The sequence below is a fragment of the Aureimonas sp. AU12 genome (assembly GCF_001463705.1).
GTDB lineage: Bacteria > Pseudomonadota > Alphaproteobacteria > Rhizobiales > Rhizobiaceae > Aureimonas.
This window is the reverse complement of sequence record NZ_BBWH01000028.1, coordinates 1-56,283: the sequence shown is the minus strand read 5'-3', so window position 1 is coordinate 56,283 and position 56,283 is coordinate 1. Positions and strand designations below refer to the sequence as shown.

The 56,283-nt window shown below is 68.9% G+C and carries 52 protein-coding genes, 1 tRNA gene and 1 riboswitch (1 of these 54 only partly in view); of the genes, 16 read left to right on the top strand and 37 right to left on the bottom strand.

Translation table 11 applies throughout. From position 1 onward, the window contains the following. On the top strand, nt 1-443 hold the 3' portion of the coding sequence (locus AUL33_RS11585) for a DUF992 domain-containing protein (protein WP_062207782.1). It extends 55 nt beyond the left edge of the window; only the last 443 of its 498 coding nucleotides appear in the window; the start codon falls outside the window, past its left edge; the stop codon is at nt 441-443. Between the two features lie 73 nt (nt 444-516). Here AUL33_RS11585 and AUL33_RS11580 read toward each other — a convergent pair whose 3' ends face one another. The 7 genes from AUL33_RS11580 to AUL33_RS11550 all read right to left on the bottom strand — a co-directional run bounded on the left by AUL33_RS11580 (nt 517) and on the right by AUL33_RS11550 (nt 6,086). Continuing rightward, nucleotides 517-1,917 carry an NAD(P)(+) transhydrogenase (Re/Si-specific) subunit beta gene (locus AUL33_RS11580; protein WP_062207779.1) on the bottom strand — a complete coding sequence of 467 codons (1,401 nt, stop codon included), beginning with the start codon at nt 1,915-1,917 and terminating at the stop codon, nt 517-519. 5 nt (nt 1,918-1,922) lie between these two features. Next, nucleotides 1,923-2,339 carry a proton-translocating transhydrogenase family protein gene (locus AUL33_RS11575; protein ID WP_062207776.1) on the bottom strand — a complete coding sequence of 139 codons (417 nt, stop codon included), beginning with the start codon at nt 2,337-2,339 and terminating at the stop codon, nt 1,923-1,925. Continuing rightward, nucleotides 2,339-3,526 (bottom strand): Re/Si-specific NAD(P)(+) transhydrogenase subunit alpha, encoded by a 1,188-nt coding sequence (locus AUL33_RS11570; RefSeq protein ID WP_062207772.1) that lies wholly within the window; start codon nt 3,524-3,526, stop codon nt 2,339-2,341. Before AUL33_RS11570 ends, AUL33_RS11575 begins: the two co-directional genes overlap by 1 nt. 100 nt (nt 3,527-3,626) lie before the next feature. Next, nucleotides 3,627-3,851, bottom strand: coding sequence for an aa3-type cytochrome c oxidase subunit IV (locus AUL33_RS11565; protein ID WP_062207769.1), 225 nt, complete (start codon nt 3,849-3,851; stop codon nt 3,627-3,629). A gap of 137 nt (nt 3,852-3,988) precedes the next feature. Next, nucleotides 3,989-4,552, bottom strand: a complete 564-nt coding sequence (locus AUL33_RS11560) for a type 1 glutamine amidotransferase domain-containing protein (RefSeq protein ID WP_062207766.1) — start codon at nt 4,550-4,552, stop codon at nt 3,989-3,991. 154 nt (nt 4,553-4,706) lie between these two features. Next, a complete protein-coding gene (locus AUL33_RS11555) occupies nt 4,707-5,258 on the bottom strand; it encodes a regulatory protein RecX (RefSeq protein WP_062207763.1) in 552 nt (183 codons plus the stop codon). A gap of 93 nt (nt 5,259-5,351) precedes the next feature. Continuing rightward, nucleotides 5,352-6,086, bottom strand: a complete 735-nt coding sequence (locus tag AUL33_RS11550; RefSeq protein ID WP_062207760.1) for a hypothetical protein — start codon at nt 6,084-6,086, stop codon at nt 5,352-5,354. Between the two features lie 335 nt (nt 6,087-6,421). On the opposite strand from AUL33_RS11550, the gene AUL33_RS11545 reads away from it, so the two are divergent. Next, complete coding sequence (locus tag AUL33_RS11545) at nt 6,422-7,180, top strand: gamma-glutamyl-gamma-aminobutyrate hydrolase family protein (protein ID WP_062207757.1); 759 nt, start codon at nt 6,422-6,424, stop codon at nt 7,178-7,180. A 16-nt stretch (nt 7,181-7,196) separates the two neighbouring features. Here AUL33_RS11545 and AUL33_RS11540 read toward each other — a convergent pair whose 3' ends face one another. The 4 genes from AUL33_RS11540 to AUL33_RS11525 form a co-directional block, all read right to left on the bottom strand. After that, entirely contained in the window at nt 7,197-8,282 is a 1,086-nt protein-coding gene (locus AUL33_RS11540) for a nickel/cobalt transporter (protein WP_062207754.1), read from the bottom strand. Further along, nucleotides 8,270-8,941, bottom strand: coding sequence for a DUF1007 family protein (locus AUL33_RS11535; protein ID WP_062208254.1), 672 nt, complete (start codon nt 8,939-8,941; stop codon nt 8,270-8,272). Before AUL33_RS11535 ends, AUL33_RS11540 begins: the two co-directional genes overlap by 13 nt. Before the next feature lie 110 nt (nt 8,942-9,051). After that, entirely contained in the window at nt 9,052-9,576 is a 525-nt protein-coding gene (locus AUL33_RS11530) for a L,D-transpeptidase (protein ID WP_062207751.1), read from the bottom strand. Nucleotides 9,577-9,614: 38 nt separating this feature from the next. Further along, nucleotides 9,615-10,535 (bottom strand): LysR family transcriptional regulator, encoded by a 921-nt coding sequence (locus tag AUL33_RS11525; protein WP_062207749.1) that lies wholly within the window; start codon nt 10,533-10,535, stop codon nt 9,615-9,617. 525 nt (nt 10,536-11,060) lie between these two features. Between AUL33_RS11525 and odc2 the strand changes: the two genes are divergently transcribed. From odc2 to AUL33_RS11510, 3 genes are all read left to right on the top strand, one after another. Next, entirely contained in the window at nt 11,061-12,194 is a 1,134-nt protein-coding gene (gene odc2, locus AUL33_RS11520) for an ornithine/lysine decarboxylase (RefSeq protein WP_062207745.1), read from the top strand. A gap of 168 nt (nt 12,195-12,362) precedes the next feature. Further along, the gene (locus AUL33_RS11515) at nt 12,363-12,953 is read left to right on the top strand and encodes a GNAT family N-acetyltransferase (RefSeq protein ID WP_062207742.1); all 591 of its coding nucleotides are present in this window, start codon (nt 12,363-12,365) and stop codon (nt 12,951-12,953) included. A gap of 125 nt (nt 12,954-13,078) precedes the next feature. Beyond that, nucleotides 13,079-15,547, top strand: coding sequence for a PAS domain-containing protein (locus tag AUL33_RS11510; RefSeq protein ID WP_062207740.1), 2,469 nt, complete (start codon nt 13,079-13,081; stop codon nt 15,545-15,547). A 19-nt stretch (nt 15,548-15,566) separates the two neighbouring features. Here the strand turns inward: AUL33_RS11510 and AUL33_RS11505 are convergent, their stop codons facing one another. Genes AUL33_RS11505 through AUL33_RS11495 form a run of 3 tightly spaced genes read right to left on the bottom strand, consistent with a single transcriptional unit; the run spans nt 15,567 to nt 18,567 of the window. Next, nucleotides 15,567-16,547: a WD40 repeat domain-containing protein gene (locus AUL33_RS11505; protein ID WP_062207737.1), complete on the bottom strand. Its 981-nt coding sequence runs from the start codon at nt 16,545-16,547 to the stop codon at nt 15,567-15,569. Then, nucleotides 16,547-17,713: a GTP-binding protein gene (locus AUL33_RS11500; RefSeq protein WP_062207734.1), complete on the bottom strand. Its 1,167-nt coding sequence runs from the start codon at nt 17,711-17,713 to the stop codon at nt 16,547-16,549. The genes AUL33_RS11505 and AUL33_RS11500 overlap by 1 nt, the downstream gene beginning before the upstream one ends. A 44-nt stretch (nt 17,714-17,757) precedes the next feature. Then, nucleotides 17,758-18,567: a creatininase family protein gene (locus tag AUL33_RS11495; RefSeq protein WP_062208250.1), complete on the bottom strand. Its 810-nt coding sequence runs from the start codon at nt 18,565-18,567 to the stop codon at nt 17,758-17,760. A gap of 224 nt (nt 18,568-18,791) precedes the next feature. On the opposite strand from AUL33_RS11495, the gene AUL33_RS11490 reads away from it, so the two are divergent. From AUL33_RS11490 to AUL33_RS11470, 5 genes are all read left to right on the top strand, one after another. Next, complete coding sequence (locus AUL33_RS11490) at nt 18,792-19,235, top strand: MarR family winged helix-turn-helix transcriptional regulator (RefSeq protein WP_244492144.1); 444 nt, start codon at nt 18,792-18,794, stop codon at nt 19,233-19,235. 142 nt (nt 19,236-19,377) lie between these two features. Further along, complete coding sequence (locus AUL33_RS11485) at nt 19,378-20,400, top strand: LacI family DNA-binding transcriptional regulator (RefSeq protein WP_062207728.1); 1,023 nt, start codon at nt 19,378-19,380, stop codon at nt 20,398-20,400. A 78-nt stretch (nt 20,401-20,478) separates the two neighbouring features. Next, nucleotides 20,479-21,468, top strand: a complete 990-nt coding sequence (locus AUL33_RS11480; protein WP_062207725.1) for a 2-hydroxyacid dehydrogenase — start codon at nt 20,479-20,481, stop codon at nt 21,466-21,468. A gap of 136 nt (nt 21,469-21,604) precedes the next feature. Continuing rightward, nucleotides 21,605-22,738, top strand: coding sequence for a hypothetical protein (locus AUL33_RS11475; protein ID WP_156419381.1), 1,134 nt, complete (start codon nt 21,605-21,607; stop codon nt 22,736-22,738). A gap of 108 nt (nt 22,739-22,846) precedes the next feature. Further along, entirely contained in the window at nt 22,847-23,290 is a 444-nt protein-coding gene (locus AUL33_RS11470; RefSeq protein WP_062207719.1) for a hypothetical protein, read from the top strand. A gap of 19 nt (nt 23,291-23,309) precedes the next feature. On the opposite strand, the gene AUL33_RS11465 is transcribed toward AUL33_RS11470, so the two are convergent. From AUL33_RS11465 to AUL33_RS11385, 17 genes are all read right to left on the bottom strand, one after another. Then, nucleotides 23,310-23,990: a GNAT family N-acetyltransferase gene (locus AUL33_RS11465; RefSeq protein WP_306302793.1), complete on the bottom strand. Its 681-nt coding sequence runs from the start codon at nt 23,988-23,990 to the stop codon at nt 23,310-23,312. Continuing rightward, nucleotides 23,987-24,859, bottom strand: a complete 873-nt coding sequence (locus AUL33_RS11460) for an alpha/beta hydrolase (protein WP_062207713.1) — start codon at nt 24,857-24,859, stop codon at nt 23,987-23,989. Before AUL33_RS11460 ends, AUL33_RS11465 begins: the two co-directional genes overlap by 4 nt. Nucleotides 24,860-24,961: 102 nt before the next feature. Further along, nucleotides 24,962-25,603 carry a 2-dehydro-3-deoxy-phosphogluconate aldolase gene (locus AUL33_RS11455; RefSeq protein ID WP_062208247.1) on the bottom strand — a complete coding sequence of 214 codons (642 nt, stop codon included), beginning with the start codon at nt 25,601-25,603 and terminating at the stop codon, nt 24,962-24,964. Nucleotides 25,604-25,757: 154 nt separating this feature from the next. Then, nucleotides 25,758-26,231, bottom strand: a complete 474-nt coding sequence (locus tag AUL33_RS11450) for a VOC family protein (protein ID WP_062207708.1) — start codon at nt 26,229-26,231, stop codon at nt 25,758-25,760. A gap of 79 nt (nt 26,232-26,310) precedes the next feature. Next, nucleotides 26,311-27,762: a trehalose-6-phosphate synthase gene (locus AUL33_RS11445; RefSeq protein ID WP_062207705.1), complete on the bottom strand. Its 1,452-nt coding sequence runs from the start codon at nt 27,760-27,762 to the stop codon at nt 26,311-26,313. A 44-nt stretch (nt 27,763-27,806) separates the two neighbouring features. Then, entirely contained in the window at nt 27,807-28,541 is a 735-nt protein-coding gene (gene otsB / locus AUL33_RS11440) for a trehalose-phosphatase (RefSeq protein WP_244492142.1), read from the bottom strand. 47 nt (nt 28,542-28,588) lie between these two features. After that, a complete protein-coding gene (locus tag AUL33_RS11435) occupies nt 28,589-29,197 on the bottom strand; it encodes an N-acetylmuramidase domain-containing protein (protein WP_062207700.1) in 609 nt (202 codons plus the stop codon). Between the two features lie 117 nt (nt 29,198-29,314). Further along, nucleotides 29,315-30,628 (bottom strand): D-amino acid dehydrogenase, encoded by a 1,314-nt coding sequence (locus tag AUL33_RS11430; protein WP_082652549.1) that lies wholly within the window; start codon nt 30,626-30,628, stop codon nt 29,315-29,317. A gap of 145 nt (nt 30,629-30,773) precedes the next feature. Next, a riboswitch (glycine riboswitch) is annotated at nt 30,774-30,863 on the bottom strand. 88 nt (nt 30,864-30,951) lie between these two features. Beyond that, a complete protein-coding gene (locus AUL33_RS11425; RefSeq protein ID WP_062207695.1) occupies nt 30,952-32,055 on the bottom strand; it encodes a sn-glycerol-3-phosphate import ATP-binding protein UgpC in 1,104 nt (367 codons plus the stop codon). Further along, nucleotides 32,055-32,903 carry a sn-glycerol-3-phosphate ABC transporter permease UgpE gene (gene ugpE / locus AUL33_RS11420; RefSeq protein WP_062207691.1) on the bottom strand — a complete coding sequence of 283 codons (849 nt, stop codon included), beginning with the start codon at nt 32,901-32,903 and terminating at the stop codon, nt 32,055-32,057. Before ugpE ends, AUL33_RS11425 begins: the two co-directional genes overlap by 1 nt. A gap of 7 nt (nt 32,904-32,910) precedes the next feature. Then, a complete protein-coding gene (gene ugpA / locus AUL33_RS11415; protein ID WP_062208244.1) occupies nt 32,911-33,795 on the bottom strand; it encodes a sn-glycerol-3-phosphate ABC transporter permease UgpA in 885 nt (294 codons plus the stop codon). A 549-nt stretch (nt 33,796-34,344) separates the two neighbouring features. Beyond that, on the bottom strand, nt 34,345-35,652 hold the full coding sequence (gene ugpB / locus AUL33_RS11410) for a sn-glycerol-3-phosphate ABC transporter substrate-binding protein UgpB (RefSeq protein ID WP_062207688.1): 1,308 nt from the start codon (nt 35,650-35,652) through the stop codon (nt 34,345-34,347). A gap of 163 nt (nt 35,653-35,815) precedes the next feature. After that, nucleotides 35,816-37,336: a choline-sulfatase gene (gene betC, locus AUL33_RS11405; protein ID WP_062207686.1), complete on the bottom strand. Its 1,521-nt coding sequence runs from the start codon at nt 37,334-37,336 to the stop codon at nt 35,816-35,818. A 141-nt stretch (nt 37,337-37,477) separates the two neighbouring features. Next, entirely contained in the window at nt 37,478-38,632 is a 1,155-nt protein-coding gene (locus tag AUL33_RS11400) for a glycosyltransferase 61 family protein (RefSeq protein ID WP_062207684.1), read from the bottom strand. A 313-nt stretch (nt 38,633-38,945) separates the two neighbouring features. Further along, complete coding sequence (choX, locus tag AUL33_RS11395; protein ID WP_062207683.1) at nt 38,946-39,887, bottom strand: choline ABC transporter substrate-binding protein; 942 nt, start codon at nt 39,885-39,887, stop codon at nt 38,946-38,948. Between the two features lie 224 nt (nt 39,888-40,111). Further along, complete coding sequence (locus AUL33_RS11390) at nt 40,112-43,255, bottom strand: efflux RND transporter permease subunit (RefSeq protein WP_062207682.1); 3,144 nt, start codon at nt 43,253-43,255, stop codon at nt 40,112-40,114. 1 nt (nt 43,256) lies between these two features. Further along, nucleotides 43,257-44,399 carry an efflux RND transporter periplasmic adaptor subunit gene (locus AUL33_RS11385; protein ID WP_082652530.1) on the bottom strand — a complete coding sequence of 381 codons (1,143 nt, stop codon included), beginning with the start codon at nt 44,397-44,399 and terminating at the stop codon, nt 43,257-43,259. Nucleotides 44,400-44,632: 233 nt separating this feature from the next. On the opposite strand from AUL33_RS11385, the gene AUL33_RS11380 reads away from it, so the two are divergent. The 5 genes from AUL33_RS11380 to AUL33_RS11360 all read left to right on the top strand — a co-directional run bounded on the left by AUL33_RS11380 (nt 44,633) and on the right by AUL33_RS11360 (nt 48,205). Next, nucleotides 44,633-45,796 carry an ABC transporter permease gene (locus AUL33_RS11380; RefSeq protein ID WP_062207679.1) on the top strand — a complete coding sequence of 388 codons (1,164 nt, stop codon included), beginning with the start codon at nt 44,633-44,635 and terminating at the stop codon, nt 45,794-45,796. After that, the gene (locus AUL33_RS11375) at nt 45,793-46,734 is read left to right on the top strand and encodes an ABC transporter ATP-binding protein (RefSeq protein WP_062207677.1); all 942 of its coding nucleotides are present in this window, start codon (nt 45,793-45,795) and stop codon (nt 46,732-46,734) included. The genes AUL33_RS11380 and AUL33_RS11375 overlap by 4 nt, the downstream gene beginning before the upstream one ends. Continuing rightward, nucleotides 46,731-47,507, top strand: a complete 777-nt coding sequence (locus tag AUL33_RS11370) for an ABC transporter permease (protein WP_374754424.1) — start codon at nt 46,731-46,733, stop codon at nt 47,505-47,507. The genes AUL33_RS11375 and AUL33_RS11370 overlap by 4 nt, the downstream gene beginning before the upstream one ends. A 125-nt stretch (nt 47,508-47,632) precedes the next feature. Next, nucleotides 47,633-47,709: transfer RNA gene (locus AUL33_RS11365), tRNA-Arg, on the top strand. Between the two features lie 202 nt (nt 47,710-47,911). Continuing rightward, nucleotides 47,912-48,205, top strand: coding sequence for a hypothetical protein (locus tag AUL33_RS11360; protein ID WP_062207675.1), 294 nt, complete (start codon nt 47,912-47,914; stop codon nt 48,203-48,205). Here AUL33_RS11360 and AUL33_RS11355 read toward each other — a convergent pair whose 3' ends face one another. After that, complete coding sequence (locus AUL33_RS11355) at nt 48,206-48,394, bottom strand: hypothetical protein (RefSeq protein ID WP_156419380.1); 189 nt, start codon at nt 48,392-48,394, stop codon at nt 48,206-48,208. It lies immediately after the preceding gene. Between the two features lie 850 nt (nt 48,395-49,244). Between AUL33_RS11355 and AUL33_RS11350 the strand changes: the two genes are divergently transcribed. After that, nucleotides 49,245-50,867, top strand: a complete 1,623-nt coding sequence (locus AUL33_RS11350; protein ID WP_062207671.1) for an ABC-F family ATP-binding cassette domain-containing protein — start codon at nt 49,245-49,247, stop codon at nt 50,865-50,867. A 436-nt stretch (nt 50,868-51,303) separates the two neighbouring features. Here AUL33_RS11350 and AUL33_RS11345 read toward each other — a convergent pair whose 3' ends face one another. The 5 genes from AUL33_RS11345 to AUL33_RS11325 all read right to left on the bottom strand — a co-directional run. Further along, entirely contained in the window at nt 51,304-52,395 is a 1,092-nt protein-coding gene (locus tag AUL33_RS11345) for a spore photoproduct lyase family protein (RefSeq protein ID WP_156419379.1), read from the bottom strand. 140 nt (nt 52,396-52,535) lie between these two features. Next, complete coding sequence (locus AUL33_RS11340; protein ID WP_062207669.1) at nt 52,536-53,516, bottom strand: aldo/keto reductase; 981 nt, start codon at nt 53,514-53,516, stop codon at nt 52,536-52,538. A 314-nt stretch (nt 53,517-53,830) separates the two neighbouring features. After that, the gene (locus AUL33_RS11335) at nt 53,831-54,610 is read right to left on the bottom strand and encodes an ABC transporter ATP-binding protein (protein WP_202815300.1); all 780 of its coding nucleotides are present in this window, start codon (nt 54,608-54,610) and stop codon (nt 53,831-53,833) included. Further along, nucleotides 54,607-55,584 (bottom strand): iron chelate uptake ABC transporter family permease subunit, encoded by a 978-nt coding sequence (locus tag AUL33_RS11330; protein ID WP_062207668.1) that lies wholly within the window; start codon nt 55,582-55,584, stop codon nt 54,607-54,609. The genes AUL33_RS11335 and AUL33_RS11330 overlap by 4 nt, the downstream gene beginning before the upstream one ends. Further along, on the bottom strand, nt 55,581-56,283 hold a 703-nt coding region (locus AUL33_RS11325), incomplete at its 5' end, for an iron ABC transporter permease (protein WP_156419378.1). The genes AUL33_RS11330 and AUL33_RS11325, both read right to left, overlap by 4 nt.

Here is a 56,283-nt window from a genome sequence, read left to right as displayed (position 1 = left end):
CCGCTCATGCCGGCGCCAAGGTCGGCACGCTGTCCTGCAAGAGCCAGGGCACGATCAACCAGATCGTCTCGTCCAGCGAGACGGTGCTTTGCCGCTACATCCCCTTCGGCAAGTTCCACGGCACCGAAACCTATGTCGGCACGCTCGACACCTACGGCGTCGATCTCGGCATCACCGGCCGCACGCTGATGACGTGGTCTGTGCTGGCCGCCAGCTTCGAGGCGGGCGAGCCGATGTCGCTGGCCGGCACCTACTACGGTACGAGCATCGACGCGTCCTTCGCCATCGGCGGCGGCGGAAAGACCCTGCTCGGCGGTCCCGACCGCGGCTTCACCCTGCAGCCGACCAGCCTGCAGATCCAGGAAGGCGTCAACGCCACCGTCGGCGTCGCGCGTCTGACGCTGCAGGACGCCGACGCGACGCCGGTCGTCTACAAGCCGTAACGCAGACCATTGGAGAACGAGAAAGGCCCGCGATCGCTCGCGGGCCTTTTACCGTGTCGGTGGTCCGCCGGCTCTAGTGCGCCAGCGCCTTGACGATGTCCTCGACCATCTTCTTGGCGTCGGCAAACAGCATCATCGTGTTGTCTTTGTAGAACAAGGTGTTGTCGATGCCGGCATAGCCGGAGCCGAGTGACCGCTTGATGAAGAGGCAGGTCTGGGCCTGATCGACGTTGAGGATCGGCATGCCGTAGATCGGCGAGGTCTTGTCGTCGCGCGCCGCCGGATTGGTAACGTCGTTGGCGCCGATGACGAACGCGACGTCGGTCTGCGCGAACTCCGAGTTGATGTCCTCCAGTTCGAACACCTCGTCATAGGGCACGTTGGCCTCCGCCAGCAGCACGTTCATATGGCCGGGCATGCGGCCCGCCACCGGGTGGATCGCGTATTTCACCTCGACGCCCTCGCGCTTCAGCGTGTCCGCCATCTCGCGCAGCGCATGTTGCGCCTGCGCCACCGCCATGCCGTAGCCGGGCACGATGATGACGCGCGAGGCGTTCTTCATCAGGTAGGCGGCGTCTTCGGCCGAGCCCTGCTTCACCGTGCGGTCGCCGAGATCCTGCGCCGCCGCTCCCCCCGTATCGCCGCCGAAGCCGCCGAGGATGACGGAGACGAAGCTGCGGTTCATGCCCTTGCACATGATGTAGGAGAGGATCGCGCCGGACGAGCCGACCAGCGCGCCGGTGATGATGAGCGCCAGATTCTGCAGCGTGAAGCCGATGCCCGCCGCCGCCCAACCCGAATAGGAGTTGAGCATCGACACCACCACCGGCATGTCGGCGCCGCCGATCGGCACGATGAGGAGGACGCCGAGCACCAGCGCCACGAGCACCACCAGCCAGAACAGGACATGGCTCTCGCTGGAGGCGAAGGCGACGACGAGCACCACGAGGAGGATCGCCAGCGCGATGTTGATCAGGTGGCGCGAGGGCAGCATGATCGGCTTGCCGCTCATCCGCCCGTCGAGCTTGAGGAAGGCGATGACCGAGCCGGTGAAGGTGATGGCGCCGATGGCGACGCCGATCGACATCTCGACGAGCGCCTGGGTGTGGATCGCCCCGACCGTGCCAATGCCGATCGATTCCGGGGCGTAGAGCGCGGCGGCCGCCACCATGACGGCGGCCAGGCCCACGAGCGAGTGGAAGGCGGCGACGAGCTGGGGCATCGCCGTCATCGGAATGCGCCGCGCGATCACCGCACCCGCCCCGCCGCCGATCCCAAGGCCTAAGACGATGAGAACGAGCCCGCCGAAGGACGGCCCGGCGAGGAACAGGGTGGTCAGGATCGACAGGCCCATGCCGACCATGCCGTAGATGTTGCCCTGCCGGCTGGTGGTCGGATGCGACAGGCCGCGCAGCGCCAGGATGAACAGGACGCCGGAGACGAGATAGAGGAAGGACGCGAATTCGACGGACATGGCGTCTAGCGATCCTTCTTCTTGTACATGGCGAGCATGCGGTGGGTGACGAGGAAGCCGCCGAAGATGTTGACGGAGGCGAGCACCAGACCGACGAAGCCGAAGACGGTCGCCGCCCCGGACGCCGCGAGCCCGACGGCGAGAAGCGCGCCGACGATGATGACCGATGAGATCGCGTTGGTGACCGCCATCAGCGGCGTGTGCAGCGCGGGCGTCACCGACCAGACGACGTAGTAGCCGACGAAGATCGCCAGCACGAAGATCGCGAGGTGGAAGACGAAGGGATTGGTGCCCGCGTGCTCGACCGCGGTCGCCACCACCGGGTGCGCCGCCATGCCGTCGACGCCGGCGCGTGCCGCCTGGATCGCGGCCTCGGCATTGTCGAGCATCTGGCGCGTGTAGGTCTGCATCTCGTCGGCCATCAGGCGGTCCCTCCCTCGGATGCGCCGTTCTCGCCGGCGGGCTGGGCGGCGTCGGTGGCCGGCGCCGGCGCGAAGGCGGGATGGACGACCCGCCCGTCATGGGTCAACGCGGTGGCCTTCTGCAGCTCGTCGGCGAGATCGATCCGCAGGCTCTTCGTCTCCTTGTCGATCATCGTCTCGAGGAAGGCCGACAGGTTCTTGGCGTAGAGCAGCGAGGCAGTGGCGGCGATACGGCCGGGCACGTTGAGATAGCCGACGACCCGCGCGCCGCCGATGTCAGTGACCTCGCCGGGCACCGCGCCCTCGACATTGCCGCCGCGCTCCACCGCAAGGTCGATCACCACCGAGCCGGGCTTCATCGTCTCCACCACGTCGCGCGAGACGAGGCGCGGCGCCGGGCGACCGGGGATCAGCGCGGTGGTGATGACGATGTCCTGCTTGGCGATATGGGCGGCGGTGAGTTCGGCCTGCTTGGCCTGATAGGCCGCCGACATCGGCTTGGCGTAGCCGGCCGCGGTCTCGGCGGCCTTGAACTCGTCGTCCTCGACCGCGACGAACTTGGCGCCGAGCGATTCCACCTGTTCCTTGGCGGCGGGCCGGACGTCGGTGGCGGTCACCACGGCGCCGAGCCGGCGCGCGGTGGCGATCGCCTGCAGGCCCGCGACGCCCGCTCCCATGACGAAGACGCGGGCGGCGGGCACGGTGCCGGCGGCGGTCATCATCATCGGGAAGGCGCGGTCGTAGATCGAGGCGGCGTCGATCACCGCCTGATAGCCGGCAAGATTGGCCTGCGAGGACAGGACGTCCATGACCTGCGCGCGCGTGATGCGAGGCATCAGCTCCATCGCGAAGGCAGTGATGCCGGCCTCGGCCATGGCGCGCAACGCCTCGTCCTGGCCGTAGGGGTCCATGATGGCGATGACGACGGCGCCGCGCCGGTAGAGCCCGAGTTCTTCCGCGTTGGGGCGCCGGACCTTGAGGATCACGTCGGCCTCACGCGCATTCTCGGCCGAGCCGATCGCCGCGCCGGCGGCCTCGAAGGCGACGTCGGGAATGCGCGAGCCCTCGCCGGCACCTGCCTCCACGGTGACCGCCGCACCGAGGCCGGTCAGCTTCTTCACCGTGTCGGGCGAGGCGGCGACGCGCGGTTCACCCGCCTCGCGCTCCCTGGGCACGAAGATCCTCATACGTCGATACTCCTCCCGGTTCCCGCGGGAAACGCCCCCGGTCGTCGTCCGATCATCCAGCGCGTCGGGGTCTCCCACCCCGGTACGCCCTCCCGCTGGCCTAGCGCAGGAAGAACACCGCGAGCACGGCGAAGACCGCCATCGTCAGCACGCTGAGGATGACGCCGCCGCCGACGATCAGACCGACGAGCATGCCGAGCAGGATCGCGATGACGCCGATGCTGCCGTACTTCACGAGGCCGAGGAAGCCGGCATAGGTCCGCTTGTGCTCGGCATAGTCCATCGCCGCGCCCTTGTTCAGTTCAAAGCCCATCTCTTCGGCCATGCCGTCCGTCCCCGCTCGCGCAATGCTTCTGCCCTCGCTGATATACGATAGTGCCGCCCGCAAGCAATCGGCCTCGCGAAACGCGAAACGGGGCGCCACCGGCGCCCCGTTTCGTCAACCTGCGATCACGTGCGGGATCAGGCGGCCTGACGCTGCTCGTGCCGACCTTCTTCGACCTCCTCGATGATCTTGGCGATGAAGGCCGGCAGGTCGTCGGGATTGCGCGAGGTGATGAGCGCCTGGTCGGTGACGACCTCCTGGTCGTGCCAGCGCCCGCCGGCATTCGTTACGTCGGTCTTGATGGACTTGAACGAGGTGACGTCGCGATCCCGGATCACGCCGGCCTCGATGAGGAGCCAGGGCGCGTGGCAGATCGCCGCGAGCGTCTTCTTCGAATTGTAGAAATCGCGGATGAAGGCGACGGCCTTGTCATCCGTGCGCAGCGTGTCCGGATTGATCTGGCCGCCCGGCAGGACGAGCGCGTCGTAGTCCGAGACGGAAACCTCGGACAGCGTCTTGTCCACAGCGACGTTGTCGCCCCAATGGTCCTTGTCCCAACCCTTGATCTGGCCGGCTTCGAGCGAGACGACGTGGACGGTGGCGCCCGCCGCCTTCAGCTTCTCCAGCGGCTGCGTCAGTTCAAGCTGTTCGTAGCCGTCGGTGGCGAGAATGGCGATCTTGGCCTGAGTGATCTTCGGCATGGTGATGTCGTCCGATGCTGTTGGCGCGGGCGTGGCGGTACGATCGTCGATCGCTCGCCGTCCTGTCCCGCTCGTGTTGGGGTTCGCATCCTCAACGGGCGCGGGAAAGGCATGGTTCCCTGCCGATCCCTAGCTGGCCAACGGCTTGGACGCCTCAGTCCTGCGCGTCCTCGGCCTCGCCGGTGCCGTCGATCGCGGCGGCGGCATCGCGGAACGAGAAGCCCGCTCGCATCAGGGCGGCGACGTCGCGGTCCCGCCGCTCGGCTCGGTCGCGCAGCCGGTGCGGCCCGAGGCGGCGGCGCTTGGCGAGCGCCCGCGCCGCGGCGGGCTCGTCGGTGGTATCGGCCTCCATCACGGCGGCGATCGTGTCGCGGTCGACGCCCTTTTCACTGAGCTTCATCGCGGTCTGCCGCTTCGATGCGCCGCGTCGGCGAAGGGTCGCCAACCGTCCTTCAGCGAACTGGCGGTCATCGAGGAGCCTCAGTTCGACGAAGCTGTCCACGGTCTGGGTGATGAGATCGGCGTGGACGGACGGGTCTTCGCCGCGCTCGCGGCAGCGGCGCATGACCTTGCGCTCCAAGACGCGGCGAAGGTTCGCCGTGGTCGAGGCGTAGCGTTCGAGATAGTAGGCCGCCGCGCGAAACATCCACTCGCGCGAGACGGGGCGCGGCGGTTTCCGGGCGGGCGGCTTGGCGGTTTCGGTCATGGAAGGCGGTATAGGGCGCGCGCGCCGCGCCACCAAGCGAGGCGCGGCACGGCGAGGGTTCGATCGGGCGCGGTGCCGCGCCGGGGACGGCGATCAGGCGGCGTCGGCCAGATCGGCTTCGTAGATCGGGGCGTCGCGAACCGGCGCGGGTAGCACGGGCGCGGCGGCGTGCGTCTCCTGGCCGAGAATGCCGATCTCGTAGGCCAGCGTCGCGGCCTCGGCGCGGGCGCGGTCGAGGCCGGGCGCGATCTCCTCGGCCAGCGTGAACAGCGTGCCGCCATGCAGGAACGGCGCCTCGTAGGCGGCGCGCAGCACCAGCCCGATCTGCAGGCGCGGGGTTGCCGAGCGCTCGATCATCGTCTCGATGGTGCGGGCGATGCGGCTCGGAATGGTGGTGACGGCGCTCGCGGTGAACGCCCAGTCGCGGTCGCGCCGGCCCCGGCCAACTTCCGCCTGCAGCAGGCGGTCTGTGGCGAGCGCGGCATAGGCCGAAAGCGGCGAGAAGCGCACCGGGATCAGCGCGCGGTCGGCAAGGCGTGCCCCGGCGCGGATGAGGTCGGCATTGTCGCCGGCGTCGATCACCGCCAGTTCGCCGCGGCGGCGGGCGGCGCGAACGAGGCGCTCCAGCGTCATCTCGTCGTCGGCGATCTCGACGGTGCAGCCGGCCGGGCGGCCGGGCTTGGCGGCCCAGTCCACGAGATCCTTGTCACGCGCCGCATCGATCAGGACCACGGGAATGTCGGCGGCGGCCGCAACCCCGGCCAGCGTCAGCGCGAGCGTGGTCGAGCCGGAGGTCTTGAGCGAACCGATGGAGAGGACAGGCATCATGAGAAAAGAGCCTTTCACGAGGCGAGCGGAAGGGATCGCCGGCGACCGTGGGGCCGTCTCGGCGCTGGAAGAAGCGGTCGGTCGTCGTCGGGCGAGGCGGCGGGGCGTGTCGGCCGCGCGTTCGCTCCGGCGCCCGACCGAAGGTTTAAGCAATTCTTTACGAGATCGATTCATCGGCCCGCAGGGTTAACGACTGGTTAACGCGCCGCCCCCGGCAGGCTCGATGGGGCCTCCCGGCTGATCCGAGGCTTGCCAGCGCGAAGCGCGGCGTTGCAAAGGAGGGGAACCGAACGCGTCTCCGTCGAACCGGCGACCCCAGCAGAGAGGAACGGCCCGTGGCGAGCGATGGACTCCTGATCGCGGTTCCCGGCGATGTCCGCGAATTCGAGAACTACGTCTGGCACGCCAGCCCCGGCACGTATCTGGACGCCATCCGCGAGGTGGCCGGCGCCATTCCCGTGATCGTGCCCGCCATCGTCACGCCCGACGAACTCGCCACCGTGCTGGCGCGGGTCGACGGCGTCCTCCTCACCGGCTCCGTGACGAACGTCCACCCGTCGCGCTACGGCGTCGAGCCCTCCCCCGCACACGAGCCCTACGATCCCGCGCGCGACCGGCTGACCGACGCCTTGGCGCGTCAGGCCATCGCCTCCGGGGTGCCGCTTCTGGCGATCTGCCGCGGGCATCAGGAACTGAACGTCGCGCTCGGCGGCTCGCTCGCCACCGAGATCCAGGAGGGCGAGGGCCGGATGGATCACCGCGCCGTTCCCCATCCCGATCAGGCCGAGCGCTTCGGCCTGCGCCACCCGGTCGCGCTGGAGCCGGGCGGGCGGCTGGAGGCGATCGTCGGCTGCGCCGCGATCGAGGTGAACTCGCTGCACCGGCAGGCGATCGACCGGCTGGCCGAGGGGCTGGAGGTCGAGGCGCGCGCGGCCGATGGCACGATCGAGGCGGTGTCGGTGCGCGAGGCGCCCGGCTTCACGCTCGGCGTCCAGTGGCATCCCGAATACTGGGCGCGCACCGATGCGCCGTCGCGGGCGATCTTCGAGGCCTTCGCCGCCGCCTGCCGCAAGCGGCGCGACGCGCGATCCTGAAACGAAGGTCGGGGCCTCAGAGCCCCGGCATCGACGCCACGAAGAGACCCGTGCCGAGAACGACGAGGGCCAGCGCCCCGACGATCTCCAGCGCGGCCCGCATGCCCGCCCCTCGCCCCGCGCCGACGATGCGCAGCGCGGCATCCTTGGCGACCACCGTCAGGGTCGCCAGCGCCGAGACGGTGATGGCGGTGCCGAGCGCCATGGCCAGCACCGACAGGCCGCCGCCAAGCCAGAGCCCGTTGAGCACCGCGAAGGTGAGGACGACGATCGCCCCCGAGCAGGGCCGGAGGCCGATGGCGAGTACCGCCGAGGCGCCCGAGCGCAAGCCAAAGCGCTGACCGCGAATGAGCCGTGGGTCGAGGATATGGGCGCGCCCGCAGTCGCAGAGATCGCCGGCCGGGTCGTCGCAGACGTCTGCGCCATAAGCGCTTGAGGCCCGCGGCAGGCCGGCGCGCGGCGCGGCGCGATCGGTGAAGGTGCCCTGTCCCGCAAAGGCCAGCCCCGGCACGGATCCGTTCGAGCGCGCCGGCCAGAGCGCCAGCAGCGGTCGCCGCCAGCGCCGCGCGGCCGCATGGCCCTTGCGCAGCAGCAGGACGACGCCGACGAGCGCGATCATCGCGTAGGAGCCGAGTTCGAGCCCCCAGGCGGCATCCGTCATCGTCACCGCCGAGCCGCGCAGCAGAACCCATCCGACCCCGACGATGAGGACGGCCGAGAGGCCCTGCGCCAGCGCCGAGGCGAAGGAGAGGACGACGCCGCGACGCAGTTCGACCTCGTTCGCCAGCATGTAGGACGAGATCACCGCCTTGCCGTGTCCCGGCCCGGCGGCGTGGAAGACGCCGTAGACGAAGGAGAGCCCGACGAGCCAGGCGAAACCGCCCTGCCCGTCGCGGATGCCGACGAGCGCATGGCGCAGATCCGTGAAGAAGCCGCGCTGGATCGCCATGATCTCGGCGAACACGCCGCCGAACGGGCCGCCCGGCGTCGCCGTCACCTCGGCATTGCCGATGCCCAGGGACGATTGCGCATGCGCCGCGCCGGCCAGGAGACACACGAACCCGAGCGCGGCCAGCGCCCCGCGAGCCGTCAGTGGGCGCATTGCACGTCGACCCGCGTGGCGAGAAGCTGGGAATAGTTGACGCCGTCGGAGGGCAGCGCCTGGTTCGGCTTCAGCATCGACACCGAGTTCATCCAGTCGCTGGCGTCGGCGTCGGGATCGGGCTGGGTGAAGGTCTTGCGGCAGGTCTTGGGCAGGTCGAGAAGCTGGTAGGCGGTCTCGTCGGTAAAATCGAAGGCGACGAAATAGCTCTCGTCATAGGCCGAGAAGGTCACGGGCTGCTTCTTGAGGTCCACCGGCTCGGCGGGCGCCATCTCGAAGAGGAGCGTCAGCTGCCCGTGGTCGAACAGGCCGCGGATCTGCTTCGGCGGTTCGAGCTTGATGTCGCGCCCGGCCACGGTGACGAAGGTGTAGAAATCCCATTCGGCGATCGACTGCAGCACGGTGGCGCTCACCGCCTCGATCTCGTCGGGGTCGAGCGTGCCGTTGCCGTTCTTGTCGAAGTCCACCACGACGCTGGAGGAGAAGAGCTCGTCGAAGCGCCAGATGTTGCGCACCGAGACGAGCTGCGCCTCGGCATTGCCGACGATCTCCATGCGCGACTCCGCGAAGACGTGCGGATGCGCCTCGGCCGTACGCGCTAACGCGGCGAGCGCGCCGAGGACAACGAGCGCGGCGACGCCCCCGGTTCTAACCGACATGCTCTTCATCCCCGCTCATGGTTCCCGGCCCGCCCCGGCCGTCCGCCGATCGGCGGGCCTTGAGGGTCATCGGGCGAAACAAGGGCGGAAATGCGGAGGAAGGCGAGAGGCTACTGGAGGACCACGACCTCGGCGCCGACATGGACTCGCTCGAAGAGATCCACCACATCCTCGTTGCGCATGCGGAAGCAGCCCGCGGACGCGGCCGAGCCGATCGAGTTCGGCGAGTTCGTGCCGTGGATGCGATAGGTCCCCCAGCCCAGATTCATCGCCCGCTTGCCGAGCGGGTTCTTCGGGCCGGGGCCGACGGACGCGGGAAGCGTCGGCTTGGCCTCGCGCATCGAGGCGGTGGGCACCCAGACCGGATCGAGGCGCTTCTTCGAGACCCAGCTCGTGCCGAACCACTGCTCGCTCGGCTTGCCCACCGCGATGTCGTATTGCAGCGCGGTCTCGTGGCCGGTGACGAGGAAGAGCTGGCGCGCGCCGGTCAGCACCACGATCGTGCCGGGCTCGTAGTCGCCGATGAAGGCGGTCTCCTCGCGCTCGCTCGGCGCCTGGCGCTTCGTGGCGGCCTCGGCGGCACCGCAGAGGCCGATGGAGAGGGTGAGGAGCGCAGCGGCCAGCGGGCGGATCATGGTCGACCTCGTCGATGAAAGGGCGAACGTTCGCGCCGTCAGGCGGCGGCGGAGTCGCGTCCCGGACTATTCTTGCGGAACCAGGTTGCCAAGAAGTCAACGAAGACGCGTGTGCGCGCCGGAAGATGGCGCCGATGCGGAAACACCGCATAGATGCCGGCATCGCGCGGTACGAACTCCTCCAGCACCGAGACGAGGCGCCCGGCGGCGATGTCGTCGCGCACCACGAAGTCCGGCGTCATCGCCACGCCGAGACCGGCCAGCGTCGCGGCGCGCACCGTATAGGGAGAGTTCGCGGAGAAGCGGCCGGAGACGTTGACCGGGATCGGGTCGCCGGTCGCGGGATCCTTGAAGGTCCAGTTGTAGAGGACCTTGGCGTTGGAATCGATCACCGCCGGCATGCGCGAGATGTCGGACGGGTGCTTCGGCGTGCCGTGCTCGGCAAGAAAGGCGGGGGTGGCGCAGATGGTGAAGTCGAGCGAGCCGAGCCGGCGGGCGATCATCGCCGAATCGGTCAGCCGCGTCATGCGGATCGCGACGTCGAACCCCTCGTCCACGAGATTGACGAAGGCGTCGTTGAGATGAAGGTCGAGCGAGATGTCGGGATGGGCGGCGGAGAACTCGACAAGGCTCAGGCCGAGCGCGGCATCGCCGAAGGTGCGCGCGGCGGTGACGCGCAGCGTTCCCTTGGCCTCGCCGGTCGCCTCGCGCGCCTCCTCGTTCAGCGCCTCGAGATCGCCGAGAATGGTGGAGGCGCGCGAGACGTAGATCTCGCCGGCCGCCGTCAGAGCCACCTGACGGGTGGTGCGGTTGATGAGGAGGACGCCGAGTTCGTCCTCCAGTTCGCGCACGTATTTGGACAAAAGCGCCTTCGAGCGGCCGGTCTTGCGGGCCGCGGCCGAGAAGCCCTCGTTCTCCACGACGGACAGGAAGGCACGCATGCGCGTCAGGGTGTCCATCGGCAGAAAATCCTTGCGTAGGGCTGACCAGTGTTGCCGTCTGACGACATCGCACGGCCTTGTCCAGAGCCGGGCCGGGAAATGCCGCAAGGCCGCATTTTTCTGTTGTGTATGACAATCGGCTTTCTTATATCCGCCTTGCCCAATGTCGCACGTGCCTGTGGGCGTCCCCCGGTCCTTCGAATGCGAGGATAACCGGGACGGTAACTGGAGTGATCCTCCAGATCGGTTTCGCTGCTGGCGAGATCGTGGACGCCTTGAAGCAACGACGGTGCGGGCCTTTCTGGTCTCTCCCGGTCTCCATAGCCGGGAATACTGAAGAGGCACACCTTCCTTGCCTGAAGTGCGGCGGGTTCACACCCTCCAAGCCATGGCAGACTTTCTCGGCTCCGTGCGGCTCTTGTCCGCTCAGGGCCGACGCATGTCGCGTTTCGCGTCCTTCGTACGAGCGGGGTCTCCACCGGCTGCTCGTAGGCTGGGCGCGTGCGCTCCTCGTCAACCCGTCTCGGTTCACCGGAGCTTCCCATGGCCACGCAGCGCATCCTCGACTTCATCGCCACCCGCCGTCCGAACGGCCCCTGCCTCGTGGTCGATCTCGACGTCGTCGAAACCAATTTCCAGGCCTTCCGCAAGGCGCTGCCGGATTCGTCGATCTACTACGCGGTGAAGGCCAACCCGTCGCCGGAGATCCTGCGTCTTCTGGCCTCGCTCGGCTCGTCCTTCGACTGCGCCTCGGTCGCCGAGATCGAGATGGCGATGGATGCTGGTGCCACGGCCGACCGCGTCTCTTTCGGCAACACCATCAAGAAGGAGCGCGACGTCGCCGCCGCCCATGCGCTCGGCGTGTCGCTCTTCGCGGTGGATTGCGTCGAGGAGGTCGAGAAGATCGCCCGTGCCGCTCCCGGCGCTCGCGTGTTCTGCCGCGTGCTGACCGATGGTGCCGGCGCCGAATGGCCGCTGTCGCGCAAGTTCGGCTGCGTGCCCGCGATGGCGACGGACGTTCTCGTCCATGCCCAGCGCCTCGGTCTCGTGGCGACCGGCGTCTCGTTCCATGTCGGTTCGCAGCAGTGCGACACCGAGGCCTGGGATGCGGCGCTGGCCGACGCGGCAAAGGTCTTCGCCGACCTATCCGAGCAGGGCATCACCCTGACGCTCGTCAACATGGGCGGCGGTTTCCCGACCCGCTACCTGAAGGACGTGCCGACGGCGCAGGCCTATGGCCGCTCGATCTTCGCAGCACTCCGCCGTCATTTCGGCAACCGCCTGCCGGAGACGATCATCGAGCCGGGCCGCGGCATGGTGGGCGATGCCGGCGTGATCAAGGCTGAGGTGGTGCTGGTCTCCCGCAAGTCCGCGAGCGACGAGAACCGCTGGGTCTATCTCGACATCGGCAAGTTCGGCGGTCTCGCCGAGACGATGGACGAGGCGATCCGCTACCCGATCACCACGACGCGCGACGGCGACCGGATGGAGCCCTGCGTGCTCGCCGGCCCGACCTGCGATTCGGCCGACGTGCTCTACGAGAAGAAGCCCTATCCGCTGCCGATCACGCTGACGATCGGCGACGAGGTTCTGATCGAGGGCACCGGCGCCTACACCACCACCTATTCGGCGGTGGCGTTCAACGGGTTCGAGCCGCTGCGCTCCTACGTGATCTGACGGCCAGGGCGCTCGACAACCCGAGCGCCCTGGCCCGCCTCTCCTTCCCTCCCGATCCGCCTCCGGGCGCGCGACGGCGCGTGCGCCGGAGGGCTGACCCCGTGCGCGCCCCTCGACCGGCGGCGGCGGATGAATTTTTGCTCGTGTGCTTCGCGAGGATTGATGTCCATGGCTGCGCTCTCCCCCCTCTTTTCCGACCTGACCTCCCTCGCTCCCGTCGTGTCGCTGCGCCTTGAGCGCGCCGGCGACGTCGCCGCCCGCGAGGCGCTTCTCGATGCCGCGATGGGCGCCGGGCGCACCCGCAAGTCGTCCGAGGCGATCCGGCGCGGCCGCCTGCCCGCCGAAGGCCTCGCGCTCGTCGCCGAGACCGACGACGGCACGCTGGTCGGCACCGTGCGCCTGTGGAACGTCGAGGCCGGCGATGCGAACGGCGCGCCCGTTTCGGCGCTGCTGCTCGGCCCGCTCGCGGTCGCCCCGCATCTGGCGAGATCGGGCATTGGCTCGATGCTGATGCGTCGCGCCGTCGCCGAAAGCCTGTGGCGCGGCCACCGCGCCATCGTGCTCGTCGGCGACGCGCCCTATTACGGGCGCTTCGGCTTCACGGCCGGGGTCGCCGCCGGTCTCGTCATGCCCGGGCCGTTCGAGCGCCACCGGCTGCTCGGACTCGAGTTCGAGCGCGGTGCGCTCCAAGGCGCCGCCGGCCTCATCCGCGCGTCGGGTCGCCGGCTGCCGGCGACGGAGTTCGCAGCGGCCGTTTGATTCGTTAACTGCCGCCGGTCGCCTACGGAGTTTCGCCTATGCGACCGGCGGCGAACATGCTTCTGGTACAGTGCAGTGAAACTCGACCGTTGCGTTTGCACGGTCGGAACGGCACGGGTTGGCGCATGCGGGAAGAGTTGGAACGCGATCTCGCGATGGCCCGAGCCGAGATCGCTCGCCTGCGCGCCGAGATCGCGGACCTGCGCGACCGCCCCGACCAGGGCGCCGCCATCGCAACCGGTCCTGACGGTTCGCCGGCACACGAAGACGCCGCGCGCGAACCCTTCACTCCCAACCCGGTGTCCGACCGGGCCTACCGGATGATCGTCGAGAGCATCCGCGACTATGCGATCATCGCGATGGACCTTCGCGGCCACGTCACCGTCTGGAGCGACACGGCGGCCGATATCTTCGGACGTACGGTGGAGGACGTGGTCGGTCGCCCGATCGATCTTATCTTCACGCCCGAGGACCGGCTCGCCGGACGACCGGGCGAGGAGCTGCGCGAGGCCAGCCAGACGGGCCGCGCACCCGACGAACGCTGGCACCTGCGCGCCGACGGCAGCCGCTTCTTCGCCCGCGGCACGATGATGCCGCTGGAAGACGAAGGCGGCCGGCAGATCGGCTTCCTCAAGATCCTGCGCGACCGCACGCGCGACGAGGAGGCGCGCCGCGATTTGCTGTCCAGCCGCGAACGCCTGCAGTTCGCGCTCGACGCCGCCGCGCTCGTCGGCACCTGGGACTGGGACATCCGCGGCGACAAGGTCTTCGCCGATGCGCGCTTCGCGCACTTCTACGGCATCGACCCCGACCGCGCCGCGCTCGGCCTGCCGCTCGAAGCCTATGTCGCCGGCGTTCTGCCGGAAGACGCGGCCGGGCTGCAGAACGCCATCCAGACGGCGATCGCCACGGGCGCCCTCTTCGCCCACGAATACCGCACGGTGGATGCGAGCGGCGAGGTCCACTGGCTCTATGCGCGCGGGCGCTGCTTCACCGATCCGCAGGGACGCGCGGTGCGCTTCCCCGGCGCCGTGGTGGACGTGACGCGAGAGCGCCAGCGCGAGAAGCGCCAGGCCGCGCTCATCCGGCTCGGCGACGAGGGTCGCGAGTTCGGCGAGCCCGCCGACTACACGCTGCGGGCGCTCGAAATTCTCGGCGAGACCTTCGACATCGAGCGCGTCGGCTATGCCACGGTCGATGCCGCGCAGCGTTACGCCACGATCGTCGGCGAGTGGTCGCGGCCGGGAACGCGGCCGCTCTCGGGCCAGCTCGAAATCGGAAAGTTCGGGCGCTCGCTCCTCGAGGGCCTGCGCACCGGCCTGCTCGTGGTCGACGACATCACCACCCATCCCGCCACGCAGGACGGTGCCGAGGCCTGGGCGCGGATCGGCTCGCGTGCCATGCTCAACATGTCGGTGGTCGAGGACGGCCGGGTGCAGGTCATCCTCTACCTTCACTGCGCCCGGCCGCGGCACTGGAGCGCGGAAGACCTCGCCTTCACGCGCGAGATCCTCAACCGCGCCTGGGCCTTCTCGCGCCGCCGCCGCACCGAGCAGTCGCTGGTGGAGACCGAGACGCGCCTTCGGCTGGCGCACGAGGCCGCCGAGATCGGCTCGTTCGATCAGGATTTCGAAGCCGGGACGCTCGTCTGGGACCGCCGCTGCCGCGACGCATTCGGCATCGGCGACGACGAGCCGGTCAGCTTTGCCGCGAGTTTCGAGCCCCAGCTCCATCCCGCCGACCGCGACCGGGTCCTCACCGAGATCGACCGCGCCATGGACGTGCGCGGCACCGGCGTCTTCGATCTCGTCTACCGCACGATCGGGCGCGACGACGGCAAGCAGCGCTTCGTCCAAGCGAGCGCCCAGACCGTGGTCGCCGACGGCAAGGTGGTCCGGTTCGTGGGCGCCGTGCGCGACGTGACGGAGGAGAAAGAGGCCGAGGAGCGCCAGATCCTCCTGACCCGCGAATTGCAGCACCGCGTGAAGAACACGCTCGCCATGGTTAACGCGCTCGCCAACCAGACCCTGCGCCGCGCCGCCAACGTCAAGGACGGCCTCGCCGCCTTCTCGGCCCGGCTCATCGCGCTGAGCCACGCCCACGACATCCTGACGCAGACGAGCTGGACGAGCGCGCCGATCGCCGCCGTGGTGTCGCAGTCGATGGCGCTGCAGGGCGGCGAGAGCGCGCGCGTCTCCTGGTCGGGGCCCGATATCCGACTGACGGCCAAGCAGAGCCTGGCGCTGGCGCTGGCGCTCCACGAACTGGCGACGAACGCCGCGAAATACGGCGCCCTGTCGAACGAGGAGGGACGCGTCCTCATCGGCTGGCACGTCGCCCAGCGCGACGGGGCGCAGCGTCTGTGCTTCGAATGGCGCGAGGTCGGCGGGCCACGCGTCGAGAAGCCGATGACCCGCGGCTTCGGCTCGCGCCTCATCGAACAGTCGCTGGCGCTCGAATTCGGCGGCAGCGTGATCGTCGCCTACGAGCCCACCGGCCTCGTCTGCTCGATCGACGCCGACCTGCAGCTCGACATCGACGAGGAGGCCGTCCTGTCGGTGAAGCTCGACGACATGCCGCAGCCGAGCTTCTGACGTCATTGCGAGGCGGTGATCAGGCCGCCGTGATGTCCACGACGCCGGCCTCGCCCCCTTCGCTGCCGAAGGCGAGGAAGCGGCCCTTGGCATCCCAGCCCATGGTCGAGACCGGCGAGCCGCCGCCGCGCCGCAGCAGCGCCTCGCGCTGGTCGGAGAAGCGCACCGCGAGGATCATGCCGTCGGCATAGCCGATACCCACGAGGTCGTCCGTGGGATGACAGGCGACGGCCGTCACCATCGTGTCGCCGCGCGTGCCGAGTTCGAGCGGCCCCTTGCCCATCGGCCCGTCCCGGCCCGAGAAGGGCCAGAGGATCGCGGCGGGCGCGCCGGAGGTCGCGAGATACTTGGCCTTGGCCGACCAGGACCAGCTCTTCACCTTGGCGGGATAGCCGGTCATGCGCATATGCTTGCCGTCTTCGAGCCGCCAGCCGTGCAGCGCGTTCTCCTGCATGATCGTCACGAGGAAGCGCCCGTCCGGCGAGAAGAAGACGCCGGTATGGGCGCCCTTCCATTCCAGCTCCAGCGGGGCGGCATCCGTGCCGGCGAAGAACAGCGAGGCGCCGTCGTAGCGCGCGGTGGCGAGCCGCAGCCCCTTGGGCGCCAGCGCCACGTCCTCGACGGTGCGCGCGTGCGGGAACTCGCGGCAGGCGCCCTTGGCGTCGCGCACGAAGGCGACGCGCCCCGCGGCGAACGCCACCGCGCCGTTCGGCCCGCCGGCGACCGAGGTGACCCAGCGACGCCCCGCCGAACCGATCTCGCTCATCACACCGTCGGCGCGGGTGGCGACGACGCGCCCGTCCTCGCCGCCCGTCAGGAGCTGCCCGGCGAAGGCGTCGCGGTGCGCCGTGAGGATGCCACCGCCGTGGGCCTCCAGCGTGCGCTCGCCACCGGCGGGAAAGCGGATGGTCCCGTCCGCCAGCGCGAAGACCGGCTCCTCCCCAAGGAAGAGCGCGGCCTCCACGTGGCCCTCGAAGCTGTAGGGAGCGATCTGCGGCATCAGGCGTCGGTGGTCTCGCGGGTCTTGGCGGCGCAGGCGGCGAACTCGGTCTCGAGGCGCTTGGCGTCGAGTTCGCGGCCGATGAAGACGAGCCGGCTCTCGTGCGCCTCGTTCTCGCGCCACGGGCGCTGGTGATCGCCCTCGATGATCATGTGGACGCCCTGGATCACGTAGCGGTCGGGGTCGCCCTTGAAGGCGATGATGCCCTTGAGCCGCAGGATGTTCGGCCCCTCGGTCTGCGTCAGGTTCTGGATCCAGGGGAAGAAGCGGTTCTGGTCCAGTTCGCCGCCGCGCAGCGACACCGAGGTCACCGTCACGTCGTGGATCGGCGCCACCGCGCCGTGGGCGTGGCCGTGGTCGTGCGCATGATCGTGATGCGCGTGATCGTGGCCGTGATGATCGTGCCCCTCGTGTCCATGGGCCTCGTGGCCATGACCATGATGGTCGTGATCATGATCGCAATCGGGGCCGCAGACGTGCTCGTCATGGGCGTGCGCGGCGGCTTCGAGGAATTCGGGATCCTGGTCGAGGACGCGCGTCAGGTCGAAGGCGCCCTGTTCGAGAACCTGTTTCAGGTCGACGCCGGCACGTGTCGTGCGGTGGATCACGGCATGCGGGTTGATCGCGCGCACGGTCGCCTCGACGGCGGCGAGCTCGGCCGGGGTCACGAGGTCGGTCTTGTTGACGAGGATGACGTCGGCGAACGCGATCTGGTCTTCGGCCTCGCGCGAATCCTTCAGGCGAAGGCCGAGATGCTTGGCGTCGACGAGCGCAACCACCGCGTCGAGCTTGGTCTTGGCCCGCACGTCCTCGTCCATGAAGAAGGTCTGCGCCACCGGCACGGGATCGGCGAGGCCGGTGGTCTCGACGATGATCGCGTCGAACCGGCCGGGGCGCTTGGTCAGCGTCTCGACGACGCGCACGAGATCGCCGCGCACGGTGCAGCAGACGCAGCCGTTGTTCATCTCGTAGATCTCTTCGTCGGTCTCGACGATGAGGTCGTTGTCGATGCCGATCTCGCCGAACTCGTTGACGATGACGGCATAGCGCTTGCCGTGATTGTCGGAGAGGATGCGGTTGAGAAGCGTCGTCTTGCCGGATCCCAGATAGCCGGTGAGGACAGTGACCGGAATCGGGGTCGGCGCGGTGCGGGCGGTATCGGACATCCAAGGTCCCTCCGTAACTCGGGAGCGCTCGATATAGGCCTCCCTCACGGCAATTGCACGATGATGTCGGCGAGATCGAAGGCGGCGACGTCGGCGACGAATTCGGCGAATGCCCTCGCTTGATGGTCGGCGATCGCCTCGCCCATCTCCGCGCTCGCCAGACGGGCGTCGCCCACCGTGCCGACGGGGTTGAGGTCTTCCGCCAGCCAGCCGAAGCCGAGCCGGCCGTGGGCGCGCAGGTGCCTCGCCGTTTCTCCAAGCCGCGTCTGCAGCGAAGGCTGGTCGCCGATACGATCGAGACGCACGAGATCGGGCCGGAAGGCCAGCATCAGCGCCGTCTCGATCGCGCCGCCATGGATGCCGACGGCGGCCTCCGCCGCCGGCACCAGCCCCTCCGGCAGGCCGAAGCGCGCCCAGGAGCAGGTGGCGCAGAGGAGCGCGTGGCGGCGGCGCAGTTCGAGCGCGGCCAGTTCCACGACCTGCGTGTTGCCGCCATGCGAGGACACCACCACCAGCCGGCGGAGGCCGGCGCGCGCCAGCCCTTCGCCGATGCGCAGGATCGTCTCGACGCCGGTACGCCAGTCCAGCGACAGCGTGCCGGAGAAGCTCAGGTGCTCGTCGGAGGCGCCGAGCCGCTGCACCGGCAGGGCGGTGGCGACGAGGTCCGGCGGCAGCCGCGTCAAGGCCCGCTCGATCATCGCGTCGGCGATCATCGCGTCGGTGCCGAGCGGCAGGTGCTCGCCGTGCTGCTCGATCGCCGCCACCGGCAGGATCGCCACCGCGCTCGGCAGATCGGGGCGGAGATCGCGCAGCTCGGCGCTCGTCATGTCCTCGAAGCGGCGGCGAATCGGCATGGCGGGCGGCATCCGGTGGGAGGCGGGACGCCTTCGTCGTATCGCTCCGGCGCCCGTGTGGAAACCCGGAGGCGTTTCCGGTGGGCCCAAGGGGGGGGCAAAGGGCTTCATCGCCCGCCGCGCCGCCCTTCGCGGTGGACAGGACGCGGCGCCTTCGCCATCGTGGCCGGGAAACCGGACGGGCGAGGACGATGGCGGACCGAAAAAGCGAGAAACGCGCCGTCATGACCCAGCTGGCGGTCTCCTCGCGCGTCGTGCGCACCGCTCTTTCGGCACGGCTGGCGGCGCAGGGGCTCTATCCCGGCCAGGACGCGCTCCTCCTGATGCTCGGCGAGGAGGACGGTCTGGCGCTGCGCGATCTCGCCCTGCGCCTCGCCGTGCGCCCGCCCACCATCACCAAGACCATCGCGCGGCTGGCGGCGCAGGGCTTCGTCGAGAAGCGCGCCTCCGCATCCGATGCCCGCCAGAGCTTCGTCCACCTGACGGCAGAGGGCCGCGCCCTCGTCGAGGAGGTGCGGCTCGCCCAGCACGAGACTGAACGTCAGGCGATGCGCGGCCTCAAGGGCAAGGACCGCAAGGCGCTGCGCAAGCTGCTCGCCAAGGTCGAGCGCAACTTCGCACCCGACACCGCCTCCGCGCACGACGACGGCGCCTCCGATGAGGCGTGACGGCACCCTTTGTCCGACCGCTCGCGGCCCCTCGCCCGGAGACGTCGGACGGCGCCCGGACGCCCCGCCGGTTGCGTTGGCGCACTCGATGCCGTTAAACCCCTTGAACCCGAGGTTTTGGACGGACGCGGAACGGCGATAGGTGGCGCAGAAGGTCAAATTATCGACGATCGCGGAGAAGCTCGGTCTGTCGACGGCGACGGTGTCGCTGGCGCTGCGCGACAGTCCGCTCGTCGCCGAGGTGACGCGCGAGCGCATCAAGGAGGAGGCGCGCACCTCTGGCTATATCTACAACCGGCGTGCCGCCAGCCTTCGCACCTCGAAGTCCGGCATCGTCGGCGTCTGCGTCCACGACATCATGAACCCGTTCTACGGCGAGATCCTGAAGTCGATCGAGAACGAGCTCGACCGGCACCGCCAGACCTTCGTTCTCTGCAACCACTACGACGACCTGTCAAAGCAGCGCGCCTTTCTCGACACGATGCTGCAGCTCGGCGCCGACGGGCTGATCATGTCGCCAGCCATCGGTACGCCCGCCTCCGACATCCGCCTCGCCGAGGACAACGATCTGCCGGTGACGCTGATCGCGCGCACCGTGGAAGGCTCGGGCGTCACCTCGTTTCGCGGCGACGACACCTACGGCATGTCGCTCGTGGTCCAGCATCTCATCGACGAGGGGCACCGGCGCATCGCCATGATCGGCGGCACCGACCTGACCTCCACCGGCCGCGACCGCGAGCTGGGCTATCGGCAGGCGCTGGAAGCCGCCGGCATTCCGTTTCGTCCGGAATGGCGGATCCAGGGGCCGCGCTCGCGCCATTCAGGCTTCGACGCGGCCGCCGAGTTCCTGGCGATCCCCGACCGACCGGAGGCGGTGGTGTGCTTTTCCGACCTCGTGGCGCTCGGCCTGATGTACGGCCTGTCGCGCGCCGGGCTGCGCCCGGGTGTCGACATCGCCGTCTGCGGCTATGACGACATCGACGAGGCGGCGATCGCGATGCCGCCGCTGACCACCGTTTCCAACGGGCAGAGCGAGGTCGGCCGCCGGGCCGCCGGCGCCCTCCTCGTGCGTCTGGCCGGCGAGCCGGCGCGCGAGAGCCTCGAACTCATCACCCCGGAGCTGCGCGTTCGCCGCTCCAGCCGCCTCGCGCAGACCGGCGACTGACGTCCCGCCTCGCGCCTTCAGGCCTTCCCGCGCCGAACCCTCAGCGGTTCGCCGCACACATTCTCGAAAGGACATGACTTGACCGATTCCTCCGACGCCGGCGTCCTCGTCTTCGGGCCCTACAACGCCGATGGCCTCGCCGAACTCCAGCGCCGCTTCCGGTCCGTCCGGCATCTGGCGACGAAGGATCTCTCGCTCCTGTCGGACGAGGAGCGCGCCTCCGTGCGCGCCCTCGCCGTCGGCGGGGTGATCTCCAACGCCGATCTCGACGCCCTGCCCAACGTCGAGATCGTCGGGCATTTCGGCGTCGGCTACGACGGCGTCGACGCGGCCCATGCGGCCAAGCGTGGCATCGCGGTGACGAACACGCCGGATGTCCTTACCGACGAGGTCGCCGACACCGCCGTGGCGCTCGTGCTGATGACGGTGCGTGAGTTGCATCTGGCCGAGGCCCACGCCCGCTCCGGGGAGTGGGAGCGCTCCGGCGCCTATCCGCTCACGCGCTTCTCGATGCGGCGCAAGGTCGTCGGCATCATGGGCCTGGGGCGCATCGGCCTCGCCATCGCCGAGCGGCTGGAAGCCTTCGGCGTGCGCATCAAGTACCACAACCGCACGCGCCGGACCGACGTCGCCTATCCCTATTACGAGACGCTGGCCGACCTCGCCAAGGCGGTGGACATCCTCCTCATCGCCGCGCCCGGCGGCGCCTCCACCGACAAGGCCGTCAATGCCGAGGTGCTCGCCAAGCTCGGACCGGACGGCATTCTTATCAATATCGGCCGCGGCTCAACGGTGGACGAGCCGGCGCTGATCGAAGCGCTCGAAAACGGCACCATCGCCAGCGCCGGGCTCGACGTCTTTGCCGACGAGCCGCGCATCCCCGAGCGCCTGCGCGCCCTGCCGAACGCCGTCCTCCTGCCGCATGTCGCCTCGGCCTCGCGCGACACGCGCATCGCCATGGGCGATCTCGTCGCCGAGAACCTGTCGCGCTGGTTCTGCGGCAACAAGCTCTCGACGCCGGTGCCGGAAAGCGTCGAGGCGGGTCTCGCCCAGCGCCGTAAGGGCTGAGCATCTGCCGGACGGCCCTTCGCCGTCCGGCTCGACACCCGCGCGGATGATCGCGTTTGCGTGCGGAGCGCGGGTTCCAGTTTCGCGTCATGCTGCAATGCGATAAGGAAGGCTGTCGAAACAGAAGGAGACGGCCATGCCCGTTCCCTCCCGATCGAAGCCGCATCGATCTTCCCCCTCGCCTCACCGCCTGAGAAGCGCCGGTCTTCTCGTGGTCTCGGGGCTGGCCTTCGGGATCCTGCCCGGCGGAAGTCCCGCCCAGGCGGGCGTCACGGAAACCGCCGACATCGCCGCCACGCTCGCCTCGGCCGCCACCGCGCGGCTCGGCGACCGTCTGGAGCGCCTGCGCGATCCCGAGCGCGTCGAGACCTCCGGCGTCGACCTGACGCTGCGTCTCGGCGTGGTCGAGACCGACACGCCCGCCGATCCCTGGCTCGGCGAAACCCCGGTGCCGATCCTGCCCGCCGCCTACATGCCGGGCGACTTTCACGGCCGCGAGGCGCCCGAGCGTACGCTCGAAATCCGCCGCAATGCCCGCAGCACCGGGCCGCTGGACCTCTGGGGCGTCGGGTCCGTCGATCTCGGCCGGCAGGGCGACGGCATGCTGTCGCCCGCCCGCTCCGCCGCCGGCCTCTCGGCCGGGCTCGACCTGCAGCCGTCGCAGGACCGCTCCTACGGCCTCTCCCTCGGCTTCGACCAGGCCATCCTCGGCGAGGACGGCGCGGTGGTCCTGCCGAGCCTCTCGGCCTACGGCAGCGTTCATCCGACCCGGCACACGTTCGTCGACGCGGTTCTCGGCACCGCGCTGGTCGAGCGCACCGCCGCCAGCACGGAGCCCTCCGCGGACCGCCTGTCGGGCAGCCCGCTCGGCTTCGGGGCCCTCACCTTCGGCTACGAGCACCGCGAAGGCCGCTGGCTCGTTTCGCCTTATGGGCGCGTGGAAGCCTCGCTCGCCGGCAGCTGGAGCGACCCCGGCACCGCGACGGCCCGGCGCAGTTCCGCCGTCGCGGGACTGCGGACCGACTATACCGTGCGCAGCGGCGGCATCCTGCTGCGCCCGGGCGTCCGCTTCGAAGTGCTGCGCGATCTCGCCCGCGTCAACGGATCGGGCGGCCCCCTCGCCTTCTCGTCGGCGCACCGCTTCTCGGTCGCCCCGAGCCTTCGCGCCGACATCACCAGCGACTGGAGCGCTCGCATCGAGCACCGGGCCGACATCGGCACGCCCAGCGCGCTTCAGCGCCTTGAGTTCAAGATCAACGGCAAATTCTGACCGGTCGCCTCAGGCCTGTGCCGGTTTCCTTCGTTGAAACGATCCGCGTTAACGCTCAGGTAAGATTAATGAGGTGATACTCCCGACTTGATCGCAAGGAGATATCTCATGAGATTTGCGGCCGTGGCGCTCGGCGTCGGCTTCGTCGGCATGATCCTCGCCACCAACCTTCAGGGACCCAGCGCCGCCTCGGCCGAAAGCCTCGTCTCGGCGATGCGTCCCTCCATGGAAACCACCGGAACCGTGCATGTCGCCTCGATGGCGCCGACGGCTGCGGTGCGCCTGATCGACCTGCGCAACGGCGCGACCTGCAAGATGGCCGGCCCGGCCGAAGCCGAATCGGGCTTCCGGCGCATGCCGATCGGCCCCGACTGCGCGGCTTCGCCGGATCTCGCCCGCGTCGCCTACTGGAAGACGACACCGGACGGCTCGCTGATCATGGCCGACAGCGGCGGCGAGACCGTGCTGCAGTTCATTCCCGGCGACGGCGTCCTGTTCGAATCCGTCTACCCCGCGAACGCCCTCATCACGATCGTTCCCGCCCGCTCCTGACGCGCGGGCGCGAGATCTCTCAGGGACGAGCCCGGCACTCGGCGAGCGATCGCCGCTGCCGGCCGTCGCCGTCGAAGTTCCCGTCGTCCAGCCAGGCCTCGAAGCCGGCCCGCACCTGCGGCCACTCGCCGTCGAGGATCGCGTACCAAGCCGTGTCGCGGTTGCGGCCCTTCGTGACCATGTGCTGGCGGAACAGGCCCTCGAAGCGGAAGCCCAGCCGATCCGCCGCGCGCTTCGAGGGCGCGTTGGCGTCGTTGCACTTCCATTCGAGGCGTCGATAGCCGAGCTCGTCGAAGAGCCGCCGGAACAGAAGATAGAAGGCCTCGCTGGCAGCGCGCGTCATCTGCAGGCTCGGGCCGAGGCAGATATGGCCGATCTCGCCGACGCCGTTCGCCGGGTCGAGCCGCATCAGCGCCGCCACCCCTTCCGCCCGCTGCGAGCCCGTCGGCACGATCGCGTGGAACAGGGGATCGGGGCCGAGATAGGTGCCGACGGCGAAGCTCGCGAAAGCGTCCTGCGTCTCGAACGGCCCGTAGGCGAGATAGTCCCACAGCCGGTCGTGCCCTTCGAAGACGGCGAACAACTCGGCGAAGCGTGTCTCGTCCACGATCGGCTCGACGGTGACATGGCGTCCCGCGATCGGCTCGGTGCCCGGCAGCGGGCGCGGCGTCCAGTGCGACAGGTCGGATCCGGTCATCATCGTGTGTGGGCCCTCAGGAAGCGGATGACGGTGCCACGCAAATCGCCCTCGCCGAGCGGCAGGGCGGTGGCGAGCGAGGAGACGGCGGCGATGTGGTCGAGGCCGGGATAGAGCTTTTCCTCCACCGACCCGCCAACGGCCCGGATGCGCCGGGCCATCGAGCGCGTATTCTCCGGGTTCACCGTCGTATCGGCAAGGCCCGCGATGAGGAGCGCCGGCGGCTCGCCGCCCGACACGAAGTTGATCGGCTGGCTGGCGTCGCGCACGGCAGGCGGGAAGATCCGCTTGTAGCGCTCTTCCGTCAGCGGCAGGAAGTTGTAGGGTCCGGCCAGACCGACGAAGGCGGCGATGCGCCGGGCGCTCGACCCCGCACGGCTGAGATAGCGCTCGTCGAAGGCGAGCAACGCGGCGATCTCAGCCCCGGCCGAATGGCCCATGAGCGCGATGTCGTGCCGGCCGGCGGGCACCCCGTGGCCACCCTCGCGCGCCAGCCTGTCCACCGCCGCGAAGGCCGCTGCGGCATCCTCGACGAAGGTCGGGAAGATCACCTCGGGCGACACGCGGTAGTCGGGAATGGCGACGATGAAGCCCTCGCTCGCCAACGACTGGCCGACGAAGGGATAGAGGCTCTTCGACCCCGAATCCCACGAGCCGCCGTAGACGAAGACCACGACCGGCGTCGAGGCCGTGGCGCCGTCGGGCACGTAGAGATCGAACGTGCCGCGCTCGCCAGGCCGGTAGCGGATGTCGCGCACCGTCTCGTAGCCGGAATGGCTGGTGATGGCGTTGAGGACGGCGGGACCGGAACAACCCGCGAGGAGAAGGCCGAAGACGAGGAGAGCTGCGAGACGGAACGGGCGGAGCGCCATGGAGGGCCTTGGATCGCGAAAAGGACCGGGCGAACATGGCGCGGTGGCCGGCCTTTTCGAGGCGGCGCGATGCCGCCTCGGTTCGCTGGCGCGCGAGACCGTTCAGCCCTTGCGCAGGGCCGCGGCTTCCTGCGCGAGGCGCGTGATCCCGGCGAAATCGCCGGAGGCCACGAGATCCTTCGGCGCGACCCACGAGCCGCCGACGCAGACGACGTTCGGCAGCGACAGATACTCGCGCACGTTGCCCGGCGAGACGCCGCCGGTCGGGCAGAAGCGGATGCCCTGGAAGACCGGGGCGAGCGCCTTGAGATAGGGAATGCCGCCCAGTTGCTCGGCGGGGAAGAACTTGAGGATCTCGTAGCCCTCCTCGATCATCGCCATCAGCTCGCTCGGCGTCGCCGCGCCCGGCAGCAGCGGCACATCGGAGGACTTGGCGGCGTCGAGAACCTCGTGCGTCGTGCCGGGCGAGACGATGAACTTGGCGCCGGCCTCGACGGCCTCGTCGAACTGGCGCGGGGTGAGGATCGTGCCGGCGCCGCAGCGCGCTTCCGGCACTTCGGCCGTGATGGCGCGGATCGCGTCGAGCGCGGCAGGCGTGCGCAGCGTCACCTCGATGCCCGGCAGGCCGCCGGCGGCGAGTGCCCGCGCCAGCTTCACCGCGTCGGCGGCCGAATCGACGGCGACCACCGGCATCACGGGCTGCGCCATCAGGATCTCCATCAGCGCGTGGGTCTTCTGGGTCATGTCGTCGTCCTTGGGATCGCTGGAATGGCCCATTCCTTAGCGTATCGGCGCCCGTGCCGGAACTCCCCTCCGGGCAGGGCCCGCGCGGGATCGGCGCGTCCTCACCCGTTTCGCGGGAGCCACCCCCGAAGCCCCGCATGCGCCGCGCCGCGCATCAGCCGCGCCGGGCCGCCTCGATCGCCGCGACGTCGATCTTCCGCATGCCCATCATTGCCGCGAAGGCGCGCTTGGCTTCGCCGCCGCCCAAAGCCATCGCCTCGGTGAGGACGCGCGGCGTGATCTGCCAGGAGATGCCCCATTTGTCCCGGCACCAGCCGCACTGGCTCTCCTCGCCGCCGTGTCCGACGATGGCGTTCCAGTATCGGTCGGTCTCCTCCTGGTCGTCGGTGGCGATCTGAAACGAGAAGGCCTCGCTGTGCCGGACGGCCGGACCGCCGTTCAGGCCAAGGCAAGCGATGCCGGCCACCGTGAATTCGACCGTCAGAACGTCGCCCTCCCGGCCGGAGGGGTCGTCGCCGGGCGCGCGATGCACCGCGCTCACCGTGCTGTCGGGAAAGGTCTCGGCATAGAAGCGGGCCGCCGCTTCGGCGTCCTTGTCGTACCAGAGGCAGATCGTGTTCTTCGTCACGACGCGTCCTTTCCACTCGAGGCCAGACGGCGAAGCTTACGCCTTCTCCCACGACCGTCCAGAGCTTCGCGCGCCGGGCTCAGTTCGTCGCCGGACCTCCGAAACCCCAACGGTGCCACCAGGAGCGCGGCTGCAGCGCCCGTTCGTTGGTGTCGTCGAGGACGGCGAGGAAGGTCTCGCACCAGTTCTGCGCGGTGTTGCGGAACACCCGCTCGCGCATCGCGGCATGGCGCTCGCGCCGCTCCTCCAGCGGCATCTTCAGCGCGCGATGCAGGGCGCGCGAGATGTCGTCGGTGGAATAGGGATTGATGATCAGCGCTTCCGGCAGCTCGGCCCGCGCGCCGGCGAAGCGCGACAGGATGAGGACGCCGGGATCGTCGGGGTCCTGCGCGGCGATGAACTCCTTGGCGACGAGGTTCATGCCGTCGCGCAGCGGCGTCACCATGCAGACCTGAGCGGCGCGGTAGATTCCGGCGAGCGCGCGGCGAGTGAAGCCGTTGACGAGGATCTGGATCGGGTTCCAGTCGAGCGTGGCGAAGCGGCCGTTGATGTTGCCCGCCAGACCCTCCAGCTCGTTGCGCAGATCCGCATAGGCCTCCAGCTCGGAGCGCGAGAGCGGCGCGACCTGCAGGAACTGGACCTGCCCCCGCTCCTCGGCATGGTCCTCGAGCAGCTGCTCGTAGCCCCGGAAGCGCTCGACGATGCCCTTCGAATAGTCCATCCGGTCGACGCCGACGATCTGGTGGCGCCCACGCGCGATGTCCTTGACCATCGCCTCGTGCTCGCGGGCCTCGTCGGACGTGGCGAACTCGGCGAAGCCCTGCGCGTCGATGCCGATGGGAAAGGCGGAGGCGCGCACGATGCGCCCGTCGGCCGTACGCACCCGGTCGCCATCGACATCCTCGGCCCCGAATTCCTGCACGCAGAAGGCCACGAAGTTGCGCCGGTCGCCGTCGGTCTGGAAGCCGATCACGTCGTAATCGAGCATGGCGCGCACGAGATCGTGGCTCGCCGGCAGCGCCGTCAGCATCTCGGGCGGGCAGAAGGGAATGTGCAGGAAGTAGCCGAGCCGCCCGTCATAGCCGGCGCGGCGCAGCTCCGAGCCCATGTAGAAAAAATGGTAGTCGTGGATCCAGACGAGGTCGTCGGCTTGCAGCTGCGGCGCCAGCCGCTCGGCGAAGCGGCGGTTGACCGCGCGATACACCCGGTCGGAGCTGCGGTCGAAGGTGGCGATGTCCAGCCGGTAGTGCAGCAGCGGCCAGAGCGAGCGGTTGGCATAGCCGAAATAGAAGCCGTCGATCTCGTCCTGCGTCATGTCGATGGTCACGAGCGAGGTGTCGCCGTGGACCTCGGTCTTCAGCTCGCTGGCGGTCCCCGCCTCCGAGATGTCACCGCTCCAGCCGAACCAGAGCCCGCCGCGCCGGCGCAGCGCATCGGCGAGGCCCACCGCGAGCCCGCCGGCCTTGCCCTCGTCGCTCAGCGGCCCGACGCGGTTGGACACGACGACCAATCGTCCCGAGTTCTCCGTCATGGATGGATCCCCTCTTTCCTGTGTCGCCGAGCCTGCCGGAGCGCTCAAGCGTTGCCCGTCTCGGCGCCGAGCCAGCGATGGACCGAATCGACGGCGGCCAGCCGGTAGTCGGCCACGCTTTCCCCGAGCCCGACCTTGATCGCGATGCCCCCCAGCTCCTTTACGACGCCGAAGCCGAACTCGTCGGTCGTGTCGTCGCCGATATAGACCGGCACGCGGCCGAGGAACGGCGCGGCCATCATGAAGGCGTGGAGTGCGCGCCCCTTGTCCATGCCGGCCAGATGCACCTCGACGATATGATCTCCGCGCATGATCGAAAAGCCTTCGTCGCCAGCGACGGCGTCCTCGACGAGGCGGTCGGCCTCACCCTTCAGCTCGGGACGCCCGCGATAGTGGACGACGAGCGCAGTGCCCTTGTCCTCCAGACGCAGGCCCGGCTGCTCGGCGAGCGCTGCCGTTATCGCGGCGCGCAAGGGGTCGAGGCGTTCGGGGCCGGCGAGCCGGACGATCTCGGCCTCCGGGGTCTCGCGCCGCTCGAGCCCGTGGACGCCGGCGGCGGCGAAGCGCAGCGGCGCGAGGAACCGGTCGAGATCCCCGATGCGCCGGCCACTGAGAACGGCGAAGGCGCCGCCGCTCTCGCGCTGGATGTCCGCCAGGCGCACGAGCGCCTCGCGTGAGATCGCCACCGCCTGCGGGTCGTCGACGAGTTCGACGAGCGTGCCGTCGAAGTCGACGAAGAGGGCGTGGCGGGCGGGGTCGAACGCGGGGGGGATCGTCATGGGGCCTGACATAGGCCCCGGCCCCGGCATGACCACCGCGACGCGGTTCAGATGGCGGCGGCTTCCAGATGCCGGCGAAGCGTTCGGTAGGCGACGGCGATCTTGGCGTCGTAGCCGTTGGCGGCGAAGTTCGGTCCGTTGTAGAGCCGCGCGAAACCGGCGGCGTCGCCCGAGACGAGCCGCTCGGCGAGCGCGCCGATCTTGAGGAACCGCGCGGCGATCGTCAGCTGCCCGGCGGCGGACGTGCGGGCCATGGCGGCGAGTTCCACAGCCGAGCGAAACCCGAGGCGCTGCCAATGCGCACCCATCACCTGCCCCAGCCCCCAGGACGTCGCGGCATAGGCGGCGGCCGGATCGATGGCGCTGGCGCGGTCGAGGAGGCGCCAGCGGGCCTCCTGGCCCGACGGGTTGCGGATGCGGCCGGCCTTGGGATGCGCGAGACCGGCCAGCCGTGCGATGCGCCGACCGGCCTCCGGCAGCAACCGGTCGAAATAGTGCCCCTCGAAGCGGATGAGCGGCTCGCGCCGCGTGCCGACCGCAGCGGTGGCGCGGGCGTTGGTCTCAACGAGCGCGACGGCAAGGAGCACGGCGGCGCTGACGCCCTCGCGGGCCTCGACCTCGCGGGCGGCGGCGACGATGTCGGGGGAGAGTGGCATGGCGTTCGGTCCTCGGGCGGTTTGCGGCGACGCCCAACCATGAGCGCCGCCGCAAGGGCGGGGACAGAACGGGGAGAGATGGCAGCTGCCAACCGCAGGCGGTCGGCCGCCAGAGCCTCAGGCGGCTTCGGTCAGCCGCTCGGCCTCGGCGCGCACGGCGTCGACGGGCTTCAGGGAGCCCGACACGGCAACGCCGGGCGCCGCGAAGTCGCCGGCGACCTCGGCCGCGATCGTGTCGGCGGTGATCGCCGAGAGCGTCCAGCCGAGATGCCCGTGGCCGGTGTTGTAGTAGACGCCTTCCGCCTTGCCGCGACCCACGCGCGGCAGCATGTCGGGCATCATCGGGCGCAAGCCGGCCCACGGCACGACCGACGACGTGGAGACGCCGGGGAAGCGATAGCGGCACCAGTCCACCAGCGGCTTGATGCGGGCCATGCGGATGTCGCGGTTCTCGCCCGCGAACTCGGCGGTGCCGGCGATGCGCAGCCGGTTCGGCCCCAGCCGGCTGGTGACGATCTTGGCCTTGTCGTCGAGGAGCGAGACGGTGGGCGCACCCGCCCGGCTCGCCTCGTCCTCGAGGTTCACGGTGATCGAATAGCCCTTCACCGGATAGATGTTGACGCGGTCGCCGAGCATGTGAGCGAAGCGGCGCGAGGCGATGCCGGCGCAGACCACGACGGCGTCGAAATCCTCGCGCGCCGGCTGGTCCTCGCTACCCGAGCGGCGCGCGAAGACGGCGACGCCGCCCTCCTCGCGCTTCGACAGTTGCGTGACGTCGGCATCGTAGCGGATCGTGCCGCCCCGGCGCAGGCATGCCTCGGCGAGACCGCGCGTGTACTTGTGGATGTCGCCGGTGAAGTCGCTGGGCGTGAAGAAGCCGCCACGGAAGTTGCCGGCCAGCGCCGGCTCGATCGCGTGGATGCCGGCATCGTCCAGAACGTCGCGCTCCAGCCCGCCCTTCTTGTAGAGCTGGTTGACCTTGAGCGCGTGGCCGAACTCGGCCTCCGTCTCGTAGACATGGAGGATGCCGCGCTTCTCGCAGTCGAAGTCGATGCCCTCCGCCTCGGCCATTTCGAGGAGATGGCGACGGGCGGCGATGGCGAGCTTGACGGTGGCGACCGTGTTCTCCTCGTAGGAGCGGGCGGCCATCACGAACTCGAACATCCAGGAGAGCTTGTGCCAGGTGGGCGCGGGATGAACGAGCAGCGGCGCGTCCTTCCTCAGCATCCACTTCAGCCCCTTGATGAAGGTGGCCGGGTTGTTCCAGACTTCGGCGTTGGACGCCGAGAGCTGGCCGCCATTGGCGAAGGACGTCTCCATCGCGGAATAACCGTTCCGGTCGAAGAGGGTGACGTCGAGGCCCTGGGCCAGGAGTTTATAGGCTGTGGTCACGCCGGTGATACCGGCGCCGATGACGGCGACTGAGGTCACGATAGATCCTTTGCCCGAATCGTCGGGTCTGGCTTCGTGCCCCTCCGTCATTGGCCTGAGAGTTTCACGGAGCCGGGATCAGTCCCGAAACCGCTTTCTCCTTCGGCGGACGGATGCTTGAGCACCGTCACTCTCCGGATTCAAATCGCGCCGCGCGGTCCATTTGCCTGAGAGTTTCCGGGGCGGTTGCTCCTTCGGCGCCGGCATCGAAGCCGGTCTCTCCCGCAAGCGGCGATATGCCCAGACGCTAGGCCATGCGGCATGCGGCGGCAAGCGCAAAGAAACGGCACCGCCCGCCTCATTCCGGTCAAGACGCGAAAGGCTTAATCGATCCTGCGTCCCGACCTCGCATCGAAGAGATGCGACTGGGCGGGATCGAAGGTGACGAGCACCCGCTCGCCGAGCTGGCGGCGGACATGGCCGGGCATGCGAACGGCGATCTCCGGCCCCCGCCCGGCGGCCACGATGCCGCCCGCCGTCGTGCCGTCGCCGGCGAAAGCGCCGTAGATGTAGGTCTCGGCGCCCACCGCCTCGATCGCGGTGATCGCGAGGTCGAGGAGCGGACCGGACGCGGGCGTGCCCTCGCCGACGACGCTCATGTGCTCGGGGCGCACCCCCAGCACCGCGCCGGTCGGGATCCGCCCGCCGGGGAAGACGCGGTCCAGATGCCGGATGCCCGTCACCGCACCCTCCAGCGGCACGAGGTTCATCGCGGGCGAGCCGATGAAGGAGGCGACGAAGAGCGAGGCGGGCTTCTCGTAGACCTCGATCGGCGTGCCCACCTGCTCGATCAGCCCACCGTTCAGCACCACCAACCGATCGGCCAGCGTCATCGCCTCCAGCTGGTCGTGCGTGACATAGAGGCTGGTGGTGGCGAGCCGCGCCTGCAGGCGTCGGATTTCGGCGCGCATCTGCACCCGCAGCTTGGCGTCGAGATTGGAGAGCGGCTCGTCGAAGAGGAAGGCGGCGGGCTCGCGCACGATGGCGCGACCCATCGCGACACGCTGGCGCTGGCCGCCGGACAGCTGACCCGGACGCCGGTCGAGAAAGGCGTGGATCTCCAGCGCCTTGGCCGCGGCCTCGATGCGCCGCTCGATCTCGGGCGCCGGCATCTTGCGGTTCTTCAGGCCGTAGGCGAGGTTTCCGCGCACGGTCATGTGCGGGTAGAGCGCATAGTTCTGGAACACCATGGCGATGTCGCGGTCGGCCGGCTCCAGGTCGTTGACGACGCGCCCGCCGATCGAGACCGTGCCCGAGGTGATCGCCTCGAGCCCGGCGACCATGCGCAGCAGCGTCGACTTTCCGCAGCCCGACGGCCCGACGAGCACCGTGAAGTCGCCGTCGGGAATGTCGAGCGAGATGCCCTTCACCGCCTCCTGCCCGCCGGGATAGGTCTTGCGGACGTCCGTCAGCGTGATGCCAGCCATTACTTCTCCGACTCGACGAGGCCTTTGACGAACCAGCGCTGCATCAGCACCACCACCAGGACGGGGGGCACGATGGCGAGGATCGCCGTCACCATCACGAGATTCCAGGGTGTGTCGGCATCGGCGAAGGAGACCATCTTCTTCAGCGCGATGACGATCGTGTTCATCTGATTGTCGTTGGTGACGAGGAGCGGCCAGAGATACTGCGTCCAGCCGTAGATGAAGAGGATGACGAAGAGCGCGGCGATGTTCGTCTTCGACAGCGGCAGCAGGATGTCGCGGAAGAAGCGCATCGGCCCGGCGGCGTCGACGCGCGCCGCCTCCACCAACTCGCCGGGGATCGTCATGAAGAACTGCCGGAACAGGAGCGTCGCGGTGGCCGAGGCGACGAGCGGCAGGATCAGTCCGGCATAGGTGTCGAGAAGGCCGAGATCCACCATCACCTTGTAGGTCGGCAGGATGCGCACCTCGACGGGCAGCATCAGCGTCATGAAGATCAGCCAGAAGAAGGCCATGCGGAAGGGAAAGCGGAAGAACACGATGGCGAAGGCCGAGAGGATCGAGATGACGATCTTGCCGAGCGCGATGCCGAGCGCCATCACGCTCGTGTTGAAGAGCAGCGTCCAGACCGAGACGCCGCCGATCCGCCCGACGCCGCCGAACAGCGCCTGGCCGTAGTTTTCCGCGAACTGGTCTCCCGGCAGGAGCGGCAGCGGCGGGCGCAGGATCTGCTGCACGCTCTGGGTCGAGGCGATGAACGTGTAATAGATCGGGAAGGCGACGATGAGGACGCCGAGGATCAGCACGAGATGCGCGAAGGCGGTGGCGAAGGGGCGGTTCTCGATCATCGCTCGCTCACCCGTAATGGACGCGGCGTTCCACGAAGCGGAACTGGAAGGCGGTGAGCGCCACCACGATCGCCATGAGGATCACCGACTGCGCGGCCGACGTGCCGAGGTTCAGGTTCACGAACCCGTCGTTGTAGACCTTGTAGACGAGCGTTTCCGTCGCCTTGGCCGGCCCGCCGGCGGTAACGGCGTCGATGATGCCGAACGTGTCGAAGAAGGCGTAGACGGTGTTGACGACGAGGAGGAAGAAGGTCGTCGGCGCGATCAGCGGGAACACGATCGTCCAGAAGCGCTTCGGGCCCCTCGCCCCGTCGATCGCGGCGGCCTCGATCAGCGGGCGCGGGATCGACTGCAGCGCGGCGACGAAGAACAGGAAGTTGTAGCTGATCTGCTTCCAGGCGCTCGCCACCACGACGAGCACCATGGCCTGGTCGCCTTTCAGCAGCGGATCCCAGGCGAAGCCGGCCGAGCGCAGCATGTAGGCGAAGGTGCCCATCGTGGGATTGAACATGAAGAGCCAGAGCATGCCCGCCACCGCCGGCGCCACCGCATAGGGCCAGATCAGCAGCGTGCGGTAGAACGCCTTGCCCCGCAGCACCTTCTCGGCGGATGTCGCGAGCAGCAGCGCCACGGCCATGGCGAGCAGCGCCACCGAGACCGAGAAGATCGCCGTGGTCTTGGCGGCGTGGAGATAGGCGGGATCGGCCAGGACCTGCCGGAAATTGGCGAGACCCACGAACTGCGTCTTCAGCCCGAACGCATCCTCGCGCAGCGTCGACTGTATCAACGCCTGCACGCCCGGCCAATAGAAGAACACCAGCGTCACCACCACCTGCGGCGCCAGCAGCAGGTAGGGCAGGAGCTTGTTGGGAAAGACGACGTTCGAGGTCAGGGCGATGGCCTTGGCGGTTGGAGGGGGGGCTGGGCGGCGGGGTTCAGGTTTGGCGAGGGATGGGAGCGGTGGAGCGGGCGTTGGCGAGTGGTGTCGGTGTCGGTGTCGGTGTCGGTGTCGGTGTGGCGACGTCGTAGGGGCCGCAAAAGCAAACTCTGCTCGGCGGTCGTGGTCGTCCGCTTCTTCTCCCGCTTCCCCTCGTCCTCTTCCAGCGTCGTCACCCCGGGCTTGACCCGAAATCCATTCCGATACCTGTCCGGTCGGCATGGGCAAGAGTTGACGACTTTGAGACATGGATCCCGGCTCAAGGCCGGGATGACGAGAGGTTTGGATGGAGAGGAGGCGGCAGGTTCAGAGGAGAGACACGTTGCGGCAGGCGCAGAGAGAAGAGGGAGAGGGAGAGGGTGTGTGACGGGCCCTGACTATTCGGCCGCGGACCAATGACATCCCAATGGCGAGCCACTCCGTTCAGATCAGCACCACAAACAGCCGCCGCCGCCTCCTGAACTCCACACGCCCCTGCTCAACCCCGCCCGCCCCGCTCGCGCCCTACTGCGCCACGGCCTGCGCGATCGCCGCGTTGGCGCGTTCGACGATCTTCGCCACAGCCGTCTTGGCGTCCTGCGTGCCGTTGAGCATCGCCTCGAACTCCTCGTTCTCGATGTCGCGGACCTGCGGCAGGTTGACGAGACGCACGCCCTTCGAGTTCTCGGTCGGGGCCTTGCCGAGCATCTGCAGGATCGGCGTCTCGCGGCCCGGGTTCTTCTCGTAGAAGCCGGACGCCTTCGTCGCCTCGTAGGCGGCGAGCGTCACCGGCAGGTAGCCGGAGACCTGATGCAGGCGCGACTGGATGTCGGTCTGCGACAGGAAGCCGAAGAAGGCCGCGACGCCCTTGTACTCGGCATCCGACTTGCCGCCGAAGACCCAGAGACTGGCCCCGCCCGGAATGGTGTTCTGCGGGCCGGAGCCCTTCGGGTCGTAGGGAAGCTGGCCGATGCCGTAGTTCATCCCGGACTTCACGACGTCGCCCAGGCCACCCGAGGATTCCGTCAGGATGCCGCATTCGCCCGAGAGGAAGAGCTGCTTGGCCTCGGCGGTGCGCCCGCCGTAGCGGAACGTGCCGTCCTTGGCGAGATCGGCGATCGCCTGGAAGTGGTCGACGAAGATCGGCGCGTCGATCTGCAGCTTGACGTCGAGACCGGCGAGGCCGTTCTCGTTGGTGCCGTAGGGCACGTTGTTCCAGGCTGCGAAGTTCTCGGTCTGGATCCAGGTCATCCAGGTCGTGGTGAAGCCGCAGGGGGCGGCACCCGAGGCCTTGATCTTTTTCGCAGCATCAAAAACCTCGGGCCAGGTCTTCGGCGGATTGGCGGCGTCGAGCCCGGCCTTCTGGAACACGTCCTTGTTGTAGTAGAGGATCGGCGAGGACGAATTGTAGGGGAAGGACAGCATCGTGCCGTCGGACTTGGAATAGTAGGAGACGATGCCCGGCAGGTATTTCGACTTGTCGAAGGTCTGCCCGCCCTCTTCCAGCACCTCGGCGGCCGGCTTGATCGCGCCCTCGGCACCCATCATCACGCCGGTGCCGGCGTCGAAGACCTGGATGATCGCAGGCGGCTGGCGGGCGCGGAAGGCGGCGATGCCGGCGTTCAGCGTCTCGGGATAGGTGCCCTTGAAGACCGGCGTGATCTTGTAGTCGGCCTGCGAGGCGTTGAACTCCTTGGCGAGCGTCTCCACCACCTCGTTGTTGGCGCCGCTCATCGCGTGCCACCACTGGATCTCGGTCGCCGCGAAGGCGCCCGTCGTGGTGGCGAGAAGGGTCGCGGCCATCAGGGCCGCACGGGTCGGGGTGGTCGTCATGGTCAGGCATCGCTCCCAGCGCTGCGGCCTCGTCGGGCCACGGTCGACGGCGCCTCCCAGCCCCGCCGACCTTCCAATCGCATGACAGACTTATGACAGTTGCGCGACACTCGCCAAGGGCTCATCCACAGCGCGCCGTTGTGCGCCGCAACCGTGACGCCCGTCACTCGCCGCGGGGAAAGCGCTGCTGATCCTCGAGATTGTCGAGGTTCATGTGGTTGCGCATGTAGCGCTCCGAGGCGCGCTGCAGGGGCTGGAAGTCCCACGGATAGTAGGCGCCGTTGCGCAGGGCCTCGTAGGTGACGTGGCGCCGGGCCTGGCTCTGGCGCACCTCCGCGTCGAAGCGCGGGAGATCCCACAGCCGCTTCGCCTGCGCGTCGAAGCCCGCGACGATCTCGGCATGGGCGGGATCTGCGGCGAGATCGCGAAGCTCGGACGGGTCGGCTTCGAGGTCGAAGAGCTGGTCGGGATCGGCGGGGCAGCGGTTGAACTTCCAGCGGCCCTGCCGGATCGAGACGAGCGGCGCCACCGACCCTTCCGCGGCATATTCCATCCGCACCGGCTCGGCGCGCTCGCCCCGGCGCGCCGTGTCGAAGAGCGAGATCCCGTCGAGCCAGGCGGCGGAGGGGCCGAGATCGAGGCCGACGAGTTCGGCGAGCGTCGGCAGCACGTCGAGCGTCGAGACCGGCTGCATGTAGGGGCCGGCGGGGATACCGGGGGCGCAGATCATCAGCGGCACGCGGGCCGAGCCCTCGAAGAAGTTCATCTTGAACCACAGGCCGCGCTCGCCCAGCATGTCGCCGTGGTCGGAAACGAAGAGGATCGCGGTGTCCTCCAGCATCCGTGTGCGCTCCAGCACGTCGATGAGCTCGCCCACCTTCTCGTCGATATAGGAGATGTTGGCGTAATAGGCGCGGCGCGCGCGGGCGATCTGCGCCTCGCCGATGCGATAGGCGTGGTCGTCGCAGGCCATCATCAGGCGCTGCGAATGCGGGTCCTGCTCGCCGAAGGGAATGCGCTCGACCACCGGCTCCAGCGCCGTGCCGTCGTCGTAGAGGTCGAAGAAGCGGCGCCGGGCGACATAGGGGTCGTGCGGATGGGTGAAGGAGACCGTCAGGCAGAAGGGCCGGGCGTCGTTGCCGCGCGCATAGTCGTAGAGCTTGGCGGTGGCGAAATGGGCCACCTCGTCGTCGTATTCGAGCTGGTTGGTGATCTCGGCGACCCCCGCTCCCGTCACCGAGCCGAGATTGTGATACCACCAGTCGATCCGCTCGCCGGGCTTGGTATAGTCCGGCGTCCAGCCGAAATCGGCGGGGTAGACATCGGTGGTCAGCCGCTCCTCGAAGCCGTGGAGCTGGTCGGGGCCGACGAAGTGCATCTTGCCCGAGAGGCAGGTGCGATAGCCCGCGCGCCGCAGATGATGGGCGAAGGTCGGGATGTCGGAGGCGAATTCGGCGGCATTGTCGTAGACGCGCGTCTTCGAGGGCAGCTGGCCGCTCATGAAGGAGGCGCGCGCGGGGGCGCAGAGCGGGCTCGCCGCATAGGTGTTGACGAAGCGCGCCGAGCGCGCCGCCAGCGCCTTGAGGTTCGGCGCATGCAGGAAGCCCGCCGGCCCATCCGGGAACAGCGTGCCGTTGAGCTGGTCCACCATGATGACGAGGATGTTGGGGCGGGCGACGTTCATGCGGGCGGAACTCGGTTGGCTCGTACGGGCAGGCGAGGCTTACGGCGCGCGGCGCCGACAGGCAATCGCGGGCGTAGGTTTGGGCGGGATCGATCGCGCCCAAACCCCTTTTGGATGGAACGGGACGCGTCATTCAGGCGGCTAGGGCTTGATGGTCCAGTGCAGACCACCCGTTAAAATAGAGCGTACGAGACGGAGCGCCCCCGCTGCGTTCCAGCCGTTGCCACCTCGCATTTCGGCCAGATACGTTCGCATATCTTTGATCGCACAGGCTCTGTAGGCCCAAGCCGAAAAGGATCGCCGGATCGGAATGCCCGCTTCCATCATGACCTTCGTGACACGACGCGGTTTCAAGACCGAGACGCCGCGGCTGAGCATCGGCAGGCCATTGTTCGGGTTGATCTGCAGAGATCCGAGGTAACGGGAAACGTCGGCTGTTACGTAAGCCACAGATCGGGCTTCCAGCGGCTTGCGAAGAATACGCGCCTGAAACGACCGCGGAATGAGTATCGTCTGCTTCATCATTCCAGAGCCCAGGAGTTCCGTACCGTGGCACGCCGACCCTTCGGCAAAGATGACGACATCGGCCTTGCGGTAGTGGTCCATCTGCACGGCGAATGGATGCTCTTCGGGATGGAAGATCGTGAAGCCCTGATCGATCAACGCCTTGTCGAGGTAGCTTTCTCCTAGAATGCCGCCGGCACGGGGCAAGCGAGAACGCGACACATACAGTCGTGGCGGGCGCCGGGTAGCGCCGAACAAGGCATCCAACTTTGGTCCCGAATACGCACGCAGGACGTCGGTATATCCCGGCTTTGGCGCGCTGTTGAGATGAGCACCTTGCTGCACAAGATGAAGCTTTGCGACCGTTGTATTCCGGTTGACGAAAACTGAATTGCTCCGGCCGATACCAAGAAATTCGAGCACTTCGGGCACTCTCTGCGAGACCCGATCGATGTCCATGTGTGATTCGTCGTCCTCTCCCAGGACGAAGAGGAACTTGCCGGGAAGCTTCAGCGCTCGCGCCGGGACAATGCGATGGATCATCTCCGACATGAAATGCCCGAAATGACCGAAGATGGGCCCGGCATAGATGTACTCGCCGTCGAGGTGGTGGGGGTAACTCAAGACGTTGCGAACATGGTCAAATGGTTCATCGTGACGATGATGCCGAAACTTCTGCAACTCGGGGGATAGAAGGACAGGTCCGCCTCGAAAGCCGATAGGAAAGTCCACGATGGGATGCTGAAACGCTTGGACCTTTGCCATGTCGATCGAAGCATGTGCGATTTCCATGCGGTTCAAGCTACCACGCTCTCCGATCGTTCTCATTATGTTCTATCTGCTGCTCAAGATGATCGTTGGGCGAGCCGGGCTCGCGCGTAGGCAGCGCGTTGCCATCGCCGATCGTACCGCGTTCCGTCCAGCGCTCGCAATCGGCTCAGATTAATGGCTTCCAACCCTGCCCCTCCTCGTCGCACAGGCCGAGCCGGGGCTCGCATGTCCGGGAGACTTTCCGCTGACCTCGCCACGGCGTCCCGTCGTCCCGGCCTAGAGCCGGAGGGACGAGACGCAGACAGCAGGTCAGAGAAGGAAACCCGCGAAGGCCTCAGCCCTCGATCTCGGCCTTCACCGCCGCCAGACCCGGCTGGCCGTCGAGCGTGGTGACGCCCGCGAGCCAGGGCTCGAGCACGGCCGGATTGGCCTTCAGCCATTCGGTGGCGGCCTTCTTGGGGTCGGTGCCCTCGGCAAGCTTGGCCATCATCTCGTTCTCCATCGGCACCGCGAACCGGAGCTGGCTGAAGAGCTTGGCGACGTTCGGGCACTCGGCCGCGTAGCCGGCGCGCGCGAGCGTGAAGACCTCGGCGCCGCCGTAGTTCGGGCCGAAGAACTGGTCGGCGCCCGACAGGTAGGTCAGGCCCATAGTGTTCATCGGATGCGGGGCCCAGGCGAGGAAGACGATCCAGTCCTTCGAGCGCTCCGCCTTCTGGACCTGCGCCAGCATCCCCTGCTCGGAGCTGTCGACGAGCTTCCAGTCCTTGAGGTTGTAGTCCGGCGCGTCGATCATCGACTGGATGTTGAGGTTGGCCGGGGCGCCCGGCTCGATGCCGTAGATCGCCTTCTTGAACTTGTCGGCGTTGGTGCCGAGGTCCTTCACATCCTTGACGCCGGCCTCGGCGACGTAGTTCGGCACGGCCAGCGTGAACTTGGCGCCCTCGAGGTTCTTGGTCAGGACGTCGGCCGACTTCTTGGCGTCGAGCTCGTCGCGGAACTTCTGCTGCGCCGGCATCCAGTTGCCGAGGAAGACGTCGATCTGCTTGTTGGCGAGCGACTGGTACCCGATCGGCACGGCCAGCGTCTCGATGTCGGCCTCGTAGCCGAGACCGTCGAGAACGGTGGAGGCAAGCGCGTTGGTGGAGGTGATGTCGCTCCAGCCGGGATCGGACATCTTGACGGTCTTGCAGCTGGCGGGATCGGCGGCCAGCGCCGGTGCGGCGAGCGCGGCGGCGGCGGCGAGAGCCAGAAGGGCGGGAGATGCGAATCGGGCCATGGAACACTCCGTTGCGGCAGGGCCGTTGCCATACCCCGCCTGCGAGACCTTGAACGAGCGCTCAATGAGCGACCCGCCGACCACACGCATCAGGGGCAACGAAGCGGCGCGATGCAAGGCAAATCTGCGGGGGAAAACGCCGCCGTCCCCCGTCTGACGCCATCGCGATACTCCTGTCGCATCGCGGATATCGAACGCCCGTTCAAGCGGGCCGTCCGCCGATCTCACTCGGCGGGGTGGGCGGCGACGTCGTCGGCCGAGCGCGGCAGGAAGCGGCGGGTGCGTCGGCGGAAGCCGTCGAGATAGGTCAGCACCACCGGCACGAAGACGAGCGTCAGCACCGTCGAGGAGATCAGCCCGCCGATCACCGCATGGGCCATCGGCGCGCGCTGCTCGCCGCCTTCGCCGAGCCCCAGCGCCAGCGGCATCATGCCGAAGATCATCGCCAGCGTGGTCATGACGATGGGGCGAAGGCGCACCGCGCCGGCCTCTGCCAGGCTGTCGCGCAGCGACAGGCCGCGCGCCACGCCCTGGTTGGAATAATCGACGAGGAGGATGGCGTTCTTCGTCACAAGGCCCATCAGCATGATGAAGCCGATGATCGAGAAGATGTTAAGCGTCGAGCCGGTGACGAGGAGGCCGATGAGCACGCCGATGAGCGAGAGCGGCAGCGAGGTCATGATCGCCAGCGGCTGCAGGAAGGAGCCAAACTGCGAGGCGAGGATGAGGTAGATGAAGATCACCGCCAGCGCGAGCGCTTGCACGGCATAGCCGGTGCTCTCCGCCATGCTCTCGGCGTCGCCGCCGAAGGAGATCCGGTAGCCGGGGGGCAGCGTGATGCCGGCGATGACGCGTTGCAGGTCTGTCGTCACCTCGCCGAGCGCGCGCCCGTCGACATTGGCGGAGATGCGCACCTCGCGCGACAGGTCGCGCCGGTTGACCGAGGACGGCGCGACGCTGTCGACGACGTCGGCCACCTGATCGAGCGCCACCGTCACCGGCCGGTTTTCCGCATCGCGCCGCCCGGTGGCGACGGTGAGCGCGCGAAGCTGAGCGGCGCGCGCGCGCGCTTCGCCGGGCAGGCGCACGTTGACGTCGTAGGTCTCGCCGTCCGGCGCGTTCCAGACCGAGACGGCATCGCCCGCCACGAGCGGGCGCAGCGTGTCGCCGATCTGCTGCAGAGTGATGCCGAGATCGCTGGCGGCCTCGCGGCGCACGCGCACCGCCAGCGTCGGCTGCTCGTCCTCGATCGAGGATTCCACCTCCACTGCGCCGGGGATCGCCCGCAGCGCCTGCGTGATCCCGCCCGAGATGCGGCGAAGTTCGGCGTCGCCGTCGCCGAGCACCGAGAGTTGCAGCGGCTTGGACGAGGCCCCGCCCCCGCCCCCGCCGCCGAGCGAGGCCTGGTTGATCGAGAGGGTGAGACCGGCGACGCGGGCGAGATCGCGCCGCAGCGGATCGATGATCGCGGCGATGGCGCGTGTGCGCTCGGTGATCGGCTTCAGCGTCACGGCGACGGTCGCGGCGTTGAAGCCGCGGGCGCCGCTGGCGTTGATGGTCGAATAGAGATGGGCGACCTCGGGCACGGTGCGCAGGATGCGCTCGACCTGCGCCACCTTCACCGCCGTGTAGTCGAGCGAGGAGCCTTCCGGCGCCTCCAGCGACACCGTGAACTCGCCATTGTCGCCCTGCGGCACGAACTCGGCGCCGATGCGCGGCACGAGCGCGAGGCTGGCGCCGAACATCGCGAGCACCGCCACCACCGTGACGATGCGATGGCGGAAGCTCCAGCGGATGAGGCGGGCATAGCCGCCCGCCAGCCGCTCGAAGCCCCGGTCGAAGCGCGCCACCAGCCGGCCCAGGGGCCCGCGCCGGGCGCCGGGCTGCGAATGCGGATCATACCAGACGCTCGACAGCATCGGGTCGAGCGTGAAGGAGACGAAGAGCGAGATCAGCACGGCCACCGAGACGGTCACGCCGAACTGCAGGAAGAAGCGGCCGATGATGCCGCCCATGAAGGCCACCGGCAGGAACACCGCGACGATCGACAGCGTCGTCGCCAGCACCGCGAGGCCGATCTCGTTCGTGCCGTCGAGCGCCGCCTGCCGGTGCGACTTGCCCATGGCGAGATGGCGCGTGATGTTCTCGCGCACCACGATGGCGTCGTCGATCAGGATGCCGATCGCCAGCGACAGCGCCAGCAGCGTCATCGTGTTCAGCGTGAAGCCGAGGGCGTGGATCACCGCGAAGGTGCCGATCACCGAGATCGGCAGGGTCAGGCCGGTGATGACGGTGGAGCGCCAGGAGTTGAGAAAGAGGAAGACGATCGCGACCGTCAGGCAGGCCCCCTCGATCAGCGTGCGCTGCACCTCGGAGACCTGCGCGCTGATCGAGCGCGAATTGTCGCGCGAGACCGCGAGCTGGATGCCCTGCCCGCCGAGTTCTCCCTGCAGCACCGCGATCTCGGCGCGAAGATTGGCCGCGACCTCCACCGTGTTGGCGCCCTGCACCTTCACCACGTCGATGCCAAGCGCGGGCACCCCGTCGCGGCTGGCGCGGCTGGTGAGTTCCGCCCCGCCTTCGCGCACCGCGGCGAAGTCGGAGAGATAGATCGGCGCGCCGCCCTCCTGCGCCACGATGATGCGCTCGAAGCCCGCGACGTCGGCGACGCGGCCCTCCACCGTGACCGTGCGTTCGTCGTTGCCCGACGTCAGCGTGCCCGCCGCCACGTCCTGGTTCTCCCGGCGGATGGCATCGAGCACGGCGGTGACGCCGACGCCCAGCGCCTCCAGGCGCTCGGGATCGAGATCGACCTGGATCTGCCGCTCGGCCCCGCCGACGATCGAGGTCTGGCCGACGCCGGACACGACGTTCAGCCGCTTGGTGATGATCTGGTCGGCAACCGTAGTGATCTCGGTCAAGGACAGGGTCGGCGAGGAGACGGCGACCGAAAGGATCGGCTGGTCGTCGGGGTTGAAGCGCGTCACCTGCGGGGTGTCGACGCCGTCGGCAAAGCCCGCCTCCAGCCGCGAGACGCGGTCGCGGACCTCCTGCGCGGCGGTGCGCGAGTCCGTCTCCAGCGTGAACTCGACGATCACCAGCGAGCGGCCCTCGTAGGATTGCGAGGAGATCGTGTCGACGCCGCCGATCGTGTTGACGGCCTGCTCCACCGGCCGCGTGATCTCGCTCTCGACCGTTTCGGGCGAGGCCCCGGAATAGGTGGTGGAGACCACGACCACCGGCAGGTCGACCTCGGGAAACTGGTCGACGCCGAGCCGCGAATAGCCGAACAGGCCGATCACCACGATCGCCGCCATCATCATCGTGGCGAAGACGGGATGGGCGACGGAGATGCGGGTGAGGAACATCTCAGCCGAGATCCGCGCCGAGATCGACGATCGTCACCTCGGTGTCGGGCTTGAGGTCCGGCAACGGCGCGGTCACCACGACATCGCCGACGTTCAGACCGCGAGCGATCTCCACCGTGCCGCGGTCCGTGAAGACGGTGCCGGTCTCGACGCCGCGCCGGGTGACGCGCCCGTCCGCGGCCGCGAGCACGAAGCTCCCCGTCTCGTCGCGCCGGATGGCGGAGGCCGGCAGCGCGATGACCTGCGGAAAGCTCTCGACCGTGATCTCGCCGGTGGCGAAGAGCCCGCCGCGCAGCAGCCCCTCGCGATTGTCCACCGCGAGGAACACCCGCACCGCGCGCGATCCCGCCACCGCCACGGGGGCAATGCGCGCGACCTGCGCCTCCAGCACCCGGCCGGTGGTTCCCTCCAGGCGGATCGCGGCGCGCTGCCCGACGCGCACCTCCGAGATCCGACTCGTCGGCACCATCGCCTCGATCTCCATGCGCGAGAGATCGACGACGCTCAGAAGCTCGGTGTTGACGGGAACGCTCTGGCCCGGCTCCACCTTGCGCTCGGAGACGACGCCGGCAAACGGGGCCGTCACCACGGCGTCAGCGAGCGATTTGCGGGCATCGGCGACACTGGCTTCAATGGCCCGCACCTGCGCATCGAGATTGAGGAGATCGGCCTCGGCCGAGAGCTGCGTCGCCTCGGACGAGATGCCGGCGGTGCCGAGCTTGCGGGCGCGCTCCAGCACCGAGGCGGCCAGCCGCCGCTGCGCGTTGCGCGCTTCGAGATTGGCGAGCTGCGCGTCGAGCGCCGACTGCAGCGCCACCGTGTCGAACCGCGCCAGCACGGCGCCGGCTTCCACGGCGTCGCCGACCTCGACGCCGACCTCGGCGATGCGGCCCGAGACCTCGGCGGTGACGAGGGCCTGCCGGCTCGGCGTCGCCGACCCCGAGACGCGGATGGTGCGGGAAACGTCCTGGCGCGCGACTTCGGTCACCTCGAGGCTGGCAAGCTCGGTCGGCGCGGCCACCACGACGACGGGGGGCGTCGCGGCGTCGGAGACGGTGCGGCTGCGCTGCCAGCCGAGCGCGCCGGCGCCCGCCACCGCGACGACGGCCAATGCGATCCCAGTCTTTGCGAGCCTGCCGGCCATGCCTGTTCCAAATCCATTCGCGAGGGGTCGGACGATTCCAGACCCTCTAGCCGAGAACGCCGGCCTTAGCGTGGCCGCCGGGTTACGAAACATTGCGGCGATGCGCCGGCCGCGATGTCGCACGGTACCGCTCCAAAGGTGACGCGCGCCGCCGCCGCCCCATAATCACCCCTGAGATGGGACGGGAACCACCGTGCCGCCAGATCGGCTCGATCGCCGCAGGGAGGGTGGGCATGGCAAGACGCTGGGACAAGCTCGGCATCCCCGTCGCCGCACTGGCGCTTTTCGCCGTCGCCATCGCGCCCTTCGCGGTGTTTCGCGCCAATCGCATCGTGGCGGGCGAAACGCGGTCCCTGTTCGATGCGCTGCCGATGCCCGGTGCGCTCGCAGTCTTGGCAGTCGTGGTGGCTGTGGCCGCGGTCGCCGTTCTGCGCACGCCCGCCGGTCTGCGTCTCGTGGGCTCGATCGCCGCCATCGCGGCGGTTCTCGTCGGCATCGGCCTTGCCCCCGCCCATCTCGTCGCGGCCGGCAACAGCTATGCGCGCGTCTCGCCGGGCTCGGGCGTCTGGCTGGCGCTCTTCGCGTTCGCGCTGATGGCCGCCGACGCCCTGACCCGGCTCCGGCCGCCGCCGCTCGTGCGCATCGGCGCCCTCATGCTGGTCGCCGTCGCCTTCGCGCTGCTGCTGCGCTCCGGCCTCTTCGACGGGCTCTCGGTCCTCAAGGAATATGCCGGCCGGGCCGACAGCTTCCGGCGCGAGGCAGGCCAGCACGTGATGCTGGCGATGGGCTCGCTGGCCGCCGCGGCGATCGTCGGCCTGCCGCTCGGGGTGGCCTGCCACCGCTCGAAGCGCCTGCGCGAGCCGCTGCTCGGCGGGCTGAACATCGTACAGACGATCCCCTCGATCGCGCTGTTCGGTCTGCTCATCGCCCCGCTCGGCTGGGTCGCCGCGCATGTGCCCGGCGCCTATGCCGTCGGCATTCGCGGCATCGGCGCGGCGCCGGCGCTCATCGCGCTCTTCCTCTATTCGCTGCTGCCGGTGGTCGCCAACACGGTTGCCGGGCTCGTCGGCGTGCCGCGCGCCGCCGATGACGCGGCGCGGGGCCTCGGCATGAGCGACCGCCAGCGCCTGTTCCAAGTGGAGCTGCCGCTGGCCTTCCCGGTGATCCTCACGGGGATCCGCATCGTGCTCGTCCAGAATATCGGCCTTGCCACGATCGCGGCGCTGATCGGCGGCGGCGGCTTCGGCGTCTTCGTCTTCCAGGGCGTCGGCCAGACGGCGATGGACCTCGTGCTCCTCGGCGCCCTGCCCACCGTCGCCCTCGCCTTCGCCTCCGCCGTGGTGCTCGACGCCGCCGTCGAACTGGCCTCCCCCGCGAGAAAAGGTCGCCCCGCATGATCGAGATCCGCAACGTCACCAAGCGCTACGGCGACGCGCTCGTGGTCGACGACGTCTCGCTCGTCATCGAGCCGCGCACCATTGCGGCGATCGTCGGCACGTCGGGCTCGGGCAAGACGACTGTCATGCGCATGGTCAACCGGATGACCGAGCCGAGCGAGGGCGCCATCCTCATCGACGGCGTCGACAATCGCACGATCGACGGGCCGGCGCTGCGTCGGCGCATCGGCTACGTCATCCAGGACCACGGCCTGTTTCCCCATCGAACCGTCGCCGAGAACATCGCCACCGTACCGCGGCTGCTCGGCTGGGACCGGCCGGCGCGCGAGGCGCGGGTGGGCGAGCTGCTCGACCTCTTCGGCCTCGAGCCGGCGCGCTTTGCCGCCCGCTATCCGCACGAGCTCTCGGGCGGCCAGCAGCAGCGCGTCGGCGTCGCCCGCGCGCTCGCCGCCCGGCCGAACATCCTCCTCATGGACGAGCCCTTCGGCGCGCTCGACCCGATCATCCGCGCCAAGGCGCAGGCCGATCTCCTTGCCGTCCAGCGCGCCACCGGCACCACGATCATCCTCGTCACCCACGACATGGAGGAGGCCGTGCATCTCGGCGATCGCATCGCGGTGCTCGACGCCGGCCGCCTCGTTCAGTATGCCGAGCCCGCCGAAATCCTCTCGCGCCCGGCCAACCGCTTCGTCGAGGACATGGTCGGCAGCGCCGACCGCGCCTTCAAGGTGCTCTCGCTCGCCAGCGTCGCGGGTCTCGTCGAGCCCGGCAGCGCCGAAGGCCCGGCGCTCCCGGCTAGCGCCAACCGGCGCGACGCGCTCGCCGAGCTCCTGTGGTCGAACCGCGCCGCCGCCCCGGTGATCGATGATGCCGGGCAGCCGCTCGGCATCGTCAGCGCTGCCGCGCTCATGGCCAGCGCGGCGGGGCCGCAGGCGTGACGCGCGCGATCGCGCTGCCGACACCGGGTCGGCTGCTGCGCCTCCTCGCGGCGCTGCTGCTTGCGGCGTTTCTCCTTCGCCCCAGCCTGTTCGCGCCGCTCCTACAGCCGCTGACCACGAACGGCGCGCCGGCGATCTACAACCAGGGCGATCTCCTCACGCTGACGCTCCAGCACCTGCAGCTCGTGGCGATGGCGACGCTCGCCGCCGCAGTGGTGGCCGTGACCATGGCGATCCTCGTGACCCGCCGCTTCGGCGCCGAGTTCCTGCCGCTGTCGCGAAGCCTCGTGAACATCGGGCAGACGTTCCCCCCGGTCGCCGTGCTGGCGCTGGCGGTGCCCGCCATCGGCTTCGGCGAGGCGCCGACGCTGATCGCGCTCTTCCTCTACGGCCTCCTGCCGATCTTCGAGACGACCCTCACGGGCCTCACCACCCTCCCCCCGGCGGTGATGGAGGCCGCGCGCGGGGTCGGCATGACCGGCTGGCAGCGGCTCTGGCGCATCGAGCTGCCGCTGGCGCTGCCGCTGATGGTGGCGGGCCTGCGCCTTTCGGCCGTCATCAATCTCGGCACCGCGACGATCGGCTCGACGGTCGGCGCGCGCACGCTCGGCGAGGTCATCATCGCCGGCCTCCTCTCCGACAACGCCGCCTTCGTGCTGCAGGGCGGCGCCATCGTCGCCATCCTCGCCGTCCTCCTCTACGACGCCCTCGCCTTCATCGAGCGCCGCCTCGTTCGCACGCCCGCCGCCGCCCGATCCGCCGATCCCGCCTGACGCCCGGCCAACCCGATGCCGGCGCAGAGCGGAGCGGAAAAGCCGTCTTGCCCGATCCCGCGGCGTCCTGTATCAAACCCCTGTCCCGGCCTCACCGCCGCGCCCGATGGCTCAACGCCGTCCTGGCACCCGTAGCTCAGCTGGATAGAGCGCTGCCCTCCGAAGGCAGAGGTCACTGGTTCGAATCCAGTCGGGTGCACCAAGTCTTTTAATGACCTAGCAGAGAAGTTCACCGGCTTCCCACACCGGCGCCCCACACAGCGATGCTGACGAACGGCTTGTGCGCTTACTCCCTCTTCCGTCTGTTCGATCACGATCGAAGCGGAGGAAGAGACATGCGGTGCAAGAGCTTGGGACGGTTTGCAGGTATTGCGGCGCTGTTGGCCCCTGTGAGTTGCCAGACCATGGAACAGGTCGAGGAGGACCGGAGCGCCCGGATCAGCGCCTTCCAGGGATCGACGATGGCGGATTTCAGCGGCGAGACGGGTCTGACCGCGTCCAGCCTCTACCCGATCACCGGCGGCCGGGTCTTCGTTGTCGACGGTCCGCCGGTCGCCTGGAGCTATGGCGGCTATTCGAACGTCACCGCCAGCCGCTTGCTGATCCAGACCGAGCTGAACGAGCGCGGCGCAACGGCAGACGGATGGACGATCGGCGGCACGACGCGCACCGGGCCTTGCCAGTTGCTGCCGATCTGATCAGGTCCGCTGCGAGATGACCGCCTGTGCGATTGCGAGGACGATGGCGTCCTCGACGAAGCCGGTCGTCGCCTGGCCGTAGCGCTCCATCGCCGGGCGTCGCAGGCCCAATCCGACGAAGGACGCGCCAACGGCTGCAGCCACCGCCAGAGCGGCGCCGGCGGGGCGGCGATCGGCCGGCGCGAGCACGGCGCCGATCCGCGGTCGCAAACCAAGTCGCGACGGCGTCAGGAGCGATCAGTCTGCGCAACCGGAATGTGGGCGAAGTGTCCATGAAGCCTCGACGCTGCAGCCGCCGCGTCCATGGCTTGGCTTGCCGCCGGCGTCCGCCGTATCGGGTGCCCTCGTCCTTCCTGCCGCCCGACGATCGGGGTGTGCTGATGATGCCGATCGACTGCGCGTCGGGGCGATGCGGGCGCGCACGATCGAGGATCTGAACCAGGTCGCGCAGTTCTACCTCACGCCGGAGTAGGACAGCGTCCAACCCGTCTTCGCGACGCAAGGCTTCTCCTTCGGCGGCCAGGGCCAGAACCTCGCCATGCTTTCGTGCGGCTGAAACCATTCGATGACCGAACGACCGGAGGGTCTTGGGGGGGTCGTCAAACGGCATGTCGGCATCGCAGACGGCCGTTCGGCTCTGGATCGATGTCTCGACAGCGATCCGATGGATTGGGCGGGCCAAGATCGAGCAACGCACACGGCGACGGCAATGCTGGCTGGCGCGAGGCGGTTTCGATCGGCACGATGCCTTCATCGTCGAGATGATCGCTGAGACGAAAGACATCACGCTCGACGAGATGATGAAGCGCCTGGCCGGCGGGGCTTTACGGCGTTCTCGCCTGGAAGGTGCGTGCCCCCCTCCCGCCCTTGGCCTTCCGGCCCCCGCTAATCCTCCGCCTTGGGTGCCTGAGACTGCGTGGACAGCGCGATGGCATGAGAGAGCCGGCAAAACGGAACATCGGGCGTCGCGGCCCCTTGCGCGACGGCGAGTGGGATGGTTTGAGGCGGCTCCATTCTCCCGACGACCTGGAATCCCCGCATGATCCGCTTTGAGAGCATCGGCAAGCAGAACGGCAAGCAGATCGTCTTCATCGAGGCGTCGGCGGCCCTCCAGCGCGGTGAGAAGATCGGCCTCGTCGGCCCCAATGGTGCGGGCAAGACGACGCTGTTCCGCATGATCACCGGCGAGGAACTGCCGGACGAGGGCCAGGTCGCGGTCGATCGCGGCGTGACGATCGGCTATTTCAGCCAAGATGTCGGCGACATGGCGGGCCGCAGCGCGGTGGTCGAGGTCATGGACGGCGTGGGACCGGTCAGCGCGCTGGCCGCCGAGATGGCGGCGCTGGAAGCGGCCATGGCCGATCCGACCAAGGCCGACGAGATGGACGAGATCATCACCCGCTACGGCGACGTGCAGGGCCGCTACGACGAACTCGACGGCTATGCGCTGGACGGGCGCGCCCGCGAAGTGCTGGACGGCCTCGGCTTCAGCCAGGCGATGATGGACGGCGACGTGGCCAAGCTGTCGGGCGGCTGGAAGATGCGCGTGGCGCTGGCGAAGATCCTCTTGATGCGCCCCGACATCATGCTCCTCGACGAGCCGTCGAACCATCTTGATCTCGAAAGCCTGATCTGGCTCGAAGGGTTTCTCAAGGGCTTCGACGGCGCCGTCTTGATGACGTCGCACGATCGCGAGTTCATGAACCGCATCGTCAACAAGATCCTCGAGATCGACGGCGGCGCGCTGACGTCCTATTCGGGCACCTACGAGTTCTATCGCCAGCAGCGCGCCATCGCCGAGGTGCAGCAGCAGGCGCAGTTCGAGCGCCAACAGGCGATGCTGGCCAAGGAAGTCGCCTTCATCGAGCGCTTCAAGGCGCGCGCCAGCCATGCCGCGCAGGTCCAGAGCCGCGTCAAGAAGCTCGACAAGATCGAGCGCGTCGAGCCGCCCAAGCGCCAGCAGACGGTGCGCTTCGAGTTCCAGCCGGCGCCGCGCTCGGGCGAGGACGTCGCGACGGTCAAGGGCGTGCACAAGCGGTATGGCGACCGCACCATCTACGACGCGCTCGACTTCCAGGTGCGCCGGCGCGAACGCTGGTGTGTCATGGGCGTCAACGGCGCGGGCAAGTCGACGCTGCTCAAGCTGATCGCCGGCACCTCGGAGCCCGACTCCGGGACGGTGACGCGGGGGCCGAGCGTCAAGATGGGCTATTTCGCCCAGCATGCGATGGAGGTGCTCGAAGGCGAGCGCACGGTGCTGCAGTCGCTGGAAGACCAGTTTCCGCAGGCAGGCCAGGCGCCCTTGCGCGGCCTTGCCGGCTGCTTCGGCTTTCACGGCGACGAGATCGAGAAGAAGTGCCGCGTCCTGTCGGGCGGCGAGAAGGCGCGGCTGGTCATGGCCAAGATGCTGTTCGACCCGCCGAACTTCCTCGTCCTCGACGAGCCAACCAACCATCTCGACATCGCCACCAAGCAGATGCTCGTCGAGGCGCTGTCGCGGTTCGAGGGCGCCATGCTGTTCGTCAGCCACGACCGTCATTTCCTGGCGGCGCTGTCCAACCGCGTGCTGGAACTGACACCGGAAGGCCCGCATCTCTACGGCGGCGGTTACTCAGAGTATGTCGAGCGAACGGGACAGGAAGCGCCGGGACTGCGGACTTGAGCTTCTTGTCGCTTTGACCGATCCCGCGAGCTGATGCTCGCAGGCACGCAAGGTCCTCGACGGGAACGAAGCCCTAGGTGCCGTTGTCGTCACGCTCAAGCTGTTCCCGATTCGGGAATGGCAACTGGGGCGAGCGGCGGGCGCTGATCGGGGACGGAATACGAAGGTCCGGGTTCGCTTGCCCGATGACCAAGATCCGCTGGAGGTTCCAAGCCTTCTCATGAAGGAGCCGGCGATCGCCAATCTCGATGGGCTGGGCGAGCCCGGTGAAGGCGGTCCGGCGCCGCCCGCGTGACCAGCGACAGCGTCAAGGTCTTCTGACGTCCAAGGAACGCTTTCCGGCGGTCCACCGGCTTCGCTCAGATCACGATGGCTCTGAACCCAAAGCCGGCGGGCCGCCGGTGCACCCGGGATGCCCACCCGACCGAGCCGACGTTCACGTCCAATACAGGATGCGGCTCCCCGGGAGCTCGGCCGCCAGTTCCGTCTCGAAGAAGCGCCGCAACGCGCCCATCGTCGGCGCATCGTAGACGTGCTTCACCGCGCCGAAGCGGGTGCGCTTCTCGCGCCTGCCGATCTCGCCGAGGTCGAGGTCCGAACCCGGATACCAACTTTCGAGAACGGTCTTCGATCCCGGCGAGAAGCGATGCGTGATGAGTTCCACCGTCAGATCGCCCCTGGCCGCGACATCGCCCAGGACCGCAAACACGTTGGAGATCAGGCCGCCATAAGCGTCCCGCCATCCATCGGCGGCGATGATCGGCGCGATGGTCAGTCCGATCGGATAGCCGGCATCCGCCATGCGCCGCAACGCATGCAACCGTTCGCCGACCGGGCTGGTGCCGCCTTCGAACCGTGCGAACTCCGCCGGGTTCAACGAGGCCCGCATACGGGTGCGCCCCCGGTGGTCGAGATCGAGAAGTGGCTCGACGGCGGCGAACTTCGTGGTGAACCGCAGCTGGACATCGGCCTCCCACCGTCCGAACCGCTCGATCAGCGACGATAGAGAACCGGTCAGATGGTCGATGCCAAGCGGGTCCGTATAGCAGGAGGCCTCGAAGGTCGTTCCCTCTCCGGCCCGCGTCGCACTCGCCGACGTGACGGCACCTCGGCCGAAGTAATCCGGCAGCACGCCGATGATCTCGTCGAGATTGGCGTAGACGCGCGTGATCGGCGGGCCTTTCAGCGAACCGGCGAGATAGCAGTAGCTGCAATGAGCCGGGCACCCTTCGGCGAGGTCGACACGCCAGTCGGCGCTGGGTGCGATGGGCTGGAGCTTCAGCTTGGACGGCGGCGCGACCACGATCGCCAATGTCGACTTCGCCCGAGCGTAGAAGCCGCTGGCATCGACATCGCGCTCCAGAGGCAAGCGATCGGACGGAAGGCGTTCCACGACGATGCCGAGCGCCTCGATCCGCTCGACCATGGCTCGACCGTGCGACCTCGCCACAGCCGACGGCGTGACCAGAACCCGTTTCGGGCGCCAGAGGCGAGAGGATCGGACGGGACGCTCGACGACGTGCATCATCTCAGCCAACGCAGCGGACGAAGAAGGTGTTCACCGGGTGCGGCAATGCCGCCGCCTGCTTTCAATTCACGGGTTCGGGATTGATGTAATGAAGGGCGATCGACGGGGCTGCGCCATGCAGGGCCGGGGGCCGGAACGGCTTACGAGAAGCCCGTCACGGCATGCGGAACATACGGCGCCTCGAGCGCCGCGATCTCTACGTCCGTCAGTCGAACCGAAAGGGCTGAGACCGCGTCGTCGAGGTGATGGGGCTTGGTCGCGCCGATGATCGGCGCCGAAACCGGGCTCGTCTGCAGCACCCAGGCCAGAGCGATCTGGGCGCGCGGCAGGCCGCGGGCCGCCGCCACGCCAGCCACCGCCTCCACCACCTTGCGGTCGGCCTCGGCGGTGTCGGCATAGAGTGTCCGACCGAACGTGTCGGTTTGCGACCGCTCGGTCGTCTCGTCCCAGTCGCGCGTCAGCCGTCCGCGGGCGAGCGGGCTCCAGGGGATGACACCGATCCCCTCCTCGCGGCAGAGCGGCAGCATCTCCCGTTCTTCCTCCCGGTAGAGGAGGTTGACGTAGTTCTGCATCGTCGAGAAGCGCGCCCAGCCCCGGCGCTCGGAGATCGCGAGCGCCTTGGCGAACTGATAGGCATGCATCGACGAAGCGCCGATGTAGCGGGCCTTGCCGGCGCGAACCACGTCGTTCAGCGCCTCCAGCGTCTCCTCGATCGGCGTTTCCGCGTCGAAGCGGTGGATCTGGTAGAGATCGACATAGTCCATGCCCAGGCGCTGCAGGCTGGCGTCGATCTCACCGAGGATCGCCTTTCGCGAGAGGCCGCCACCGTTCGGACCGGGCCGCATCCGGCCGTGGACCTTCGTCGCCACCACGACCTCGTCGCGGCGCGCGAAGTCCTTCAGCGCTCGCCCGACGATCTCCTCGCTGAATCCGTCAGAGTAGACGTTGGCGGTGTCGAAGAAATTGATGCCGAGATCGAGCGCCTTTCGGATGAAGGGCCGGCTTTCCGCCTCCGGAAGGGTCCAGGCGTGATTGCCGCGCGCCGGCTCGCCGTAGCTCATGCAGCCGAGGCACAGGCGGGAGACGTCGAGGCCGGTGCGACCGAGTTTCACGTAATCCATCGTCGTTCCCTCAGAAGGTCGCGGTCATCGGATTGGAGCCCTGCTCCTCGTTCCAACGCTCGTTGGTGACGAAGACCTCGCTCCGCAAAACGCCGGCCTGCCCCAAGCCTTCACCAACGCGGTGCTCGTTCTCGTCGGCATGAGATCCACGGACATCGACCGGATCGGGAACCCTCTTGCCACACTGGCCGGACAGATAGGGCTGATGGCGGTGAAGGCACGTCAGAGGCGCAAGACCTCACGCGGAACTCACACCCGTGGACCTGAAAACCAGATGAGCCTTCCGGCGACGTTTGGCTTTGCCATGGTACCCCTTACAGCGGCACCACCATGGGCGTGTCCGAAACCGGATCCCGGAGCACGCGGGCGGCCAGGGAAAAGGCGCGGGCGAGATGGGCTTCCGTCACGACCGCATCCGGCGGCCCCTCCGCGACGACGCCGCCCGGGCCGAGTAGCACCAGATGGTCCGAGAAGCGCGCGGCGAGGTTGAGATCGTGGAGCACGCAGACGATGGTGGTTCCAGCTTCCTGGTTGCGGCGGCGCAAAAGGCGCAGCACGTCGATCTGGTGCGGCAGGTCGAGCCAGGTCGTCGGCTCGTCGAGAAGGAGCACGGGCGTGTCCTGCGCCAACACGAGGGCGATCCAGGCGCGCTGGCGCTGGCCGCCCGACAGCTCGCCGAGCGGCCGCTCGGCCAGATCCGTCATCGCGACGGCACCCAGCGCCGCGGCGCAGGCCGCCCCGTCGGCCGCGCTCCAGGCCGCGAGCGCGCCGCGCCAGGGGGCCCGGCCGCGCCGGACGAGTTCGCCGACGGTGATGCCGTCGGGCGCGAGCGGCGCCTGCGGCAGGATGGCGAGCCGGCGCGCAAGGGCGCGGGTGTTCTGGGTCCGCACGTCTTCGCCTCCCAGCGTGACGCGGCCGCCGAGTGGCACGATGAGGCGCGCGAGCGCCCGCAGCAGCGTGGACTTGCCGCAACCGTTGGGCCCGAGGATCGTCGTCACCCGGCCCGGCGGCAGGGAGAGCGTCAGGTCATCGAGCACGCGGCGGTCGCGATAGCCGAGCGTCAGGTTCTCGGCGCGCAGGGTCAGGTCGCTCACAATTCGCCCTTTTCCATTTCGCGCGACAGCCGCCAGAGGAGGTAGGGCGCGCCGAGGAGCCCGGCGGTGACGCCGACCGGGAGTTGCACGCCGGGCAGCGCGGCCCGCGCCGCGAGGTCGGCGAGCACCATCACCAGCGCGCCGGCCCCGGCCGCCGAGGCAAGGCGCCCGCCGGCGCCGCGCGCGCCGGTCAGCCGGACGCCGAGCGGCATCGCCATCAGCGCCACGAAGGCAACGGGCCCGGCCACGGCGACGCCCGCCGCCGCCAGGAGCACCGCTGTTCCCATCAAGCCCCAGCGCGCCCGGTCGACAGACAAGCCGAGACCGGCGGCGAGGTCGCGGCCGAGTTCGAGAAGCGTCAAGGCGGGAACCTGCAGCGCTAGGAGCAGCGTGAGTGCCGCGCCGAGGGTCCAGACCTGCGCTGCATGGCCCCAGTTGCGCGCGGCGAGCGAGCCCGACACCCAGCGCTGCGCCTCGCTCGCCTGGTTCGTCGGCAGGGTCAGCGCCAGATAGGAGGCGAAGGCGGCGACGGTGAAGCCGACGCCGAGCCCGACGAGCACCAGCGTCAGCGTCGAGCCGGGATGGCCGGGGCGATGCGCCAGCGCGGCGACGAGAAGCGCCGCGGCGATGCCGCCCGCGGCCGCCGCGAGCGGAAGCGGCAGGGTGGCGCCCGCGGCAATTGCCGCCACGACGGCGAGACCCGCGCCTGCGTTGAAGCCGAGAATGTCGGGAGCGGCGAGCGGGTTGCGCAGGAGAGTCTGAAGGATCGCGCCGGACAGGCCGAGCACCGCGCCGGCGCCGAGCGCGGTGACGAGGCGCGGGCCGCGCAGGACGCGGATCGTCAGCGCGCCCGGCCCTTCGCCGCTCCAGAGCCCCTGCCACAGCGCCTGCGGTCCGAGCACGACCTCGCCCACCGCCAGCGACAGGAGCGTCGCGAGGATCAAGAGCACGGCGAGCAGGACGGCGCCCCTCACGTCTGCGGCCCCATGCGCAGGCGCCGCGCGATGAGGACGAAGACCGGCCCCCCGATGAGCGCCGTCATCAGCCCGACGCGAACCTCCGCTGGGGCGATCACCAGACGCCCCAGCGTGTCGGCGAGGAGGAGGATGCCGGCCCCGATGAGAGCGGAGACGGCGAGTTCGCTCCGCAGCGAATGACCGGCAAGGCGCCGGGCGATCGGGGGCACCATGAGGCCGAGAAAGGCGATCGGGCCCGCCACGGCGACGGCGGCGCCGGTCGTCAGCGTCACCACCGCGAGCGCGGCCGCCTGAGCCGGGAGAACGCGCGTCCCGAGGCCCCGCGCAAGCGCGTTTCCGAGCGCCAGCGTCTCCAGCCTGGGCGCGGCCGCGAAGGCGAGCGCCGCGCCGCCGAGCGCGATGAGCGCCATGGGTCCGAGCGGACGCTCGCCGGCCTGCGCGAGCGAGCCGTTGACCCAGAAGCGGAAGATGTCGAGCGAATCCGAGCGCGTCAGCACCACCGCCGAGACGACCGAGAGCAGCAGCGCGTTGAGGGCGGCGCCCGCCAGTACGAGGCGCACCGGGCCGACATCGCCGCGCAGGCCACCGCCGAGCGCGAAGACGGCGACCGAGGCGATCGCCGCGCCCGGAAAGGCGAGAAGCGAGAGGAAGCCGCTATCGGCTCGCAGAAAAAGAAGCGAACCGGCGACCACCGAG

What these genes read in the sequence shown, in the direction of transcription:
- AUL33_RS11465 (WP_306302793.1), bottom strand. Translation starts at nt 23,990, where the DNA reads ATGATGACCGGATCCGACCTGTCGCACTGGACGCCGCGCCCGCTGCCG.
- AUL33_RS11425 (WP_062207695.1), bottom strand. Translation starts at nt 32,055, where the DNA reads ATGGCTGGCATCACGCTGACGGACGTCCGCAAGACCTATCCCGGCGGG.
- AUL33_RS11360 (WP_062207675.1), top strand. Translation starts at nt 47,912, where the DNA reads ATGGAACAGGTCGAGGAGGACCGGAGCGCCCGGATCAGCGCCTTCCAG.
- AUL33_RS11580 (WP_062207779.1), bottom strand. Translation starts at nt 1,917, where the DNA reads ATGTCCGTCGAATTCGCGTCCTTCCTCTATCTCGTCTCCGGCGTCCTG.
- AUL33_RS11565 (WP_062207769.1), bottom strand. Translation starts at nt 3,851, where the DNA reads ATGGCCGAAGAGATGGGCTTTGAACTGAACAAGGGCGCGGCGATGGAC.
- AUL33_RS11555 (WP_062207763.1), bottom strand. Translation starts at nt 5,258, where the DNA reads ATGACCGAAACCGCCAAGCCGCCCGCCCGGAAACCGCCGCGCCCCGTC.
- AUL33_RS11535 (WP_062208254.1), bottom strand. Translation starts at nt 8,941, where the DNA reads ATGTCGGTTAGAACCGGGGGCGTCGCCGCGCTCGTTGTCCTCGGCGCG.
- AUL33_RS11400 (WP_062207684.1), bottom strand. Translation starts at nt 38,632, where the DNA reads ATGGAAATCGCACATGCTTCGATCGACATGGCAAAGGTCCAAGCGTTT.
- AUL33_RS11550 (WP_062207760.1), bottom strand. Translation starts at nt 6,086, where the DNA reads ATGATGCCTGTCCTCTCCATCGGTTCGCTCAAGACCTCCGGCTCGACC.
- AUL33_RS11530 (WP_062207751.1), bottom strand. Translation starts at nt 9,576, where the DNA reads ATGATCCGCCCGCTGGCCGCTGCGCTCCTCACCCTCTCCATCGGCCTC.
- AUL33_RS11345 (WP_156419379.1), bottom strand. Translation starts at nt 52,395, where the DNA reads ATGATGCACGTCGTCGAGCGTCCCGTCCGATCCTCTCGCCTCTGGCGC.
- AUL33_RS11540 (WP_062207754.1), bottom strand. Translation starts at nt 8,282, where the DNA reads ATGCGCCCACTGACGGCTCGCGGGGCGCTGGCCGCGCTCGGGTTCGTG.
- AUL33_RS11390 (WP_062207682.1), bottom strand. Translation starts at nt 43,255, where the DNA reads ATGTTCCTCACCCGCATCTCCGTCGCCCATCCCGTCTTCGCCACGATG.
- AUL33_RS11570 (WP_062207772.1), bottom strand. Translation starts at nt 3,526, where the DNA reads ATGAGGATCTTCGTGCCCAGGGAGCGCGAGGCGGGTGAACCGCGCGTC.
- AUL33_RS11495 (WP_062208250.1), bottom strand. Translation starts at nt 18,567, where the DNA reads ATGCCGATTCGCCGCCGCTTCGAGGACATGACGAGCGCCGAGCTGCGC.
- AUL33_RS11385 (WP_082652530.1), bottom strand. Translation starts at nt 44,399, where the DNA reads ATGGCCGGCAGGCTCGCAAAGACTGGGATCGCATTGGCCGTCGTCGCG.
- AUL33_RS11505 (WP_062207737.1), bottom strand. Translation starts at nt 16,547, where the DNA reads ATGCCGCAGATCGCTCCCTACAGCTTCGAGGGCCACGTGGAGGCCGCG.
- AUL33_RS11490 (WP_244492144.1), top strand. Translation starts at nt 18,792, where the DNA reads ATGACCCAGCTGGCGGTCTCCTCGCGCGTCGTGCGCACCGCTCTTTCG.
- AUL33_RS11380 (WP_062207679.1), top strand. Translation starts at nt 44,633, where the DNA reads ATGGCAAGACGCTGGGACAAGCTCGGCATCCCCGTCGCCGCACTGGCG.
- AUL33_RS11575 (WP_062207776.1), bottom strand. Translation starts at nt 2,339, where the DNA reads ATGGCCGACGAGATGCAGACCTACACGCGCCAGATGCTCGACAATGCC.
- ugpE (WP_062207691.1), bottom strand. Translation starts at nt 32,903, where the DNA reads ATGATCGAGAACCGCCCCTTCGCCACCGCCTTCGCGCATCTCGTGCTG.
- AUL33_RS11525 (WP_062207749.1), bottom strand. Translation starts at nt 10,535, where the DNA reads ATGGACACCCTGACGCGCATGCGTGCCTTCCTGTCCGTCGTGGAGAAC.
- AUL33_RS11560 (WP_062207766.1), bottom strand. Translation starts at nt 4,552, where the DNA reads ATGCCGAAGATCACTCAGGCCAAGATCGCCATTCTCGCCACCGACGGC.
- AUL33_RS11510 (WP_062207740.1), top strand. Translation starts at nt 13,079, where the DNA reads ATGCGGGAAGAGTTGGAACGCGATCTCGCGATGGCCCGAGCCGAGATC.
- AUL33_RS11375 (WP_062207677.1), top strand. Translation starts at nt 45,793, where the DNA reads ATGATCGAGATCCGCAACGTCACCAAGCGCTACGGCGACGCGCTCGTG.
- otsB (WP_244492142.1), bottom strand. Translation starts at nt 28,541, where the DNA reads ATGACGATCCCCCCCGCGTTCGACCCCGCCCGCCACGCCCTCTTCGTC.
- odc2 (WP_062207745.1), top strand. Translation starts at nt 11,061, where the DNA reads ATGGCCACGCAGCGCATCCTCGACTTCATCGCCACCCGCCGTCCGAAC.
- AUL33_RS11475 (WP_156419381.1), top strand. Translation starts at nt 21,605, where the DNA reads ATGCCCGTTCCCTCCCGATCGAAGCCGCATCGATCTTCCCCCTCGCCT.
- choX (WP_062207683.1), bottom strand. Translation starts at nt 39,887, where the DNA reads ATGGCCCGATTCGCATCTCCCGCCCTTCTGGCTCTCGCCGCCGCCGCC.
- AUL33_RS11460 (WP_062207713.1), bottom strand. Translation starts at nt 24,859, where the DNA reads ATGGCGCTCCGCCCGTTCCGTCTCGCAGCTCTCCTCGTCTTCGGCCTT.
- AUL33_RS11445 (WP_062207705.1), bottom strand. Translation starts at nt 27,762, where the DNA reads ATGACGGAGAACTCGGGACGATTGGTCGTCGTGTCCAACCGCGTCGGG.
- AUL33_RS11515 (WP_062207742.1), top strand. Translation starts at nt 12,363, where the DNA reads ATGGCTGCGCTCTCCCCCCTCTTTTCCGACCTGACCTCCCTCGCTCCC.
- AUL33_RS11435 (WP_062207700.1), bottom strand. Translation starts at nt 29,197, where the DNA reads ATGCCACTCTCCCCCGACATCGTCGCCGCCGCCCGCGAGGTCGAGGCC.
- AUL33_RS11340 (WP_062207669.1), bottom strand. Translation starts at nt 53,516, where the DNA reads ATGGATTACGTGAAACTCGGTCGCACCGGCCTCGACGTCTCCCGCCTG.
- AUL33_RS11470 (WP_062207719.1), top strand. Translation starts at nt 22,847, where the DNA reads ATGAGATTTGCGGCCGTGGCGCTCGGCGTCGGCTTCGTCGGCATGATC.
- AUL33_RS11500 (WP_062207734.1), bottom strand. Translation starts at nt 17,713, where the DNA reads ATGTCCGATACCGCCCGCACCGCGCCGACCCCGATTCCGGTCACTGTC.
- ugpB (WP_062207688.1), bottom strand. Translation starts at nt 35,652, where the DNA reads ATGACGACCACCCCGACCCGTGCGGCCCTGATGGCCGCGACCCTTCTC.
- AUL33_RS11350 (WP_062207671.1), top strand. Translation starts at nt 49,245, where the DNA reads ATGATCCGCTTTGAGAGCATCGGCAAGCAGAACGGCAAGCAGATCGTC.
- AUL33_RS11455 (WP_062208247.1), bottom strand. Translation starts at nt 25,603, where the DNA reads ATGACCCAGAAGACCCACGCGCTGATGGAGATCCTGATGGCGCAGCCC.
- betC (WP_062207686.1), bottom strand. Translation starts at nt 37,336, where the DNA reads ATGAACGTCGCCCGCCCCAACATCCTCGTCATCATGGTGGACCAGCTC.